Below are 57,671 nucleotides of genomic sequence, written 5' to 3'. Positions count from 1 at the left end.
TGATCAAAAGCGATCAACTCAGAAGGGCAAACAAAAGTGAAATCCATTGGCCAGAAGAAAATAACGGCAGGACGGCCATTCAGGTGTTTTTTCAGATTGAAGTTATCAACGATTTCACCGTTACCGAGAACTGCTGCAGCTGTAAAGTCAGGGGCTTGGCGGGTTACTAAAACCATAATTGACTCCTGTGATTTTAAAAGGTGTTATGTAGAAACGGGTTACAGCATAAGGAATTAGGGTATAGCAATAAAGAATAAAATACCAATTACTGTAATAGGTTTTACCTATCGATAACCTGTTTTTAATTCCTTTGGCCTACATAAGATAAAACTATTTGAAAAAAGTGCAAGGCTCTGGAAAATTTTTTCATTCAAGCAGGAACTTGTTTGACGCTAATGCCATCATTTGTGGATAGAATTGCAAAAATAGTGTTTCAAAATCAAGGTAATGGGTTTCTATATCCTGATATGACCCTGCCAGCGCTGATAATTTCGGGCGTCTGCGTGCCATGCTTTGCAGTACATTGGCAATGCAGGACATATCCGCATAGCGGATGAGCAGGTTTTGTGACCAGAGATAACTGTTCAGTTCTTGAAACTTTTCAGGGGTTGAATCGAGATGAGGCTCTATGTTGCTGCGGGCAATGTTGGCGAATTCAGGCAAAGAATAATTTTTTTCAAGTTTGTCCCAATGTCGGGCAAGAAAATGATCCCAGATAATATCAAGGGTAATTGGGGCAACGCGGCGATACTCACAACGGAATAAGTGACGTGCTTCTATGACAAGCGGGTGTCTGTCCGTCAGGCTGTCTACCCGACGGTGCATACGGATGCCCGCTACAATGTCGGAATTGAACAATCCTTCTGGTGAACCGCGGACAAAATCTGCCATCAGATTGCCCAATAAGGAGCTTTCCGATAATGCAGCTAAATGAAGGTGTGCGAGAAAATTCATGATGAGAGTATACCGTAAATCGCTAAACCAGATGCTTCTTTGTTGCACCCTCGCGTTTGCAGCACTAGACTAGTCCGCCTGTTTTTTTGAATGATACAGATAAAATGCGTGTCGCTGATTTTACATTTGAACTGCCAGATGAGCTGATTGCTCACTATCCCCAGCCACAGCGGAGTGCCTGTCGCCTGCTTTCCCTCGACGGTGAAACGGGAAAGCTGACGCACGGTGTTTTTACTGATGTGCTGGATAAGCTGGAAGCCGGTGATCTGTTGGTTTTCAATAATACTCGCGTCATTCCTGCGCGCCTGTTTGGCCGCAAAGCGACGGGGGGAAAATTGGAAGTTTTAGTTGAAAGGATGCTGGATAATAAGCGAGTGCTTGCTCATGTTCGTGCTTCCAAGGCACCGAAAGAAGGCGCTGAGCTTATTCTTGGTGAAGATGTTCTTGGTGAAGCTCAAAGCATTAAAGCAACGATGCTAGCGCGTCATGATACATTGTTTGAAATTCGTTTTGATGATGATCGTGATGTGTTGACCATTTTGGATCAAATTGGTCATATGCCACTGCCTCCTTATATCGCCCGCCCTGATGAAGACGCAGATCGTGAGTTATATCAGACGGTCTATAGTGAGCGCCCGGGCGCAGTGGCTGCACCAACTGCCGGACTGCATTTTGATGAACCGCTTTTGGCTGCTTTGCGTGAAAAAGGCATTGAAATGGCCTTTGTCACCTTGCATGTTGGCGCCGGTACTTTTCAGCCTGTGCGAGTGGAAACCATCGAAAATCATGTTATGCATGCTGAATATGCGGAAGTGCCACAGAACGTCGTGGATGCTGTACTGGCATGTAAAGCGCGTGGTAACAAAGTTGTCGCGGTGGGAACAACTTCAGTCCGCTCATTGGAAAGTGCTGCCAGAGCCTGCCAGAATGGGATTATTGCGCCTTTTTTTGATGATACCCAAATCTTTATCTATCCGGGTTTTGAATATCAGGTTGTCGACGCATTGATTACCAATTTCCATCTGCCAGAATCCACGCTTATCATGCTGGTTTCTGCGTTCGCCGGTTATAAAAATACCATGAGTGCCTATAAAGAAGCGGTGACAGAAAAATATCGCTTTTTTAGTTATGGTGATGCGATGTTTATCAGTCGCAATATGATGGCATCGAAAGAAATGGCATCGAAAGAAGCGGTATTGAAATAAAATATTTTGAAATCAGAATGATCGTCATTTCAGCTAGTTAATAACGTTACATGTTGTTTCTGGCTGACATGATTGTCGTTCAATGCTGACCAATATCTTCGTGAAAATGTCTATTGTCAAAGGCATTGAAGCGATAGGCTTTGGCAGCGTGACACTAAATGCTATACACCTCACCTAGCCTTAGTGCGTCAGTGGGCAGATTATTAATCTCCCTAAACCGTGTATCCAGTAAAAATTATTGCGCCATAGATGAAATAATGTACAATGTAATACAAGTGTAATTACATGTGGTGATACTATGAGCACAATTCAGATAAGAGTGGATGAAGAACTGAAAAAGAATGCATACCGTGCATTTGATAAATTGAATCTCTCCCCTTCCGATGCAATGCGGCTCTTTCTGCGTTATGTAGCAGAAAATGAAAAATTGCCGTTTGCAGAAGTATCCGTGATGGTCTCAGAACATGACGAGGATGAAGACATTCTGGAAGTTGTACGTGAACGCTTAAAGAACCCCGCTAAACGAATTCGGGTAAATCTCGATGAGATTTAGTATAGATTTCGATGAACGTGCATTAAAGGAATGGCAAAAGCTGGATAAAAGCATCCGTGAGCAGTTTAAAAAGAAGCTGAAAAAGCTACAAGATAACCCCTATATCGAATCAGCTAGATTGCATGGTGAATTAGCCGGATGTTTTAAGATAAAACTCCGCTCATCTGGATATCGCCTTGTCTACCAAGTGATAGATGAAGAAATTGTGATATGGGTGATAGCTGTTGGTAAACGTGAAAAATCAAAAAGTTACAAGTCAGCCGTTGAGCGCATAGAACAATGAGCCGTTGACTTGTAACTAACAACCCCATCACGGGGATTTTGTACCTTCAAACCTGATACTAACGATCTAAAATATTAATTACGAATCAACTACGAATTAATCCAAGCCCAGTCCCGTGCTGGGTTTTTTTATTTGGTGCGCAGGGCATGGCACGCGCCGTTGTGACAGGCGCTGCCCTTTAGCTGTGGTGGTTGAATGGAACGCTGCAACGTATACAGTGGCTTAATTAGCAATTAGAATGTGCTGTTTTATGTATAGCATCAGACTGTTTTTCTGATGTCTGGAGGTTAAGTGAAATTTGAGTTACAAAAGACGGACGGAAATGCCCGTCGTGGCCGCCTGATTTTTGAACGTGGCGTAGTGGAAACCCCGGCATTCATGCCAGTGGGCACTTACGGTACGGTAAAAGGCATGACACCGGAAGAAGTGAAAGAGACTGGTGCACAGATCCTGTTAGGAAATACTTTCCACCTCTGGCTGCGCCCAGGGCAGGAGATCATGAAATTGCATGGTGACCTGCATGATTTTATGCAGTGGCAGGGGCCTATTCTGACCGACTCTGGTGGTTTTCAAGTCTTCAGTCTCGGTGCGATGCGTAAAATCAAAGAAGAAGGCGTTCATTTCCGTAATCCAATCAACGGAACGCCTGTTTTCCTTAGCCCGGAAAAATCCATGGAAATCCAGTATGACTTGGGTTCCGATATTGTCATGATTTTTGATGAGTGTACGCCATACCCTGCTGATTGGGATTATGCGAAGCGCTCCATGGAAATGTCATTGCGCTGGGCTGCGCGCAGTCGTCAACGGTTTGATGAACTGGGCAATAAAAATGCCTTGTTTGGTATTATTCAGGGCAGTGTTTACGAAGATTTGCGTGATGTTTCCATAAAAGGGCTGGTGGAAATCGGTTTTGACGGCTACGCTGTGGGTGGTCTGGCTGTAGGTGAACCCAAAGAAGACATGCACCGTATTCTGGAACATGTTTGTCCGCAAATCCCGCAGGATAAGCCACGTTATTTGATGGGGGTTGGCAAGCCGGAGGATTTGGTCGAGGGCGTTCGCCGGGGTATCGATATGTTTGACTGTGTGATGCCAACCCGCAATGCCCGCAATGGTCATCTGTTTGTGACAGAAGGAGTCATCAAGATCCGTAATGCCAAACATAAAGAAGATACTTCTCCGCTGGATGAACATTGTGACTGCTATACTTGTCGCAATTATAGCCGTGCATATCTCCATCACCTTGATCGTTGTAACGAAATTCTTGGTGCAAGGCTGAATACAATCCATAATTTAAGGTATTATCAGCGTTTGATGGCTGGAATTCGTAAAGCCATTGAAGAGGACAGACTGGAACAGTTTGTTGAAGAGTTTTATCAGCGGATTGGCAAACCCGTTCCGCCGTTAACTATATAATTTGGCGTGACTAACCAGCCTCAATATGTGTAGCATATCGGGCTGGTTTTTGATCGGGCCACTGTCGATTTTCGGCAATCACGATTTTCGAGAAGTAAGATTTTCGGAAAGTAATATTTTTCGATGACACGATTTTCGGTAACATGTTTTCGATAACAATGAGGGAAATTTGATGAGTTTTTTTATTTCTGAAGCTGCGGCAGCTGCTGGTGCACCAGCACAAGCTCAGGGTAACCCATATTCTCTGATTATCATGCTGGTTGTTTTCGGTTTGATTTTCTATTTTATGATCCTGCGTCCACAACAAAAACGTACCAAAGAACATAAAAAATTGATGGATTCCATCTCCAAAGGAGATGAAGTACTGACTTCTGGTGGTTTGGTTGGTCGTGTCTCTAAAGTGTCTGAAACAGGCTACGTTGTAATTGCCCTGAATGATACCACTGAAATAACTGTCAAACGTGACTTCGTCGCTGCCATTTTGCCGAAAGGTACAATGAAGGCTATTTAATTTTCTGATTTTCCCGAAGGGAACTGCCGTGTTGAACCGTTATCCTTTGTGGAAGTATCTGATGCTGATCGCTGCGATCCTCATCGGTTTGCTTTATGCACTTCCCAACCTTTATGGTGAGGATCCGGCTGTACAAATCACTGGCGCGCGAGGCATCGCCGCCAGTGAAAAAACGCTGGACCAAGTCCGTAATGTTTTAGAAAAAGATCAAATCCAGAGCAAGTCCATTGCATTAGAAAATGGGGCTATCCTTGCTCGTTTTAACAGCACTGATGTGCAGCTCCGTGCTCGTGAAGCACTGGTTTCTGCATTGGGCGAACAGTATGTCGTGGCATTGAACCTCGCGCCTGCAACGCCTGTCTGGTTAAGGGCAATCAGCGCTGAGCCTATGAAACTGGGGCTTGACCTGCGTGGTGGTGTTCACTTCTTGATGGAAGTGGATATGGAAACCGCACTGAGTAAGTTACAGGAACAAAATATTGATAGCCTGCGCTCTGAACTGCGTGATCAGGGCATTGCTTATTCTACTATCCGCAAAATTGATAATTACGGTGTTGAAGTTCGTTTCCGTGATAACGATGCGCGTTCCAAAGCGGAAAGCTACCTTGAACCTCGCCACCGTGATTTAGTGTTCTCTACTGGCGCCAACAGTACTCTGAAAGTTGTCATGAGTGATGAACGTCTGCGTGAAGCCCGTTCTTATGCAGTACAGCAGAACATTACTATTCTGCGTAACCGCGTAAACCAATTGGGGGTTGCGGAGCCTTTGGTGCAGCGTCAGGGTGCAGATCGTATCGTCGTTGAACTGCCGGGTATCCAGGATACAGCCCGCGCTAAAGAGATCCTCGGTGCAACCGCAACATTGGAATTCCGTCTGGTGAATAGTAATGTTGACCAGAATGCAGCACTGTCTGGCCGAATTCCGGCTGATTCAGAATTGAAATATACCCGTGATGGCAGCCCTGTTGTCTTGTACAAGCGTGTTATTCTGACAGGCGATCATATTACTGATTCCACGTCCAGCACGGATGAGAACGGTTATCCGCAGGTGAATATTTCTCTGGATAGTGCGGGTGGCACGGCGATGTCCAATTTCACCAAAGATAATCTGCAAAAACCGATGGCAACGCTGTTTGTGGAATATAAGGACAGCGGTAAGAAAGATGCCAATGGTCGTGCGATCTTGGTTAAGAAAGAAGAAGTCATTAACATTGCCACCATTCAGTCACGTTTGGGTAACAGTTTCCGTATCACTGGCATCGGCAATCCTGCCGAAGCTCGCCAGTTGTCGCTGTTGCTACGTGCGGGTGCATTGATTGCACCAATTCAGATTGTCGAAGAGCGTACTATTGGGCCAACTCTGGGCTTGCAGAATATCGAGCAGGGTCTTGAGGCGTGTTTATGGGGCCTGATTGCGTCTATCTTGTTCATGATCCTTTATTATCGCAAGTTTGGTCTGATTGCGAGTAGTGCACTGCTGGCTAACCTGGTGCTGATCGTCGGTATCATGTCCCTGTTGCCGGGAGCGACGCTGACCATGCCGGGGATTGCGGGTATCGTCCTGACACTTGCCGTAGCTGTGGATGCGAACGTGTTGATAAACGAACGTATCAAAGAAGAGCTGCGTAATGGCCGTACGGTACAGCAAGCGATTCACGAAGGCTATAAAGGCGCGTTCTCCAGTATCATCGACGCAAACCTGACTACGCTGATTACAGCCGTTATTCTGTATGCCGTGGGCACAGGCTCTATCAAGGGCTTTGCGATTACTACCAGTATTGGTGTGGCGACTTCCATGTTCACTGCTATTGTAGGAACTCGTGCAATCGTGAACTTGCTGTACGGTGGCAAGCGTATCAATAAGTTGTCAATTTAAGGAGCACGTTGTGGCACAGGATTATACTGTTGAACAATTAAACTACGGGCGTAAAGTGATCGACTTTATGCGCTGGGACAACGTTGCCTTTGGGATTTCATTCCTGTTATTGATCGCTTCCATCGTGATAGTCGGTGTTCGCGGGTTTAACTGGGGGCTTGATTTTACCGGTGGTACGGTAATTGAGGTGAACCTGAGTAAGCCTGCGGATCTTGACAAGATGCGTGCAAGCCTGACACAGAATGGATTTGTTGAACCACTTTTGCAAAATTTTGGCAGCAGCCGTGATGTGATGGTTCGTATGCCGCCAGTGGAAGGGAATGCAGGGCAAGAACTGGGTAATAAGGTTATTTCGGTTATTAACCAGGATATCGATAAAGATGCCAAGGTTAAGCGTGTGGAGTTCGTCGGCCCAAGTGTGGGAAGTGAATTGGCACAAACCGGAGCGATGGCATTATTGGTTGCCCTGATCTGTATCCTGATCTATGTTGGTTTCCGCTTTGAATGGCGTCTGGCATTAGGGGCGGTTATCGCGCTTGCGCATGACGTGATCATTACATTGGGCGTTCTGTCGTTGTTCCACATTGAGATTGATCTGACTATCGTCGCATCGTTGATGTCCGTTATCGGCTATTCATTGAACGATAGTATCGTGGTGTCGGATCGTATTCGTGAGAACTTCCGTAAAATCCGCCGTGGTACGTCTTATGAAATCATGAACGTCTCCCTGACTCAGACTCTGAGCCGTACGATCATGACTTCTGCAACCACATTGTTGGTTGTACTGATGCTGTACATTTTCGGTGGTGAAATGTTGAAAGGCTTCTCACTGGCAATGTTAATCGGTGTTTCTATCGGTACAGTGTCTTCCATCTATGTTGCTTCTGCACTGGCTCTGAAGTTGGGCATGAAGCGTGAGCATATGATTCAGCAGAAAGTTGAGAAAGAAGGGGCGGATCAGCCTTCTATTCTTCCTTAACGATTTAGCATGATCGAGCTCTGATATCGCTTAAACACTCTGTGAGTACTTACTGACAGGGTGTTTTTCATCATCACTTCAAGGTACACTGTTACTCCTTCGGTTAACTGTCAGGAAACGATATGCATTGCCCATTTTGCGCAGCCGTTGATACTAAAGTTATTGATTCCCGTCTGGTTGGGGATGGCTCACAAGTGCGCCGTCGCCGTCAGTGCCTAGAATGTCATGAACGCTTCACTACATTTGAAATTGCAGAACTGGTGATGCCACGGGTCATTAAAAGTGATGATATTCGGGAGCCTTTCGACGAAGAAAAATTGCGTCGTGGCATGCAAAAGGCACTTGAAAAACGCCCTGTCAGCTCTGATGATGTGGAAACGGCGATTAGCCATATCAAATCACAAGTGCGGGCAACCGGTGAACGTGAAATTCCGTCCAAGATGATTGGAAATTTTGTTATGGATGCGCTGAAGAAACTGGACAAGGTGGCGTATATCCGTTTTGCATCTGTTTACCGCAGCTTTGAAGATATTCGTGAATTCGGCGAAGAGATAGCCAAATTACAAGACTAAATACCATGACACTCGATGAAATATATATGTCCCGAGCGCTGGAATTGGCGCAACAGGGGCGTTTTACAACTTCTCCGAATCCAAATGTAGGTTGTGTCATCGTTAAAGATGATCAGATAGTCGGGGAAGGTTTTCATTTACGAGCTGGTGAACCGCATGCAGAGGTTCATGCCCTTCGTATGGCAGGTGAAAAAGCGAAAGGCGCTACAGCTTATGTCACGCTTGAGCCATGCAGTCACCATGGCAAAACACCGCCCTGTGCTGATGCTTTGATTGCTGCGGGATTAAGTCGTGTTGTGGTAGCGATGCAAGATCCCAATCCCCAAGTGGCTGGACGCGGCTTGTATAAATTGCAGCAGGCGGGTATCACTGTCGAGCATGGCCTGATGATGGCGCAGGCGGAATCCTTGAATAAAGGTTTTCTTAAACGTATGCGTACCAGTTTCCCTTACCTGCAATTGAAACTGGGAGCCTCATTGGATGGCCGTACTGCGTTGGCCTCGGGAGAAAGTAAGTGGATTACTTCACCTGAAGCGCGTCAGGATGTGCAGAAATTGCGAGCGCAGTGCAGCGCCATTTTGAGCTCCAGTGCAACAGTATTGGCGGATGATCCTTCACTGACTGTCCGTTGGAATGAATTGGATGCTGATACGCAAGCGGTTTATCCCCAAGAACGTCTTCGCCAGCCAATCCGTATCATTACTGATAGCCAGAATCGCGTGACGCCACAACATCAAGTTATCCGGCAAACAGGGCAATGTTGGTTAGCACGTACTAACTTGTTGGATACTGACAAAGATGAACAGCAATGGCCTGATCACGTCGAACAAATTTTATTGCCGGCACATGGTGATGGTGTTGATTTGGTGTTGTTGTTGATGCAACTGGGTAAGCGTCAGGTAAATTCAGTCTGGGCGGAATGCGGCCCTGCTCTGGCCGGGGCGTTGTTATCATTGGGGCTGGTAGATGAATTGATCCTTTATATCGCGCCTAAGGTGCTGGGAAATAATGCCCGTGGATTGTTTGCTATTCCTGAATTGCAAAGATTATCGGATGCGCCTGAATTTACGCTGTTTGATGTAAAACAGATTGGCCCTGATGTGCGTCTTCGCTTGCGGCCGCTCTAGGTGTTTTGATTTTAGTATGGCCATAAATCAAGACGCAGAGAAAAAGAATGTGGTAAGATCCGCGCCCCTGCGGATATGAATAAGATATAAGGAAGGCTATGAACGTAATCAAAGGTGTTGTTGCAGCTCCTGAAGCACGTATCGCTATTGCGATTGCCCGCTTTAACAACTTCATTAATGACAGCCTGCTGGAAGGGGCCGTGGATGCGCTGGACCGCATCGGTCAGGTTTCTTCAGACAATATCACCGTAGTATGGGTACCGGGTGCTTATGAACTGCCGTTGACAGTCAAGGCACTGGCTGAGTCCAAAAAATATGATGCGGTTATCGCTTTGGGTACTGTTATCCGTGGCGGTACAGCCCACTTCGAATATGTTGCTGGCGAGTGCAGCTCTGGTTTGTCCAACGTGGCAATGTCCAGCGACATTCCTGTCACATTTGGTGTTCTGACGACTGAAAATATTGAACAGGCGATTGAACGCGCTGGCACTAAAGCGGGTAATAAGGGTGCAGAAGCTGCCTTAACCGCATTGGAAATGATTAATGTAATCAAAGCCATCAAAGGCTGAATTTTTAGTTTTAATTAAGGGGAATTTTGTGAAACCTGCTGCTCGTCGTCGTGCTCGTGAGTGTGCTGTTCAGGCAATTTATTCATGGCAATTATCCAAAAACAGCATTGCTGATGTTGAATTGCAGTTTCTGTCAGAGCAGGACGTAACTGGTGTTGATGTCACCTATTTCCGTGAATTGCTGTCCGGGGTAGCGGTCAATGCTACAAAATTGGATGCGTTGATGGCTCCTTATCTTTCACGCCAGCTCGAAGAGTTAGGTCAGGTAGAAAAAGCCATCTTGCGCGTTGCAATGTTTGAACTAAGCTTTCGTGATGATGTTCCCTACAAAGTGGCTATTAATGAAGGCATCGAACTGGCAAAAGTGTTTGGCGCTGAAGATAGCCATAAATTCGTGAATGGGGTGTTGGATAAAGCTGGCCCGGCAGCACGCAAGAAAAAGTGATTGCTTGCCAGGAGTTCCCCATTATAACTCGATGATTCTACTGATGAGGCCGGTTCCCCGGCCTTGTGTGCTCATCGTTAGTCACTTTTTGGAATTCTACTATGGCATGTGGTGAATTTGACCTCATTGCACGTTATTTCAATCGCCATGTTAGCCGCCGCCGTGATGTCAATCTCGGGATTGGCGATGATTGTGCGCTGATGACCGTTGCAGATAAGCAAGAATTAGCGGTGACTACAGATACGTTGGTTGCCGGCGTTCATTTTCTCCCTGACATCTCACCGGAAGATTTGGCCTATAAGGCACTGGCTGTCAATATCAGTGATTTGGCCGCTGTTGGGGCAGATCCCGCTTGGGCATCATTGGCTTTAACGCTACCTGATGTCAATGAGGATTGGTTAAAGCGATTCAGTGACAGTTTGTTTGAGCAACTGAATTATTATGGTATGCAGTTGATCGGTGGGGATACGACGAAAGGCCCCATGAGTTTGACGTTAACCGTACATGGTTTGGTTCCGGCGGGCAGGGCACTGCGCCGTGCGGGTGCGAAAAATGGTGACTGGATTTATGTAACCGGAACACTGGGGGATAGTGCTGCGGGGCTTGCTCTGTTGCAAGATCGCCTGACGGTGGAGGATGCAGCGATCTATAATTGGTTGGTCAAACGTCATCTCCGTCCACAACCTCGGGTTCTACAAGGGCAGGCATTGCGCGATCTTGCTTCTTCCGCCATTGATCTGTCCGATGGTTTAATTTCTGATCTCAACCATATTCTGACAGCCAGCCAATGTGGTGCGCGTATTAATCTGGATACGCTGCCTTACTCGGAAGCTATGCAGCAATATGTTACCCCTGAGCAGGCGTTGAAATGGGCGCTGAGCGGTGGTGAAGATTATGAATTGTGCTTTACTGTACCTGAGCTGAACCGTGGTGCGTTAAATATGGCATTGGCCCATTCTGGTGCGAGTTTTTGTTGTATCGGGCAAATCAGGCCTGAATCAGAAGGTATCCGCTATTTTAATCATAACGAAGAAATTGAGCTGAATCTGAATGGTTTTGACCATTTTAAAACTGATAAAAAACCTGTAGCACCACCTTGTTCAGCAGCACAGCAAGAGGAAAATGACCAAACGGAGGGAACGCATGGATGATGCAAAGCGCCGCTTAAAAATGAGCAATCCGTGGCATTTATTGGCTACAGGGTTCGGTAGTGGCTTATCGCCGATTATACCGGGCACGATGGGCTCAGTGGCGGCGATCCCTTTCTGGTTATTGCTGGTGCAATTGCCTGCATGGGGAATATGGGTAGCTATCTTGTTAGGAACTGTCATTGGTTGTGTGATTTGTCAAAAAGCTGCCGATGCCATGAATGTGGAAGATCCGGGTTGCGTGGTCTGGGATGAATTCATCGGTATGTGGATCACATTGATGGCAATTCCTGTGCTCAACTGGCAGTGGATTTTAGTAGGCTTTGTGGTGTTCCGTATTTTTGATATGTGGAAGCCGTGGCCGATTCGCTGGTTTGACCGCTATGTAAAAGGCGGAGTTGGCATCATGCTGGATGACATTATCGCGGCAATTTTTGCGGTTGTGGTTATCTGGCTGTTGAATTTCTACCAAATATTGCCTTTCTGATATATAACATTTCTAATGTCGCGTTTTTCTGATTAGCCACTGTATTCAGTGGCTAGTCTATTTCCTGTACTGATTTATTCTCTTAATGCGTACATTTCTTAGTGTATAGCGCCGCCCGTTACAACAGTATCAGATTTATTTTCCCATGCAGTTTCAATAGCTATTTTTAGTGCCATTGCCATCAATTCTAGCGTCATGCTTGGTGTATCAAAGAGGATTTTGGCTTGTTCTGGAAGATAAGGAACATGGATAAATCCTCCACGTGTAAGGGGGTAATTTTGTGTTAAATAATGCAATAAACCATACATCACATGATTGCAAACAAAAGTACCGGCAGTTTGGGAAACTGATGCAGGAATTCCTGCCTTCCTCAACGTATTAACCATAGTTTTGATCGGTAAGTTAGATAAATATGCTACAGGGCCACCGGAAATAACAGGAGTATCAATCGGCTGGTTCCCTTTATTATCGGGAATATTGGCATCATTGATATTAATTGCGACGCGTTCTACGCTGATATCTGCCCTGCCTCCTGCCTGCCCTACTGAAATCACCAATTCTGGCTGAGTCCGGTCAATAGCTGTATGGAGATGTTGCAAAGCGGTATCAAAAATACAGGGGAGTTGGCAAACTTCAATAATCGCATCAGCGACTTGGCAACCCTGTAATGGTTTGATGGCTTCCCATGATGGATTGATCCTATCTCCTCCGAAAGGCTCAAAACCAGTGACTAAAATAGTTTTCATGACGATTCCTTTTTGTTGTTTTATAAGAACATTAGAAAATAGAGCAAGAACACATTGGTAATAAGTAAAGCACATCCTGTGGGAATCTGAGCCTTGATAACGGCATTGCGATCAGGCAACTCTAACAGTGCTGCGGGAACGATATTGAAATTCGCTGCCATAGGTGTCATCAACGTTCCACAATAACCGGAAAACATCCCGATGGCCGCCATAACTGCGGGATTACCATCGTGCTGTAAAATCAGAATGGGGATACCAATACCGGCAGTGATAATCGGGAAAGCGGCGAAAGCATTTCCCATTATCATGGTCAGCAGAGCCATGCCAAAGACATACGTTACCACTGCAATAAAACGATTATCGACATACAAATAATTTTCAGTTAAGTGAGAAATCACCGTACCCACACCGGCTGCAGTGAATAACAATCCGAGAGTTGCCAAGATCTGAGGCAAAATAAATACACAGCCAATGGAATCCAACAGGCGGCGAGTTTCCTGTATAGGCTGTGTGATGGTATCGCGGCTCATGCGTAACGCGATAATTAATCCAATCAGGCAACCAAGAGTAATGGAAAAGAGTGTTACCAGCGTGGAGTGATTACCTTCACCAAATACAGCCTGCGGTAAGCCGGGAATGTGGTTAAACATTAGCACTCCTAGCACTGTGACGACAGGGATCAGCAGGGCGGGCAAAAATAACCGGTGACCAAGACGATCAGCACTTTCCTGCCGTTGTTCTGGTGTACGTTGGTGATAGTTTCCCAAACGCACTCCACCGAATCCTGCCAGCAGCGCCATAACAACGACCAGCACACCAACACTGATATGGGCGGTTTTCTGGGCGTGGGCTTCATCACTGATCCAGATAGCCGCCAGATGGCCGCTCCATTTCCCCACCAGGAAAATTAAACCATACAGTGCCCAGAATAAGCCTGTTGTTAAGCGGCGAGGGTTGGCTTTATCACGCCATGACATAATAGCAACAGCCAGTAAGAGCAGCCCAGCCAGCACATAGAGATATTGTAATTGAAACATTATCTTGCCTCCTTGCTGTTTGTACGGGCGTGATTCAAAGAGCTAAGTTCATTGGCAAGGCGGTAATCCAGGCGATACAGACGAACAGAATGGATAAGAAAAGCACAAATGGCAGTGGGAATACCCCAAAGGGCAATATGCAGCGGTTCGGTTTGAATGCCACCCGATTCCAGCATGAAATTGTGCATAAAAATAATTGCCCCAAAGGCGACAAAAATATCTTCACCAAAGAACAGACCTGTATTATCCGTTGCAGCGGACATAGCTCGAATGCGATGGCGGACTGAATCCGGTAATTCACCATATTGGTTTTCAGCCGCACCTTCTGCCATAGGCGCGAGTAAAGGGCGAACCATTTGTGGATGACCACCTAAACTGGTTAACCCCAATGCGGCGGTAGTTTCACGTATAAACAGATAGATAATTAATAACCTTCCGGTAGTGGCAGTTTTGATATGAGCAATCGATTTTTGGGCATGTTCTTTTAACCCATGTCTTTCCAACAGGCCAGTGATGACCAAGGGGAACAAAATTGTCAGCATCAGATTTAGTGTACTAATAAACCCTGAACCTAGCTTTTCCAGAATATCGACGAATGGCATTTGGGCTGACAGCCCAGTGACGAGGCCGGCAACGGTAACAACCAGAACAGGATTAAATCTGATGATAAAACCAATGATAATGACGGCAATCCCGATGAGGGGCCAAAAATTGATAGTGTGCTGCATATTCTACTTCTCCGTGAAAAATACGGTGTTGTTTTATTGTTGGTTTAAATGTGTTTATTGTTAATTCATTGTGTTTGTATTGTTGAGCAATAAATAGATTGCGATCAAAAAACAGGCAAGTAAAATCTGAATTGGATTGCAAAAATGGAATACAGATCACTCATTGAATGCAAAATGAGCTTATTTGGTGAGAATATTTTGCACATTATCTACAAATAAAGAGATATGTTTAGCGGTATCAGAATTCGAAGGAGAAATTCGATATGATGAATATAAAAAATATATTTCTGATAAATAGTAATATGATGCCAAAAAATTCCATTTTTGGAGTGATTGATATGTATTTGCGAGCTATTTCTTATTTAAGATTGGTTTTATTTTTTGCTTAGAGTTCGTAGTATCCCTCCTTTTATCATAGATAGAGAGGCAAATTTTTTATATTTGGATTAAAGGGAAGGTGTATGTAGAAAATTATTCTCAATTGGAATTTTATAATTCCTCAGATAATTTAGAATTAAAAAATTGTGGATACGATAAGAATAATAATCTTATTAACTGCTTTTATTCGCCTAAATTCCCAGGTGTATTTAATCTAATAATAGATATAGAATATTTGCTGACCTTTTTCTCGAAATATTTAATGCGTAATTTTCCAGCGGAGCGTTTATCAACGCTCTGCTATCTTTTTTCAAGATTCAAACTAATATGCGACTTTCAGGGCGTAGAAATCTTTCTGGCACATAAAGGTCGAAATTATTAAATCGACAGTATTCTTCTAATTGTTGACCAGAGTTAATTCCAATTTTTTTATATATTTGTGCTGTATAATTTTCCACAGTACGATAGGAAATATTTAATATTCTACCAATTTGTTTGCTGGTATATTTATGCAAAGAGAGGAAAATGATATCCCATTCTCGTTGGGTGAATAATTCAGTAGGTGGCTGAAACATAATAGAGGCAGGAAGTTTCCCATGGTATAGGCGGGTTAGTGAATAATCTTGGGCTTTCCATAAGTGGTATATAATCCCTATACATTCACCATTTTCATGGTAAATAGGTGATTTTTCGCAAAAATAAGATGATAATACTTTTGTTTCTCCCCAAATATGTGTTTCGAGTGAAGTGTATGATTTTTCTTCCTGCATTACCTTTTGGTCATGAAGAATATACTCCTTTGCAAATTCAGCGCCATCCCAAGGAAGTTCGTGATCATTAAGTCCTTCAAAGTTGAATAAATCAGAAAATCCTTTAATAGCATTTAATGCCTTGTTGCCATAAATAAAACAAGAGTTTTTATCTTTTATTCCCCAGGGATCGTTACTGGCTGCTAGTGTGTTAATTATTTGAGGGGAAATGATGGCAATGTCACTCATGTTATTATTCCTTTGCTACATTATATATATTGTAATGATGTAATAAATTTATTTAATATCCAATTTAGCTTATTAATTTCAATTGGGTGTTATATCAGGTGCTCTGATGTGCAAAATGTCATGCTTATCATTTTTTAAGTTGCCGCTTTGAATTTTCACTCAACTTTAATGCTGTTAATTTACCTTAAGGCGGAGTATTTTTATCAGAGTATTTTATACGCTTTCAATATGCTGAAAGATAGCTAAAATTTTAACTGCCTTATAGATTGTAAAAGAATCTATTTGGCTATTCTCAACCATTTTAATATTTTGTGTCAGTGTCAGCTTCAGGGGAAAGCCTGTAATAATATAAAAAGTTAATATGAAAATCTTAATAGGATATAAACATAGCAGTTTACTTAATCAAACAGAGAAATTGTGAATCTAACAAGATATGACTAAGTAGATATCTTAAATTTTCATTTTTACTTGATACAAATGTTTCATACAAAATGAGTATGAAAGAACCAAATAGCTGAAATTTTCTGCCAGAAAAAGTTCAGCTATTATCATAGAATTAAAATAGGGTTACTTTAAAATCCCACTTAACAGAACCTGTATTATGACGATCAATTATCTGCTTGAAATCAAATAGTTTCATGTTGTGTTTCTTTTTTCTTCAGGGAATTCTCTGGAGTGATTTCTGGTGTGGTTTTTGCAATACCGAAACCAGTAAAACCATAAATGAGAGCAAAAAAAACAGCAACATAGCACTGAATTGCCCAAGGTAGTAGATCAAGCGTACTGACACCTAGTGTCGTCGACATGTATATCCCAGCGGAAGTCCAAGGGATCAGAGGTTCAATAACAGTGCAACCATCTTCTATAGTTCGTGATAAATTTTTGTTATCCAGCCCCATCCGACGATAAGTATCTTTGAACAGTTCTGCCGGGATAAGGAGAGCTAGTTTTCCATCGCAGGTTGCCCCAGTTACAAGAATGGTTGTGGCTAGAGTTGCAGCAATAAGTTGCCCGGTTGTGTGAACAGAACGCAAAAGCTGGTTAATGATGATAGTCAGGGCACCAGTGAGTGTTAATGTGCCGGCAAATGAGAATGCACAAAATACAAGCAATATAGTACTCATCATTGAGAGCATACCACCGCGATCGAGCAAGCGAGGAACATCGCTAGCAATTCCGTTGATGTTATGTTCTTGGTCAGAAAACATTGAGAGATTGAAACCATCAATTAATACATTAAAGCCTTGTGTAAGGGTAAATCCCTGAAGGCCTACTCCGATCACAATAGCCAATGCACAGGCAGCCAGCATGATGGGGATTACCGGACGTTTTGTCATGGCTCCCCAAAAAATCAGTATTGGGGGTAAAATCAGCAATAAGTTGAAGTGGTAAAGGCTTTCAAAAGATTGAAGGATTTCTGTGATTTTTTCAGGTGTTGCCACGCTATTGGTTGAGCTTGTATGGCCTGCAATAAAAAAAACAAGGGCGGACCAAATAAAGCTTGGGATAGTGGTATACATTAAATGTCGAATATGACTGTAAAGGTCAGTATCAGTAACAATTGCAGCGAAGTTAGTTGAGTCAGATAGCGGTGAAATTTTATCACCGAAATACGCACCTGAAACAACCGCACCCGCTACTGCCGCTAAAGACACATTAAGGCCGGCAGCGACTCCCATTAGGGCGACGCCTACTGTTCCGGCTGATCCCCATGATGTACCAGTGCAAACTGAAATAACGCTGGTGATAAAGAAAGCGGCAATGAGTATATATTGAGGGCTAATCATCTTTAGTCCCCAGTAAACCATGTAGGGTATGGTTCCGCTGAACATCCAGGTGCCAATTAAGCCCCCGACACAAATTAGTATCATGATGACTGGTATTGCTTTGGCGAGCTTTGCCACAATGGCATCAATAATGTCATTCCAGCGATAGCCTTGCCAATATGCTAAGGCTGCACCTATTGCTGCTGATACAAGCAATAATGATTCAATGCGTAGATTTAGTTGGTCATAACCAATGATGAGTAGTAGGAGCATGGCTGCAATCGGTAGTATCGCGAGTCCCAGATTGAGCTTTTTCTTATCATCCATATTAAAATCCAGTCTAAGTTAACCCATTGAACTTAAGTCTATTCTATTAAAAAAACGGAATCTCTGATGATAAGTTTCGTTGAGAACATATTTATTTGTGGAAGCAGTTCTTTTTTGGCGTTGAGCTGTAATGCCAGATTGGCCGCTCGTTGCGCCATTTGTTCGATTGGATTATGTATGGTTGTTAAGGGCGGATAGAGATATCGGGCTGTGACTATATCATCAAACCCAACGATTGACAGTTGTTCCGGTAAGTTGATTTTCCGCCGGTGCAGGGATCGCATCATACCGGCAGCCATAACGTCGTTGAATGTTAATGCCGCAGTAAAATTGATGCCGCTGTCCAAGAGCTTTTCTGCTGCTTGTTCCCCGCCTTTTTCATTAAATGGAACGCTAATAACCCAATCATTGGGCACTGTGATACCCGCATCAGTCATTGCAGCATGATATCCCTCCAGACGGAGCCTTCTGTCATCTATCGGCAGATCTGTCGTTACATAAGCAATTTTTCGATGACCATTTTGGAGAAGATAGTTAGTAGCTGTCTGAGAAGCACTGACATTATCTAACCAGACACATCGGTTAGCGATAGCTGGGAAATATCGGTTGATAATCACTAATCCTGGGGTATGAGCAGCATAACGTAATATATCTGCTTCGCTCATTCTACTAATATGGGCTACTATTGCTTCACATCCTTGATTGATTAAAAAGTCTAGGGCAGATTTTTCAAGTTCAGCTTGATGCCCACCACTACAAACCATGAGCTTGGCTTCTTTTTTCCGGGCAATGTTTTCAACGCCACGAGCCAAAAGAGAAAAGAAAGGGTCAGCCAGATTGCCCGTTAGTAATCCCAACATATTCCCGGATCTTTTTGCCAATGCGAGTGCTGCTGAATTACGGTGGTAGTTGAACTCACGCATGGCTTTTTCTACACGTTCACGAGTTCCCGGTTCGACGTAAGCTGTATTATTAATGACACGGCTGACAGTGGCTACGGATACTTTGGCGTGATGTGCTACGTCTTTCATTGTGGCCATGCTCTTCCCCCAGCGGTTATATAAGATGAATATGACTTGAGATCATATCCAAAATTATTCAAATTATCATGAAAGGTTTCGTTGATTTTATTTCAAGTGAGTAATCTATCATGTTTTTTTGAATGGTTTAACCGAATTATAAATGTTGCCTTTAATATAGCAAAGCATGGTTTATGGATTTTAAATATTCAGGTGGGATATATAGATTATAATTATTTCTCTCACAAAGCGCTTTTAACTCAATAATCGAATTGATTGATAATTTTTCATAGATGATTTTAAAATATTTTTCCAGAGTGCGACATGATATTTTTAAATTATGAGCGATATCTTTGTTTCTGATCCCACGACAGAATAAAAAAATGATTCGCCATTCTTTTTCTGTCAATATATTGTTCGGAGGATTAAGATTAATAGATGTAGACATATCGCTTTTAATATAATGATGTACTGAAAAATGATTTATTTCTTTCGTATGACAAATAACGCCGATACATTGATTATCTTCATCCATCAATGGATGTTTTTCACAAAAATAGGGCTTTGTTTGTTGAACACTTCGTTGAAAATAAGCTGTGACAGATGATATTCGTTGCATAGATTGTAAGACCTGACGGTCATGATCTTCAGAAAGATGAACATAATGATTGAAGGAAATAGGTAATTCTTTTTCGGTATACCCGATAGCATCAAAATCTTCGGGTAAATTATTTAATTCAATAAATACCTTATTTGTATATATAAAACGCAGCTCCTTATCTTTTACAGACCATGAGTCATGACTCTTATTCCACATATTTGTTAACTGAGGGGTTATTTGACTCATATATAACCTTCAATAATTATTAATATTATAATATTCCTGTTATTTTCCAAGTCGTTGCTTTGTTGGTTTCACCCGTCAAGCTACATGTTTATCTATGTATTTTGGAATAACTTCAGTTCGAATGGGTTGCTATAGGCAGGATAACGAATTTATTTAAGATAGAACGTGAGAGGTGTTTGCTATCCATGTAACCGGTTTCATGAGGTATGAAAATGTGATCTTTATTGCAATTTTTGATATTGCTATTACTGAAAAAACAAGAGTGGTGTTGTTACCAGCTAACTCAGCAATTCATGCTGTTATCATCTGAAAATCAGCACCGCAGAGCCATTCTCTTAATCGGTGCTGATTATTACATTTCCAACAATTACACTTTGCTTGCAGTAAAGCGCTGGCTCCATAATAAGACCAGCACTAATACCGTCAGCGGTAATCCGTGGAATATCAGGATCACGATGGAAGGTGGCAGCCAGACGTAGAACGGGGCAACCAGTAGCATACCTATCCCAAAGCCCGTCATCTGCAACAGCGTCAGCAAACTAAAAATCGGCAGGCGTAAACTTTCCGGTTCGCTTTGTGCCCGTGAAATCAGGCTGACTTCCGCGATCCCATCACCAATACCTGCCCAGATTGCAAATGTCAGTAGCCAGAATACGTTGCTTTGTTGGAAGGTGAGAATAAACCCGGTCGACATCAGAGCGACACCGATAAAGAACAGTTTTTCCATCCTCAAGAGGTTGCGGCTACGCAGCAGATAGCTAGTTAATCTCGCGCCACTAAATTTCCCTATCGCCCATGTCGCCAGCAGTAATCCCATTGTGGTACTGGCATTATCGGGTGTCAGGAGTTTCGAAATGATGGGGAAACCAACGTTATGGGCGGCACTGCCTAGTGTGTCAGCCAGGCTGAGAAACAGCATTCCTGCCAGCATGGGAGCACTGCGCAAACCGAGGCGTAACTCACGCCATTCGTTACCCAGTTCTCTTGATGTTTTCTGCTCTGGTAAGGAGAGGAAACGCAAGGGGATAATCAGGATAGCCGCTAGTAGATAAGTGATGATATTGACGATGAATACCATTTCATAACCACTGCTTGCGACCAGCAGCCCCGAGACGAGGCTGCCAAATACAGCTCCTGTAGCAGCGACAGAGGTTAGCCAGGAATTAGTTGAAATGCGTTGGGAGGCGTGTACCCAATAGGGCAGTTGGCTGTTTAACCCGATAGCAAACATTGAGTTGCCTAAGCCAATACCGAAAGCAATCATCGGTAAGATCAGTAATTGCTGTGATGTGGGGATTACCAATAGCAGAGACAGCAAAATGACACGTACCAGATCAAAAAAAACCAGCGGCCACCTTCCCGCAAATCGTCTGAAAAATGGCGTTCCGATCAGGCTAGCGATGATACCGCCAGCAACACGGCAGGCAAGAAAAATACTGACGTGCATGACGCTATTACTGAGCAGGTAAACGTAGGTGGATAGCGCCACCATATTCAGGAATGCACCAAAATCAGAAACAAACCGGGCACTGACGATCAGTAAGGCATTAAGGCTTGACCAACGCAAATTCAAACTATTTTCCTGACTTGACATTATTATTAGCTCTCTTGTTATTCAGGAAGTTGCCGGAAAGTCACCAGCAAGAGATCCCGAAACGCCGCGTTTGTAGGAGATACTTGTCGAACATTGCTCGCTCGATGATAAAGTTGTTTATCATTTATTGCGAGTGTTTCAAGAAAGTGTCCCATCGCGGTATGTAATAAGGGGGGAGCTTCATGGGCGGTGGCGTGAACTTCGGAAATCACGGGTTCAGTATTGTGGCTTTGGATAAAGTGCATAAAAATCCAATCCTGACCATCCTGATGAATCCCGGAGGTCGTCGGGCTTTCTTTACCTGCCTGCGCTTTTACACGAAATTGATGAATATCAATCGCATAGTAATGTGCCTTTGTTAATCGATCACCTAAAATCGCAATATCTGTTGCAAGGATACCCTGCATAATCGGATGAGTGATAAACGCCTCTTCCGCATAGTTGAGTTGATTGGCCCCTTTTTTGTATTCAATGTCATAAGTGATGGATGAACGATATTCTGTGTCTCGATTGAGTTGAAGTGGGGTTCCTGTGTCGGGATGATAATAATAGCGCAGGATGCGCCTTTCTCTATGGGTGTAATCTTTAAAATTCTGATCTAATACCAATTGATTCCAATGTTCTTTAAATGTTCTTATTTCTTGTGGATCACAGAAAATAAATTCACTGAAATGGGGAATGTGGCAATAATGTTCGTTTATCAAACGTGCAGATATAGTTGCAATTTGCATCTCTTGGCTACCTTATGGAACAGGAACAATAATGGGGTTAACGTGCTCTATCATTTCTTGATGTAGCGCATGGGCATCGGAAGCATTGTCTACTTTTGCCCAGCATTTGAGCAGATAATGTTCTTCGGTTTCTGCATTGATGTAGCAGCCTGCGGGTTGCGGAATACATTCGATCACGTTTGGATGGTTTTTCATATGCTCAATGTTATTGATGCCTTGAAAATATCCGCTCTTTTCAGGGTACATGGCTAACATCGAATAATATTGTTTAGCCGTTGTAGCTCGCTGTTGGGCAAGGTTTATCCGTGTATCGATATCCTCTTCTTGCAAAAGAATGGAGAGGTATAGCTGGTACGGATCTAATTCAGCGATATCACGGAAAGATGAATTCACAAACAATCCACCAAGACGCGGATTAATCTCAATAACGACCGGGCCATCGTTAGTCATTCGGAATTCAAGATGAGCAATGGCATAGTTCAACCCGACAGCTTTTATACAGGCTATAGCATAATCTCTGATCTGTTCCTGCTCTGAAGGAGAAAACGATACTGGCGGGCAAATCAGTAGATTTTCCAGTACGGTGTTTTCTTTCTCAGTAAGGATGAGTTTTTCATTGATTAATACCGGATGTACCATGTGCTGGCTGATAGCACATTCGACTGTGCCTTCTACACCATCAAGGTATTCTTCCAATAGCAGGCTTTTGCCCGGTATGCTGATATGTTTTTCACCCTCTAAGGTGAGATATTCCTGTTTATCCCCCATAAAATCGATGTAAACCGAGTGATTATAGTGAGTTGTAAATGCGTGATAATGTGCTTTAAGTTCCGGCCAATCACGGCATTTTTTGATAAAGGCAGAAGCTGCCCCAAAAGGGGGTTTTGCAATTAAGGGGTAGCCAACCTTCTTGGCTTGTGAATAGAGTTCTTCTTCGTTGTGGCACAACGCATGACGTATTGATCTGACACCATGCTTTTGCAGAGCCTGACGCATTAAAAATTTATTGTTGCAAGCTGCAATTGCGGAGGCTGACGCATTTGGTACGCCAATGCTGTGACAAACTTCCGCAACGATACAGCCAACTTGACCGTGGGTAGAAGCTTGTCCCGCGTAACATAAAATGCCGCGCAGGGTGTAGGTCTGCTGCAAGGTGGCGACAAGTGTCTGTAAGGCTACCTGTGTCAGTGATTCCAAATAGAAAACATCGTCGCTATCTATGTAAAGACGCTCTGCGCATTGGCGTCCTTGCAGTGCTGCCGTTAGGCAAACCATTCCCCTCTTTTTAGCTGCGGCAAAATGGGTTTCCCGATATTTATAACGTGGAATTTTGGCATCATCGATATCCACAAACAAAATTGCGTTTGGTTTCATTTGGCACCCTTGAAATAAATAGGTTTTATCATTTACTGAAAAGTAATGGATAATTTAGTTATCCAACCACTCACATTGCTCGTTTTGCCAGTTGATAAAACGGTAATAACGTTTGCCGTCGATAGTTTCAAAATGAGGTATCTCGTCTGGGCGAGTAAACAAAGGCACGGTGAATTTTCCTTTCATATGTGGCAGGACATATTCTGGTAAGGCGATGTTGGAAACTCGGCGTTTGAGTTTGTTCATGATGACGATGGCATCGTTGATTGATGCTTTATATTCCGATGAGCCGGGAGAGAAAGGCATAAAGTGGTAAAGGTAGTAAGGTTTTACCCCCATGCGGTACAGATCGATAAACAGTTTGTGGAGGGTTTCTTCACTGTCATTGATTCCGCGCAGGAAGGGCATGTTAGAAAAAACAATCGGCACGACGCGTTGAATGCGGCGCACGGCAGACTGAAATTCTTGGCTTAACTCAAATGGATGGCAAACATGAACACCAAAGGCGTTGACGCGGTGTTTTTTCAACGTCTCAATGAGAGCATCAGTAATTCGGTAAGGATTGAATGTCAGAGCACGGGAATGCACACGGATCAGCAGATCTTCTCTAATCTCCCGAATAGCAGCCAACGATTCATCTAGTTTGTTATCCGTCAGCATTAACGGATCACCACCGCTCAGGATGACTTCTTCCACCGAAGGCGTATTTTTAATGTATTCGAGCGATTGTTGAAAAGAACTGCGCCCGGCATTCGATTTGCCTGAATCAACTTTCAATGTTCTCAGGGCTTCAAAACAGAATTGGCAGTAAGAATTACAGGCGTTGACCATCCGCAAAATAACTCGATTGTCATATTTATGCTGGCAGATAGGGGTTTTCATCTCATCATTGAGCTCCCAATTTTCAGATTCGCCATCGTAACCATTGAGTTTTTCTTCGTTCCAGAACGGAACGACTTGCCGCCAGAGAGGGTTTGTTGTGATATCGCCAGATTGGTTGGTGGCTAAGATCCTGCTGAGGTAGTAGGGGGTGATTTGTATTTTCTGGCCTTGTAAATTTTGTTGAATACGTTGCGTGATTTCTTCATTCCATCCGCCACAGGCAGTCCGTAAAGATACTTCATCACGTAATGCGTTTTTTTGTTGCCAGCGCCAGTCGAGCCAATTTTTATCAGAGTCAAATAAGAGCTGCTGTAAGTGGGGGACTACATTGATATTATTCATTATATACAATCTCAATATTTATTAGTGTTATTTAGTTTCTATTGTGTTGCATAGATAACAGACATAATAACCATGCTAATTTAATGGTTATCATTGTGTTAATTTTTAGTCAAATGAATCTCTGTTATTTGAGAGCTAAAGAAGAATTTAAGAGATTGGTGCATTAAATTTTAATTCTTATAATGAGTTTTTTGAATGTGTTAAGGGATTAAATGAAATATCTCAATAGAAAAATTTGGTAGGGTAAATATTGATGTGGAGAGAAGAATGGATGAGTGTTTAACAAAACACTCATCCGAATATCAGAGATTATTTAGCCAGATATTGCTCGATACTGTTTTGAATACCTGCCGCATCCAGACCCAAATCAGCGTGAAGCTCTTGCTGTGTTCCTTGTGGTATAAAATAATCCGGTAAGCCAAGGTTTAATACGGGAATCGGCCGTTTTTCCTGCATCAGAAGTTCGTTAACGCCACTGCCTGCACCGCCCATAATGGCGTTTTCTTCCAAAGTCACCAATAAATCATGGCTGGCCGCCATATCCAGTACCAGCTCTTTATCCAGCGGTTTGACGAAACGCATATCGACAACCGTTGCATCCAGGTTTTCAGCCGCTTGCAATGCGTAAGGCAACAATGTACCAAAGTTAAGGATCGCAATTCGTTCTCCCTGACGACGGAGTACGCCTTTACCTATTGGCACTGTTTCCAGTGGTTGAAGTTCGGCTCCGGTTCCTGCGCCGCGAGGGTAACGGACGGCTGTAGGGCCTTCTTGATAGTGATGTCCGGTATGCAGCATCTGGCGACATTCGTTTTCATCGCTGGGGGCCATAATCACCATATTTGGGAGACAACGCAGGAAGGATAGGTCGAATGCCCCCTGATGGGTTTGCCCATCTGCACCAACAATGCCGCCACGGTCGATGGCAAACAGCACTGGTAAATTCTGGATGGCAACATCGTGGATCACCTGATCATAAGCGCGTTGCAGGAAGGTGGAATAAATGGCGACAATTGGCTTGTAGCCACCAATAGCCAAACCCGCGGCAAAAGTGACGGAATGTTGCTCGGCAATCGCGACATCAAAATACTGTTCAGGATATTCACGGGAGAAACGAACCATGCCGGAACCTTCCCGCATGGCCGGGGTGATCGCCATCAGTTTTTTGTCATGGACGGCTTCTTCACACAGCCAGTCACCGAAGATCTTGGAAAATGTCGGGCGAGTATCCACACTTTTGGGCAGGGAGCCCGTTTTTGGATCGAATTTGGGAACTGCATGCCAACTGATTGGGTCTTTTTCCGCCGGCGCATAACCACGGCCTTTTTTGGTCATGATATGCAGGAATTGTGGCCCTTTCAGTTCACGCATATTTTTTAAGGTTTGGGTCAGCGCCAGTACGTCATGACCATCAACAGGCCCGATGTAGTTAAACCCAAGTTCTTCAAACAGTGTTCCCGGAACAACCATGCCTTTAAGGTGTTCTTCGGTTTTTTTCAGCAACTCTTTGATGGGGGGCAGGTTGGAAAAGACTTTTTTACCGCCTTCACGCAGCGTTGTATACAGCTTGCCCGACAGCAATTGTGCCAGATGGTTATTCAACGCCCCGACGTTTTCAGAGATAGACATTTCATTGTCATTGAGAATAACCAGCATATCAGGGTCAATATCCCCTGCATGGTTCATGGCTTCAAAAGCCATGCCCGCCGTGATGGCACCATCGCCGATCACACAAACGGTTTTACGGCCTTTACCTTCGTGCCTTGCCGCGATTGCCATGCCCAAACCGGCGCTGATTGAAGTGGATGAGTGACCCACACATAAGGTGTCATATTCACTTTCATCCCGCCACGGGAAAGGGTGCAGACCATTTTTCTGGCGAATAGTATCGATGCGATCACGACGTCCGGTTAAAATTTTATGTGGGTAGGCTTGATGGCCTACATCCCAGACCAAATTGTCAAAGGGTGTTTTATAAATATAGTGAAGTGCGACGGTTAATTCGATAGCGCCAAGGCCGGAAGCAAAGTGACCACTGGAGCGGCTGACACTGTTCAGCAAAAATTGACGCAGTTCATCGCATAACTTTGGCAAAGTGTCTTTGGGTAGCAGGCGAAGCTCTTCTGGAGTCTCCGCCAATGCCAATGTTGGATATTTCGCTATATCAATGCTCATGCTATGCCTGTATAAAATGCTATACCCGTTAGAAGTTGAATATTAAGAACCCTCTATTATCTGTGTGTAATTTTCGGGTTCGCCCCATAATACGTTCTTATTGATTATTGGGTTTTTAGATAACTAATGACCATATTAATTGGTGATTAATATGGCCTGTTTTTTAGCTGTTTCTCTCAATGATAAAACCAGCCAGTTCTTTTAAGGTTGTGGTGTTATATGACTGCTTTTCCAGCTCTGTGAGTGCGGCGATCGCTTCTTCATACAGATCCCGGGCCTTTTTCTGGGCTTGTTTCAGACCCAATAAGGCAGGATAGGTGCTTTTGCCGAGTTGTTGGTCGTTGCCTTGACGCTTGCCGATAATCTCAGTATTGCCAATGACATCCAAAATATCATCATGTACCTGAAATGCGAGGCCAATGGCTTGAGCATATTGATCCAACAAAGGCAATACATCATGACCACGTTGCCCTGCACTATAAGCCCCTATCCGGGCGGCTGAGCGTATCAATGCACCTGTTTTATGCCGGTGGATCTGCTCCAGCGAGGCAAGGTCGATTTGTTTACCTTCTGCTTCTAAATCCAGTGATTGTCCACCACACATCCCGGCAAAGCCACTGGCACTTGCCAGTTCAGCGATCATGGCAAGGCGGTCGGATAAGGCAACATCCGGCATATCTTGTTTTGCTAGAATTTCAAAGGCCAGTGACTGTAAAGCATCCCCCGCCAGAATGGCCTGACTTTCACCAAATTTGATATGGCAGGTGGGCTGACCGCGGCGTAAATCGTCATTATCCATGGCAGGTAAATCATCATGGATCAATGAATAAGCATGGATACATTCTAATGCGAGGGCAGCGGCATCAAGACCCTTTTTGGGGAGACCGAACATTTCGCCCACACTGTAAACTAAAAATGGGCGTAGCCGTTTTCCACCCAAGACTGCCCCATGTTGCATTGCTGTGCCTAACGGGCTGTTTAAAAAGGGTAATGAAGAAAATGTCGCCATCAGCTTGTCATTGACATGTTGCTGACAAGCACGCAATTTTTCCTCAAAAGAGTGTTCTTCAAAAGGCGTCTCGTATTGTTCAGACATAAATTTACTCAGCATCGGACGAAAATTCATCAAGTGGCGATTGTGCGTCATGATTCAATAAAATTTGCACTCGTTGCTCCGCCTGCTGGAGAGTTTTCTGCCCCTGTCTTGCAAGTTGAATTCCGCGTTCAAATTCATTCAACGCATCTTCTAATGGGAGTTCCCCGGATTCCAGCCGAATAACAATTTCTTCCAGCTCTTTCAACGAGCTCTCAAATACTGGCGTTTGTTCGGTTTCTGATGTTTGATTTGCTTTAGACATAATGACTTAACGTATGGTTATTTAACGAATTACAGCAAAGCAAGTTCGCTACAGAATTGCAGAGTACCCTACTACACCAAGAGAAATAAATCATGTGTTACCGCTGTTTTTTTTACAGTCGATCTAGCGAGATGATGTTATACTCTGCACCCTATCCAACTGAACACTTAAGAACAATCATGGACATTGTTTGTGATAGTTCAACATTGAATGACTACTATATCTTACTATGAAGTTTATCATTAAATTATTCCCAGAAATCACGATCAAGAGCCAAACTGTCCGTTTACGCTTTATTAAAATTCTTGCCAGCAATATCCGTAATGTGCTGAAAACATTTGGAGAAGGCATTGCTGTTGTTCGTCATTGGGATAATATCGAAGTTCGGGTCAAAAATGATAATCTCGGTGCAGAAATTTGTGACGCACTAACACGTATTCCGGGCATTCATCATATCCTGCAAGTAGAAGAGAGAGATTTTCGTGACTTGCATCATATCTTTGAACAAACTTACGAAACATATGGCCATTTGTTGCCCGGTAAAACGTTTTGTGTTCGTGCCAAGCGTCGCGGCAAACACAGTTTTACATCCAATGAAGTAGAACGCTATGTTGGTGGTGGTTTGAACCAGCATATTGAATCCGCCAAAGTTAAGTTGACTCATCCCGATGTGACCGTCAACTTGGAAATTGATCAGGACAAATTGATTCTGGTTAAAGCCCGTCATGAAGGTATCGGTGGCTTCCCTATCGGTACACAGGAAGATGTGCTGTCACTCATTTCTGGAGGGTTTGATTCCGGCGTTTCCAGTTATATGTTGATGCGTCGTGGCTGTCGTGTGCATTACTGTTTCTTTAATCTTGGCGGCTCTGCCCATGAAATTGGCGTGAAGCAGGTTGCTCATTATTTGTGGAACCGCTTTGGGAGTTCTCATAAAGTCCGTTTTGTTGCTGTCGATTTTGAGCCTGTTGTCGCAGAAATTCTGGAAAAGGTTGAAGACGGGCAAATGGGCGTTGTTCTGAAAAGAATGATGGTCAGGGCGGCCTCGAAAATTGCTGAGCGCTACGGTGTACAGGCGATAGTCACGGGGGAGGCATTAGGGCAGGTTTCCAGCCAGACTTTGACTAATTTAAGGCTGATTGATAATGCTTCAGATACGTTGATCCTTCGTCCTCTGATTTCGCATGATAAAGAGCACATTATTAAATTGGCTCGAGAGATTGGTACAGAAGATTTCGCCCGTACCATGCCAGAATTTTGTGGTGTGATTTCAAAAAGCCCAACCGTGAAAGCAGTTAAAGCCAAAATCGAAGCAGAAGAAAACAATTTTGATTTCGAGGTGTTGGAGAGGGCAGTGAGTGAAGCTCAGAATCTGGATATCCGCCAGATTGCAGAGCAAACCAGCGAGCAGGTTGTGGAAGTGGAAATGGTGACGGAATTTTCCTCCAATGATGTGTTGCTGGATATCCGCTCTCCAGATGAGCAGGATGATCGCCCGCTAAGCATGAATGATATTGAAATTCAGTCATTACCTTTTTATAAGCTGAGTACCCAGTTTGGCGATTTGCCGAAGGAAAAAACGTACTTGCTCTATTGTGAACGTGGCGTGATGAGCCGTTTACAGGCTCTTTACCTGCGTGAACAAGGTTTCGAAAACGTGAAGGTGTATCGTCCTTGAGCTAAGATTGCGACATTGGGGCTGCTTATGGAACATACCCTTAAGCAGCCTATGTTATGAGATAATTACTGGTAGTTATTAATGCCGGGCGGTAACACGAGTTGAGCGGCAACTTCTGCCGCTTTCTCTTTCCCTTTTAATAACTCAATCAGCTTTAAGGCAAAGTCAAAAGCGGTGGCAGGCCCTTGGCTGGTCAGCAAATTAACCCTTTCATCAAAATAAACCCGCTTATCAATCCATTTTTCTGGTGCAATTTTATCTTGCATACCAGGATAGCCAGTCATGTTACCGATGGGGAAAAGTTGATGATATTCCAGCACAATAGCGGGAGATGCACAGATTGCTGCAATGATTTTCCCCTGGCTTTGTGCTATTCGGATCTTTTCCACTACCAGTAAACTGTCCCGAAAACATTCTGCACCTTTTAACCCTCCGGGCAGGACAACGGCATCGAAATCTTCGTCCACGACATCAACCAAAGGAACATCTGCAACGATTTTGACACCACGTGAGCAGGTTAGTATGAGGGTACCGTCTGTTTCGGTGCTGGCCACAGTAACATCGATTCCGGCTCGAACAAGTAAATCAATTGTTGTGACTGCTTCTATCTCTTCACTGCCATGAGCCAGGCAAATAAGGACTGAGGCGCTCATATTCTCCCTCCTTGCGTTTAATATAATGATAAACAGCCGTATTTTCTGTGACAGGCAGGCCGTGTATACGTGCCCGGCGCAATAAGAAACCGGTAATGTAGTCTATTTCTGTATGTCGTTGTGCACGTATATCTTGCAGCATGGATGAATAATTTTCGGATGTCTGCTCAATCACATTCATGACGTAATCAACAAGTGTCTGTTTGGTGGTATGGATACCATCATGTTCCATGACCCGGTGAATTTCATCACACAATAATTGAATATGTGTAACGTGATGTTGTAATTCACCATTTTTGCAATCATGTATTACTGTGAGTGGATTAATGACACAATTAACGGCAAGTTTCATCCAACTGATGGCGTGTATTTTCTTATGCCATGCCACATCAGGGAGTGCACAGTGCAAGATATCAGCCAATTCACAGAGTTTATTAGCATTGGCAGTCACTGAGCCAATGTGGGTAATACCTTGTGATTTGTGATAAACAATGCCATTTTTCTGATAGGCACCATGAGTGGTCACGCCAAGTAAAATCGGATTGGGGAGAGGCAGCAATTCTTCCAAGGTCCCCATTCCATTGTGTAGTAACAAAATTGGGCAATGGGGGGAGAGTTTATCTACAAGGTTATTAAGTGCGCCAGAAACCTGCCACGCTTTTAAACAGACCAGAAGTAATTTGCTTTCAGCGAGGTGCTTTTCGTTATTAGCCGGAAGTTGTTGATTAAAAACCTGACCATTGAAATTTTCGATATGCACGGAAACAAAAGGTTGTGGAACCCTTAACCATCCCTGAACACTGAGATTCCGTTTGGATAAGGCGGCAAGCCACAGTTTACCTATAGCGCCACAGCCGAGAATCGTTATTTTCATATTTCTTCCTTGAGGGACACTTGCATAGGGAACCTCGATTTTTAATTTAACGCCAACTGACCTCAAAACAGAGTAAAACTCCCAAAGATCGCTAAACCTCCCGAGTATAGATCTTTTGCCAATAATGGAAAGCGGTTATCATGCCGATTTGTTGATTAGTAGGAGGTGACGGGTAATGCCATCATTTGATATTGTTTCAGAAGTTGATATGCAGGAAGTGCGTAACGCAGTAGAAAACGCACAAAGAGAGTTAACCAATCGCTGGGATTTCCGCAACGTCAACGCGAGCTTTGAATTAAACGAAAAGAACGAATCAGTTAAAATTGCGAGCGAGTCTGATTTTCAGGTGAACCAATTGGTCGATATTCTGCGTGAAAAATTTGCGAAACGCGGAATTGATGGTTCTGTGCTCAATATTCCTGAAAATATGGTTCACAGCGGTAAAACATACAGTGTGGAAGCTACGCTGCTGCAAGGTATCGATACACCGTTGGCGAAGAAAATTGTGAAGCTGATTAAAGACAGTAAGCTGAAAGTACAAGCCCAGATTCAGGGTGAACAAGTGCGGGTAACAGGAAAAGCACGTGACGATCTGCAAAGTGTCATTGCATTGGTTCGTGGTGCAGAGTTAGGGCAGCCTTTCCAGTTTACAAATTTCCGTGACTAATTTCCGCCATAGATGGTTTTTGGGGACGAATTAACGCAATTTTTAAGGCTGATTTTTTGAAGCACGGCAAGAAATTGTGAATTTGTCTAATGGGAGAGGGCTATTCAACCCTCTCTCTGATCCTGAGCTGATTTCATCACTAACCAGCAAATTACTCATGGGACGATACAATCTGCTCTAATTGTGTACGGTTGGTCAGTTTGGTATCGACTTTGACGTAGGCACTCAGCTCTTCTGGTACGATGACGATATCTTTTACGCCAGCCTGTGCCAATATCTTTTTCTTCAGGTTATCCGGGGTGGGTAATTGCTCAGGCAAAATAAGTCTGATGCTACTGACATACGGAGGTTGCCGTAATGTGAGGCTGATAATAAACCAGAGTGTAGTCAGCGCTATCCCACCCAGAAATACCAATGATGCACCTTGCAGTTCATAAAGCATTCCACCAAGAATTCCTCCTAAAGCAACACCAAGGAATTGGCTGGTAGAGTAGACTCCCATAGCCGTGCCTTTGTAGCCCGCAGGGGCTTCTTTGCTGATAAGTGAAGGCAAAATAGCTTCCATGATATTAAATGCCAGAAAGAAGATTTGAATGCCAGCAAAGATCCCCCAAAGATGTGCGCCTTGCGACCATAAAACGACTTCTGCAATGAATAGCATACCGATGCAAAGTAAAAATACTTGTTTCATGCGACGCTTGGTTTCTGCGTAAATAATGAAAGGCAGCACGGCAACGAAAGAAATAAGTGTGGTAATTAAATACACTTTCCAGTGTTGTTGCGGGGGAAAACCCACTTTTTCCATGATGAGGGGCAGGGCAACAAAACTCGACATCAGTAAAGTATGTAGGCTAAGAATACCAAAATTGAGTTTTAGTAGTTGAGGATCAGAGAGTACGCGTTTAAAGCTACCCCGGGCAAACCCAGATTCACGATTCAAAACATGTTTATGTGTATTTGGAACAGCGAACAGTGTGATTAAAATTCCACAACTGGCAAGGACTGCGATTGCCCAAAACAGACCATTTAAGCCGATGTGGTGGGTAATAATAGGGCCGACAACAATAGCGAAAGCAAATGTAATGCCAAAGCTAATGCCGATAAATGCCATGGCTTTTGTTCGGTTCTGTTCGCGGGTCAGGTCAGAAAGCAATGCCATGATTGCGGCGGATATTGCCCCTGTGCCTTGTAAGGCTCGCCCAATGATAATGCCCCAGATAGAGTCACTAAGTGCTGCAATAATACTGCCTAATACAAAAATGAATAGTCCGCCGATGATTAAGGGCTTTCTGCCAATTTTGTCTGAAAGTAACCCAAATGGGATTTGGAATATTGCTTGTGTTAATCCGTAGATACCAATAGCAATTCCAATAAGTGCCTCTGTCGAATCATGTAGTTCTAAGCCATAGGTCGTCAGAACGGGGAGAACCATGAACATACCTAACATGCGCAGAGAGAAAACGGAACCTAAACCCCATGTCGCCCGACATTCAAGCGGAGTCATTTTATTATCGTTCATGGATACCTCAAAAAATCTGATATGACATTTGACTTAATTGGATGGGGCAAACTGAAAAAATATGTTTGCAGCCAAATAATTCGTCATTGAGTAAAGAGATAAAGGAAAGGGAAAGATGACAGGGCAAGTCCTGTCATCTTTGATATTACCAGACGTAAGTTAGTAGGCTTTCTGGAGATGCTGATGAATCTACAGACATCATGACGCTTAATGACATGATTGCGACAATAGAAAACAGGAATAACTTACGGGCCCAAATACGATCATTGGAGGTTTTATAACCTGACAATGCCATACCCAGCCACCAAATACTCACTACAGCAGCTACGACGAGATACTTATAGCCCGCATAGCCACTAATAGTTAGCATCAGAGTAGCAACCATAAAGCCCAGAATATACAGAGTGATGTGGTTTTTCGCGACAGCAATACCTTTAATCACTGGCAATACTGGGATGTTGGCCGCTTGATAATCCTTGAACCGAAAAATAGCAATGGCATAAGAGTGGGGCATTTGCCACAAGCTGAAGATCAACAATAAAATCAACGCGCCTGTATCAAAATGTCCCGCTACTGCACAATAACCAATCACGGGCGGTGCTGCGCCTGATAAGCTACCAACCAGCGTGCCATAAACAGATTTTCTTTTCATGTAGAGGCTATAAACCCCAACATAAACGATAAACCCGATGAAAGCTAACTGCATTGCTAAGGCATTGGCTGCTACATAGAGCAGCACCATGCCAGCAATACCTAACACTGAGGCGTAAATCAGGCTGATTTTCGGATCGATAAGCCCTTTCACAAGGACCCTCTCTTTTGTTCTTTCCATGATACGGTCGATATCGCGGTCGATATAGTTGTTGAATACACAACCTGATGCTACCACCAGCGATACCCCGACCATCGTTGCAAAGAACAAGGGGTAATCTATTACGCCCTTGGAAGCGAGTAGAAAACCACCAATCGCAGAAATTAGATTCCCGAAAATAATTCCTGGTTTGGTCACTTGCAGGTATTGCTTAATCATTCAAATCAACCCTTAATCAACCATCATATTGATGTTCAGGTTGTACATAATCCACAGAGAGCCAACAACAACAATAACGATGACCAGTAATGTGAATATTAAAGCAACTAGATTCCAACGCTCTTCAGACGATGTATTCATATGCAGGAAGCAGATGAAATGAACAAAGATCTGAATAACCGCCATAGCGACTACTGTTATCAGGATTGTGCTGTGTGAAGCAGTACCATCCATCACCATCCAGAATGGGATCACGGTCAGTATGACTGACAGAACAAAGCCAATCATATAGGTTTTGAAACTACCGTGGCTGGCGCCGGAATGAGAAGTATTTGGATGACTCATTACATAGCTCCCATCAGATAAACGACAGTAAATACGCAGATCCATACAACGTCAAGGAAGTGCCAGAACAGGCTCAGGCAGTTCAGACGCATACGGTTCACATCAGTCAGGCCACGGCGTGAAACCTGAACCATCAGGATGATGATCCAAATCAGACCAAAGGTGACGTGCAGACCATGAGTAGCAACCAGTGCGAAGAAAGCAGACAGGAATGCACTGCGGTCAGGGCCAAAGCCTTCTGAAATCAGCTTATGGAATTCATACACTTCCATTGAAACGAAGCCAAGGCCAAACAGGAAGGTAACAAATAGCCACAGGTTAACTTGACCAACTTTACCTTTGTTTACGCTCAGCATGGCGAAACCATAGGTAATACTACTAAATAGCAGTAAGAAGGTTTCTACCAGTACAAAATCCAGTTCAAAAATTTCTTTACCAGACGGGCCACCAGCAGTGCCATTAACTAACACTGCATAGGTAGCGAACAGACTTGCAAACAGGATCAAGTCACTCATCAGGTAGACCCAGAAGCCAAATACCTTGTTAGCTCCTGTATCGTGGTGCCCATGAGTATCATGGGCGGCTGTGTTATTAAGGGTTTGAGTCGACATTATTTCACACCTGCCTTTCTCAGTTCTTCGTAACGCTGATTTTCAATTTTCTCTACTTCAGCGACAGGGACGTAGTAATCAACGTCTTCGTCAAAGCTTTTCACAATGCAACTGATGATGATGCCAGCGAAGCTTGCAATAGCCATCCACCAGATATGCCAGATCAAAGCAAAGCCTAAGGTCAGACAGAATGCACTGATGATCACGCCAGCGCCTGTGTTTTTAGGCATATGAATTTCTTCATATTTTGCTGGGCGTTTATATTCAGTGCCTTTTTCTTTCATATCCCACCAGGCATCACGAGTTTGGATGTGTGGAACTTCAGCAAAGTTATAGAATGGTGGTGGAGATGAAGTTGACCATTCCAGAGTACGGCCACCCCATGGATCACCGGTCAGGTCGAGGTTTTGGTTGCGATCACGGATACTGACGTAGAACTGGATAACCTGACACAGAATACCCAGAGCAATCAGGACTACACCACCAGCGGCAACAACCAGCAGAGGGTGGAATTCCGGGTTAATGTCTTGGCTCAGACGACGAGTCATGCCCATGAAGCCCAGCGCATACAGCGGCATAAAGGCAACAAAGAAGCCTGTGATCCAGAACCAGAATGCACGGACACCCCATTTTTCATTCAGAGTGAAACCAAATGCTTTCGGGAACCAGTAAGTTGTACCTGCGAAGCAGCCGAATACCACACCGCCGATGATAACGTTATGGAAGTGGGCAATCAGGAACAGACTGTTGTGCAGAACGAAGTTCGCGCCTGGTACTGCCAGCAGAACGCCGGTCATACCGCCAATGGAGAAGGTGACCAGGAAGCCAACAGTCCACAGCATTGGGGTTTTGAACTCAATACGACCACGGTACATGGTGAACAGCCAGTTGAAGATCTTAACCCCAGTCGGGATGGAGATAATCATCGTGGCGATACCAAAGAAGGCGTTAACGTTCGCGCCGGAACCCATGGTAAAGAAGTGGTGCAGCCATACAATGAACGACAGGATGGTAATAACGATTGTCGCCCACACCAGTGAGGTATAACCAAACAGGCGTTTTTTCGAGAAGGTTGCAGTGACTTCTGAGAAGATACCAAAGACAGGCAGAACCAGAATGTAAACTTCAGGATGGCCCCAAGCCCAAATCAGGTTGATGTACATCATCATGTTGCCGCCCATATCGTTGGTAAAGAAATGGGTGCCCAGATAACGATCCAGAGTTAACAGTGCAATAGTTACTGTCAGGATTGGGAACGCAGCGATGATCAGTACGTTGGTACACAGTGAAGCCCATGTAAATACAGGGAGTTTCATCATGGACATACCTGGTGCGCGCATGCGCAGGATGGTCACGAAGAAGTTAACACCTGTCAGCAATGTACCCACACCGGAGAGCTGAAGACTCCATATCCAGTAATCGACTCCAACTCCCGAGTTATATTCCAGACCCGATAGCGGTGGATATGCCAGCCAACCCGTTTGTGCAAACTCACCTACCCCCAGGGAGATGTTGATCAGTGCGACACCGACAACAAATAACCAGAAGCTCAAAGAGTTCAGGAATGGGAATGCAACGTCGCGTGCCCCGATTTGCAGAGGAACCACGATGTTCATCAGACCGACAACAAAAGGCATCGCCATGAAGAAAATCATGATAACGCCGTGAGCGGTAAAGATCTGATCATAATGGTGCGGGGGCAGGAAACCTGCTTCACCAGCGGAAGCGAGGGCTTGCTGTCCACGCATCATGATAGCATCAGCAAAGCCACGAACCATCATTACCATAGCAACGACGATATACATGACACCAATTTTCTTATGGTCAACGCTGGTTAACCATTCACTCCAGAGCCATTTCCATTTACGGAAATAAGTCAGGGAACCAGCAACAGCCAGTCCCCCAAGCAGGATCCCCAACAATGTCACCACAATAATGGGTTCATGTAATGGGATCGCATCCAGTGTTAATTTTCCCCACATGCCTTTATTCCTCAACACCTGAATGAGCCGGCTGACTCATATTCATATTATGACCCGCAGCTTCACCATGTTCTGTTTTGCCATGATTTGCCATGCCATGCATACCACCATGACCCATGTCACCCATGAACTTAGCAATGGTTTCTTGGAACAGTTTTGGTTTCACGCTTGAGAAGTATTCAACTGGATTGTTTTGGCTTTGTTTAGCCAACTCATTGAATGCTTGCACGGTATCCAGGGTTTTAGGTGATGCTTTAACTTTCTGCACCCACTCTTCAAAACCTGCACGATCATCAGTTGCTGTTGCAGTAAATTTCATGCCTGAGAAGCCATGACCACTGTAACTTGCTGAGAATCCATCGTATTTACCTGATTCATTAGCAATTAAGTGCAGTTTTGTCTGCATACCTGCCATTGCATAAATCTGACCACCTAACTGTGGAATGAAGAAAGAGTTCATCACAGAGTCAGAGGTGATTTTGAAGTTAATTGGAACATCTTTAGGGAATACAATTTCGTTTACGGTTGCAATACCCTGTTCCGGATAGATGAACAGCCATTTCCAATCAAGGGAAATAACTTCGATCGTCACCGGTTTTACATCACTGTCCAATGGCTTATATGGATCGAGTTCATGGGTTGTTTTCCATGTAATCGTTGCCAAGGTGATGATTATCAAGATAGGCACTGTCCAGACGACAAGCTCAATTTTATTTGAGTGTGCCCAGTTTGGACGATAAGTTGCAGATTTGTTGGCTTCCCGGTAACGTAGAGCAAAAATAACTGCCATTACGATAGCGGGAATAACAACGATCAGCATCAGGCCAAACGCTGTCAGTATCAACGTTTTTTGCTCGGCGCCGATCGCCCCTTTGGGATTCATCAATACCATATCGCAACCACTTAGCATTAAAGTGGCTGCGAGTAGTGACGATAACCCAATAGTTTTTTTGTATTTCATAAGTCTCATTGAGCGACCCCAGATAACAAAAGCTTTATTGTCGTTTCATCAGTGGGGGCATTCTACGGTATGGTTACCGGAGTGTAAACAATTGTAATAGAAGCAGGTTAGCTTGTAGGCTTTTTATGTTAGAGGGATCACATGTAGTGTGAGATTTAACAAAAAGTTAACTTCGGGCCGTTATCTTAACCAAGAAATCAAAATAGGTAGTTATTTTAGATTAACTACCTATTTTTTAAAAGAAAAAATTGACAGAAATCAAAGAAAAACTGCCTAAAATATACTTTCTGAATAATGAGATAACTACTATTTATTTGACTCAATGAGCAGCCAGAGGCTGCCCACAGGTTAAATTAATATCTAGAAGTTATATTTTACACTATAAACAATACCATCCTGCCAGAAATCTTCTCCCAATTTGTTATCTGCATAACGGTATTGAATGCCAGTTGTAAAAGAAGGATGCGGAGTCCACCACAATGCGATAGCGCCATTCACACCTTCGCGTCCACCGTTGCCGTAGCGCTGATTGCGGTTCAGTTCAATTTCATTCCAGTTTGTAACGCTGAATTTTTGTTCCCAAAGGTTGAAATCGTACCCGGCAACCCAGCCTACAACATAACCGTTGTTTCCTGAGTAGAAAGTTTGGTCAACATAGTGCAGTGCGACGAAAGGTTTGAACCAAAGCCCCGCAAGATTAGCGTTGTAGCCCAATCCGTAAAGTGTGTTGACTTCATGGAAGTTTCCGCCATTCGCTTTGCCTGGTAATGAATAGGTTCCATAAACGTGACCATAAAGGTTGAAACCGGTATCCCCCAAATAGAAGCGCCCTGTTGTTTTGAAGGTATAGCGTTGGTTATCACCTGGCTGGGCAGTTTTACTGTTAAATGGGTTTTCTAAATCAGCGAAACCATAGAGTTCGCCCCAGTTAAAGCCTGCTCCACCTTCTAGTTCCAGATAAGCAAAATCATCTTTATGTGAGGTTTGCCCGGTTTTTTGTGTGGTGTGCTTGCTCCAGTCAAGGTAGTTCATGCTGACATTAGCAAACCCCCACTGGTATTCCGCACAAGCTGAAGCAGAAACCAAGGCAGTGGCAACTGCGGAGAGTGTCAAAATATGTCTTTTCATAAATTCCCTTTATATGCTTTAAGGTGGTTAAAGATATTTCGAGCTATTCGAAATAAAATACGTTCAAATGATAATATTTGTTAGTTCGAATATAAATAATTACATTCTGAAAAAGATGTTTTTTGAGTCACATAATGGTAGTTTTTTATTTTACTTGTGAAGTATATCACTAAAAAAAGCAACAGAAGACTGAACTTAGTTAGCCTTCTGTTGTAAGAGTTTGGTGTAATAGCGTTTACTAACAAAGAATTGTCAGCGTATTTACTGGAGGAACATCCTAAGTAAGGTGAGTTCTTCTCAAAGCCAAATAATCCAGAATTCCCCCCAGAACCAGACCAAAAGCCCCAATAGCCACGCCCCATGACAACATAGGCGATATCACGTCACTGATATGATTAATATTTAGGAGATGGGCCTGAAAAGCTAAAGGTAAATAAATGACTATATGACTAACAAGGAATATTAGAACACTTAATATTAGCCAAACGACAAAGAGAAGGGCAGCACATATCATAGCAATAAAAGCTAATCGGTAATGGTTGCCAAATAATGTCCGGGAAATAAAACTGTCATTTTCCTGAGTGTAAGTTAATGTGTTACGGCAGATGAACAACAGTACAAGCCCTGGTAATCCGATCACAACAGAGAACAGGTAAAACATCGGCCAGCCGTGTGCTTCCGCGAACCACCCCGCTACGGGGCCAACATAAACCCGACCAACTGCCGATAATGCAGAAAGCAAAGCGAATTGTGTTGCTGAGAATGATTTATTGCACAGTGTCATCAACAGTGCGACAAATGCCGCTGTTCCCATACCACCGCAGATATTCTCCACAAAAACAGCAGCCCCCATTGCATAGATGTCTTTAGGAGTTACAGCAAGTATCCAATATCCGAAGTTTGAAACGGTTTGCAGAATACCAAATATCATCAGGGCCCGGAACAAGCTCAACTTATGCATCAAATAGCCACCGTACAATGCGCCGATAATGGTAGCAGCAAGTCCGAGCGTTTTATTGATCATGCCAACTTCAGCAGCATTGAAGCCAACACCACGAATGAGGAAAGTAGTACTAAGTGAAAGAGCGAAAGCATCAGCCAGTTTATACAGCACGATCAATAGCAGGATAAGCCAGGCATTATTTCGGCTGAAAAAATCAGACAAGGGTTCGAATACTGCCTGATGTAATGTTTTTGGCGGTGCATTACTGATTTCTGGTTCTTTGGCTATCAGAGTGGCATAAACACCAATCAGCATCAGGCCTGCCATAATCCAATACATACTTTGCCAACCGATATAGGCAGTCATCAATAAAGCGAGTCCACCGGATACCAACATGGCCAGCCTATACCCCAGTACAGAAACAGCGGCTCCTGAACCCCGTTCTTCCTGTTTTAGTAAATCTGTTTTGTAGGCGTCAAAAATAATGTCTTGGGAAGCTGAAAAAAATGCAACAGTAACAGCTAATGCAGCGAGCCACCATAAATGCTGGGATGGCTGAAGAAATCCCATCGCAGCAATGCTGATAACCAATAAAAGTTGAGTAATGAGCATCCAACCCCGTCGACGTCCTAAAAATGAAGGGGAATACCGATCCATTGCGGGTGCCCAGAGAAATTTAAAAACATAAGCTTGACCAACCAAAGTGAAAAAACCGATAGTTCGTATATCGATATTTTCGACAGTCATCCATGCTTGTAATGTTCCTGCTGTGAGTGCAAGAGGCAGACCTGAGGCAAAGCCCAGTAATAGAAGGGTCAGATATTTGCGTAATACAGATAGGTTTAAATAACTATGGTTAGTCATGAGCCTCCCAAAAACTTTCTGCATATTATCTGATTGTCCAGAATCAGGCAGAAAGTTTATTTATTATCCGGTTAGCGAACGTTTTGTTTAATGAAGGTGCTGACTGAGGAGTCCTGAGCCATATCTGCGATCACATCAGATAAGACAGTATTTACAGCGTCAGCAATTTTTGCGTTTGTTGCACTCAATGGCCCTTGGACATTGTAGCTAGTACGATAGTTTTTAATCTGTTTACTGCCGTCTTGAGCATAAACAATAATGGAGATCTCTGCTTTTGCTGAAATATCATGACGCAGGCTGCCTTCTTTTACGTTGGCATAGAGCTGATTTACAATGACTTGCAAATTGGCATTAGAGGGAGAGCCAATCATATAGCCACGAGCTACCATTTGCTTTTCCAGTGCTTCTTGAAGTAAAAAGCGTAAGTCGCGGGAAGGGATTAACGTGACTAATCGTGCATCGCGGTTAATTTGGGCCAGGGCTTGAGATTGACGATGGTCGACCCCACTAATACTGATTGTAATCGCTTTCATTGTTGGATCTGCTTGTGGCAGGGTAATTTTGGGCTGAATAGCCAGTGTATTACCTGAGTCTGCACAGCCAGATAAACCAGTTAAAAAGAAAAGCGTAATCAATGAAATAAATATTTTCTTTAGCATTTAGGTTTTCTCAATTCAAGATTCGAGTATCTGACATATTAATACAGTAGTATAAACAGCCGTAATCATAGCATTGCCATTGGTGACGGCATATCCCTGATGATTGAAACTCAGGGAGAAATACCGCAAGGCAATTCTGTTAAAGAGATTTGGTTATCCCCGATGTTATAAATTATGGGAAATAAACTAGAATCAATGATGTGGTTGATAAATAACCTTTGGTGATTAAGGAGAATGAGATGGTTCGTCAGGAAATAGAAACAAAGTTACGGGCGGCATTTAAGCCTTCTCATCTGGAAGTGATCGATGAAAGTTATCGTCACAATGTGCCAGCAGGTTCTGAAAGCCATTTTAAAGTTATTGTGGTAAGCAATGAATTTGTTGAACAAAGAATGATCAGTCGCCACCGTTCAGTATATAGTATTTTGGTTAAAGAACTGGAAGAAGGCGTACATGCTTTGGCACTTCATACTTATACGGAAAAAGAATGGGCAGAATTGGGAGATACAGTTTTGGTTTCCCCGGCATGTCGTGGAGGAAGTGCAACGACATCAAGCTTATGATTTTTCTTGATAATCCAATAACCTGTCTGGTTTTATTTTATTAATCTGAATGTAATTTTAGATGGCAGCCTTCGGGCTGTATTTTTGTTTATATAAATATTGCATAAACAATATCGTGATGGAGTCATTGAGTAACGTTTATCACATAAGTCAACGAATCCTGCATGCTTTTGTCTGCAATTCTCGACTCATACTGTCTGCGTCGCTATAATGCTGCGTCTAAATTTTTAGAATGGTTTCGGGACGCTTCTGATCACAGGGATTCTCGGTTTTTAAATGCGACCGCCCCGGTTCTTAAAGAGTGCTGCAATCCGCTTTTTTAAGCATTGCAGCCATTCTGAAGTTGACCGAGCACTATGATTTTTTTGAGGTAACAAGATGCAAGTTTCTGTTGAAACCACTCAAGGCCTTGGGCGTCGTGTGTCAATCACCGTTCCTGCTGCCGATATCGAAAAAGCAGTTAGCAGTGAACTGGTTAATGTAGCAAAGAAAGTCCGTATTGATGGCTTCCGTAAGGGCAAAGTGCCAATGAAGATCGTTGAGCAGCGTTATGGCGCTTCTGTTCTTCAGGATGTTCTGGGTGATCTGATGCAAAGTAATTTCATCAATGCGATCATTGAGCAGAAAATCAATCCAGCAGGCGCTCCAAGCTACAAACCAGAACAGTTCAAAAAAGGAGAAGACTTCACTTATGCAGTTGAGTTTGAAGTTTATCCAGAAATCGAACTGAAAGGTCTGGAAGAAATTGAAGTTGAAAAACCTGTCGTTGAAGTCAAAGACACAGACGTTGACACCATGCTGGATACCCTGCGTAAGCAGCAGGCAAACTGGAAAGAAACTGATGAAGCAGCAACTGCGGAAGATCGCGTAACTGTTGATTTCAATGGTTCTATTGATGGTGAAGAGTTCGAAGGTGGTAAATCAGCCGATTTCGTTCTGGCAATGGGTCAGGGCCGTATGATCCCTGGTTTTGAAGATGGTATCGTTGGTCACAAAGCAGGTGAAGAATTTACCATCGATGTAACTTTCCCAGAAGATTACCATGCAGAAAACCTGAAAGGTAAAGCTGCGAAGTTTGCGATCAACTTGAAGAAAGTTGAACAGCGTGAACTGCCAGAACTGACTGAAGAGTTCATCAAGCGTTTTGGTATCGCGGATGGTACTGTTGAAGGTCTGCGTACTGAAGTTCGTAAGAACATGGAACGTGAACTGAAAAATGCTGTTCGTAACCGCATCAAAACTCAGGTTCTTGATGGTCTGGTTAAGGCTAACGAAATTGACGTTCCAGCGGCAGTTGTTGATGGTGAAATCGATGTACTTCGTCGTCAGGCAGCTCAGCGTTTTGGCGGCAATGAAACACAAGCTCTGGAACTGCCACGTGAACTGTTCGAAGAGCAGGCAAAACGTCGCGTTGTTGTTGGCTTGCTGTTAGGTGAAGTTATCAGCAGCAATGAGCTGAAAGTCGAGGAAGAGCGTGTAAATGCACTGATCGAAGAGATGGCTGCTGCTTACGAAGATCCAAAAGAAGTTGTTGAATACTACAGCAAAAACAAAGAAATGATGAACAACATTCGCAACATTGCTCTGGAAGAGCAGGCTGTTGAACTTGTTCTGAGTAAAGCTAAAGTTTCTGAAAAAGAAACTGGCTTCAATGATCTTATGAACCAAAACCAACTGGCATAAGTTTCATTTATTGATTGCCTGAGATGATGAAATCTCACTCTCAATGAAGTAAACCCGCAGGCTCTGCTTGCGGGTTTTTTTATTGTTCTTGAAAAAAACAGATTTAACCTCATATCCTTTCTTACTATTATGTAAGGGCTTACTACTTTTTAGAGGGGGAAAGCCCCTTGTTAGTTAACTTTGGATCATGGTCATCATTGCTTATCTCAAGTAGAATCAGTTATGAATGGCACCAGCGTGAGTTCTATTAGGAGACGGAAATGTCATACAGTGGCAAGCAAGATCAATATGCACCTAGCATGTCTTTGGTGCCGATGGTGGTTGAACAAACAGCACGTGGGGAGCGTGCATTTGATATTTACTCCCGCTTATTAAAAGACCGTATTATTTTTCTGACAGGGCCAGTTGAAGATCATATGGCGAACTTGGTTGCCGCCCAAATGTTATTCTTGGAAGCAGAAAACCCAGAAAAAGATATTCACTTATATATCAACTCACCGGGTGGGGTTATTACTGCTGGTATGTCTATTTACGACACGATGCAATTTATCAAGCCAGATGTGAGTACTATTTGTATGGGACAGGCCTGCTCAATGGGGGCATTTTTGTTGACTGCTGGAGCAAAAGGTAAGCGTTTCTGTCTGCCAAATTCCAGGGTTATGATTCACCAGCCATTAGGTGGTTTCCAGGGGCAGGCAACTGATATTGAGATCCATGCACAGGAAATACTCAAGGTTAAAGCCCGTATGAATGAATTAATGGCAAAACATACAGGGCAACCACTTGATAAGATCGCTGAGGACACAGAACGTGACCGTTTCTTATCAGCCGCAGAAGCCGTAGAATACGGGCTGGTTGATCATATATTCACCCAGCGCAACTAATTTATTGACAATTACTTTATTACTCCGACGCTAGTCTTTTCTGGGCGCTTCCTTATATTGACGTTAAACTAGGCGGAGTAATGACAGCGTTTTTTCTGTTATGCCAGATAAGCTGGGATAACAGCTCATAAAGTGAGGTTGACTGATGACAGATAAGCGCAAAGACGGTTCAGGAAAGCTGCTGTATTGCTCTTTCTGCGGAAAAAGCCAACATGAAGTCCGGAAATTAATCGCCGGCCCGTCAGTGTATATCTGCGATGAATGTGTCGATTTATGTAATGATATCATTCGCGAAGAAATTAAAGAGCTGGTACCACATCGTGAGCGTAGCACATTGCCTACTCCTCATGAAATTCGTCAACATCTGGATGACTATGTCATTGGTCAGGAAGCGGCGAAAAAAGTGTTAGCAGTGGCTGTGTATAACCATTACAAGAGACTGCGTAATGGGGATAACAATAATGGTGTGGAATTAGGTAAAAGTAATATTTTGCTGATTGGTCCGACTGGTAGCGGTAAAACTCTGCTGGCTGAGACACTTGCCCGCTATTTGGATGTACCATTTACTATGGCTGATGCCACGACATTGACTGAAGCAGGTTATGTCGGGGAAGACGTAGAAAATATTATCCAGAAACTTCTGCAAAAATGTGACTACGACGTGCAGAAAGCACAACGTGGTATCGTTTATATTGATGAAATAGATAAGATTTCTCGTAAATCTGACAATCCTTCAATTACTCGTGACGTATCAGGAGAAGGGGTTCAGCAGGCCTTATTGAAACTGATAGAAGGTACTGTCGCAGCAGTTCCGCCTCAAGGTGGTCGTAAACATCCACAACAAGAATTTTTACAGGTTGATACTTCCAAGATCTTGTTTATCTGCGGTGGTGCGTTTGCAGGTTTGGACAAAGTTGTCAGCCAGCGTTTGAATGTCAGTTCAGGTATTGGTTTTAGTGCTACAGTTAGAGGTGAATCGGAGAAAGCAACAGAAGGTGAGTTGCTGTCTCAGGTTCAGCCGGAAGATTTGATCAAGTTTGGTTTAATACCTGAATTCATTGGTCGTTTGCCGGTTGTGGCGACACTGACTGAACTCAATGAAGAAGCACTGATTCAGATCCTGCAAGAGCCAAAAAATGCGCTGACTAAACAGTATCAGGCTCTGTTTAATCTGGAAGGTGTTGAACTGGAGTTCAGAAAAGAAGCTCTGACTGCCATCGCGAAAAAGGCAATGGTGCGTAAAACGGGTGCTCGTGGTCTTCGTTCAATTGTTGAAAGTGTTTTGCTGGATACAATGTATGACTTGCCATCAATGGAACACGTAGAGAAAGTGGTCGTTGATGAAACGGTTGTTGAAGAGAAATCCGTCCCATTATTGATATATAGCAAGCCGGATGCCCAAGTTTCTGGTGAGTGAAGAAAATAGGGTAGGGAATGCCGATTATCAATACGCATTGAAAAAACAAAAATGAGGGATTTTCCCTCATTTTGTTTTTTGCAGATATAGGCTATTGAATGTCAGATTCTTGTCCCCATATATTTTGTATTCTTTGAAGTGAAACTCGTGAAAACCGTGTTTCACGAGATTCCTAAAAACTGGCGAAAGCTGTACCCAATAGATTTTGAGTTGCACCGTGGTGGCAGGTAAATGAATCCCAGATAGCATAACAAATTGTGTGACCGGGGTAAGTGAACGCAGCTAGCAAAGAGGCAGCTTGAAAGTGAAGGGCATAAATGAAGAGAGAGCTCTATGAATCCTGAGCGTTCCGAACGCATAGAAATCCCTGTATTGCCTTTGCGCGATGTAGTGGTTTACCCACATATGGTGATCCCTCTGTTTGTTGGGCGTGAGAAGTCGATTCATTGCCTGGAAGCAGCAATGGATCATGACAAACAGGTCATGTTGGTCGCGCAAAAAGAAGCATCTACTGATGAGCCGGGAGTCAATGATCTTTTCTCCGTAGGTACAGTGGCTTCTATTTTACAGATGTTAAAATTGCCAGATGGCACAGTAAAAGTCCTGGTTGAAGGTTTGCAGCGTGCTCGCATTACTACATTGACGGATAATAGCGAGTATTTTTATGCGAAAGTTGAATATCTTGAATCCCCTGACGTTGATGAACGTGAACAAGAAGTTCTGGTAAGAACCGCTATCAATCAGTTTGAAGGCTATGTCAAGCTGAATAAAAAGATCCCGCCAGAAGTATTGACATCGTTGCACAGTATTGAAGATGCAGCAAAATTGGCAGATACCATCGCTGCGCATATGCCTTTGAAAATCAATGACAAGCAGGCTGTTTTAGAAATGTCTGATGTTGTTGAGCGCATTGAGTATCTGATCGCAATGATGGAATCAGAAATCGATCTTCTACAGGTAGAAAAGCGTATCCGCAATCGCGTTAAAAAACAGATGGAAAAAAGCCAGCGCGAGTACTACCTGAATGAGCAAATGAAAGCGATCCAGAAAGAATTAGGTGAGATGGACGATGCGCCTGATGAATATGAGACGCTAAAGCGCAAGATTGAAGATGCGAAAATGCCAAAAGAGGCGCGCGAAAAAGCAGAAGCTGAATTGCATAAATTAAAAATTATGTCTCCAATGTCGGCAGAAGCAACGGTTATACGTAGTTATATTGACTGGATGGTGCAAGTTCCTTGGGTTGCACGCAGCAAGGTCAAAAAAGATTTAGTGAAAGCTCAGGAAGTGCTGGATACAGACCATTATGGTCTTGAGCGCGTCAAAGAGCGTATTCTTGAATATCTCGCAGTACAAAGCCGTGTCAGCAAGATCAGAGGGCCAATACTTTGTTTGGTTGGGCCTCCAGGTGTTGGTAAAACTTCATTGGGTCGTTCCATTGCACGGGCGATCGGACGCAAATATGTGCGTATGGCGTTGGGGGGCGTGCATGATGAAGCAGAGATCCGTGGACATCGCCGCACCTATATTGGCTCCATGCCGGGCAAATTAATTCAGAAAATGTCCAAAATTGGAGTGAAAAATCCACTGTTCTTGTTGGATGAGATCGACAAAATGTCATCTGATGTGCGTGGTGATCCGGCTGCAGCCTTGTTGGAGGTGCTTGATCCTGAGCAGAATGTGACGTTTAACGATCATTACCTTGAAGTGGATTATGATCTGTCTGATGTTATGTTTGTGGCAACGTCTAACTCCATGAATATCCCCGCCCCATTGTTGGATCGTATGGAAGTCATTCGTCTGTCCGGTTATACAGAAGACGAAAAACTGAACATTGCTAAGCGCCATCTTCTGCCAAAACAGACCGAGCGCAATGCCTTGAAAAAAGGCGAGTTAACCATTGATGATGGTGCAATCCTCGGCATTATCCGCTATTACACCCGTGAGGCTGGTGTTCGTAGTCTGGAGCGTGAAATCTCTAAATTGTGTCGTAAGGCCGTTAAAGCATTATTGATGGATAAGAAGCTTAAGCACATTGAAATCAATGCAGGTAACTTGAAAGATTATCTGGGAGTGCAGCGTGTTGATTACGGTCGTGCTGATACAGAAAACCGTGTTGGTCAGGTAACAGGTCTTGCATGGACAGAAGTCGGTGGTGATCTGCTGACGGTTGAAACAGCCAGTGTGCCAGGTAAAGGTAAATTGACCTATACCGGTTCATTAGGTGAAGTGATGCAGGAATCCATCCAGGCAGCATTGACAGTGGTTCGGGCTCGTGCAGATAAGCTGGGCATCAGTTCTGATTTCCATGAAAAACGTGATATTCACGTCCACGTACCTGAAGGTGCGACACCAAAAGATGGCCCGAGTGCAGGTATTGCCATGTGCACAGCATTAGTTTCTTGCCTGACAGGTAATCCTGTTCGTGCTGCTGTGGCGATGACGGGTGAAATTACTTTACGTGGTTTAGTTCTGCCAATTGGTGGTTTGAAAGAAAAATTACTGGCAGCGCATCGTGGGGGAGTTAAAACCGTCATAATTCCAGATGAAAATAAACGCGATCTGGAAGAAATCCCACAGAACGTGATCCAAGATTTGGAAATTCATCCTGTTAAGCGTATAGAGGATGTTTTAGCTATCGCTTTGCAGGAACCCGTATTTGGTGCAGAAGTGGTATCACTAAAATAGTACAAAAATAGTGAACTAACTCAAGAACTGTATATAAAATATAGGCTGGCAAGTAAATTGAGACTTGCCAGCTTTTTTTGTGTCATGAAGTTAGTTTAGTCTAATTATCTGACTAAATATTTTGCTGTTCCATGATTTCTTGCTAATACTGGAAAGGATTGATATGACGGCATGACTGTTGTGTTATCCGTTATAAATCGGTTTTTGTTACGTTAGTAAAACTAAATGGGGATGATAAGAGTGAATAAGTCACAACTGATCGACAAAATTGCTGCTGATGTGAATATTTCTAAGGCAGCAGCCGGACGTGTAGTAGATGCGTTCGTTTCTTCAGTATCTGACGCATTGAAAGACGGTGATGATGTCGCTTTAGTAGGGTTCGGTACGTTTACTGTGCGTGAGCGTGCAGCTCGTACGGGACGTAACCCTCAGACAGGCAAGGAAATCAAAATTGCAGCAGCAAAAGTACCTGCTTTCCGTTCTGGAAAGGGGTTGAAAGATGCTGTCAACAGCTAATGAGTGAGAGACTTGCTCCTCGCCTTTGCCATAGCAGTAAACTTAAACTGACTAGGCAATGTTGATAGGTTAGAATATAAGCGCATCAATCAATTGGTGCGCTTTTTTTCTCTTAGCGTTTGAATTGTCGTAATATGACAGTTTCTTTTTCACTAAAGCGGAGTTTTACGTCTTTATGATGGACAACCTACGCACGGCGGCAAATGGCCCTGTGCTTAAAATTGTGTTGGCTCTAATTATTTTGACCTTTCTGGTGACAGGGGTAACAGGCTACCTGTCAGGCGAAAATGGTAGCTATGCTGCCAAGGTGAATGGTCAAAGTATTAGTCGTGCTCAACTGGAGCAAGCATTCCAACAAGAAAAAAATGCTATGCAAGAGAGGCTGGGAGATGGATTCTCAACTTTGCTGAGTAATGAACAGGCCATACAACAGCTTAGACGAGAATCATTAGATCGCCTCATCAATGCCACCTTGATTGAACAATACGCGCATAAGCTGGGTTTATCAGCAAGTGATGAGCAAGTCGCACAGGAGATACGTAACCTGCCTTTTCTTCAAACTGACAGTAAGTTTGATAACAACAAATATCAGGATTATTTGAATTGGCTGGCTCGTTCAAATATGAGTCCTGATGCCTTTGCTGAGCAGGTTCGTCAAGAGCTGATTAATCGCCAATTAGAGCAGGTGTTAATAGGTTCTGAAATTGCATTGCCGACAGAAGTCAAAGAAGAAATTGCGCTTCTTTTTCAAGAAAGAACAGTACGTTTTGCGACTCTTGAATTGAAATCAATTGAAGCACAGCAAAAAGTTACCGATGAAGAGCTGAAAAACTACTATACTGCGAACAGTAAACATTTCACTGTGCCAGAAAAAGTAAAAATCAGTTACATCAAGATGGATGCTGCGGATGAGCTGAAAAATATCACCGTATCTGATGCTGATATTGAAAAATATTATCAAAACAATCTGTCAAAATACACTCAGTCTGAACAGAAGAAGTACAGTTTTATTCAATTGGCTTCAGACTCTGATGCTAAATCGGTTTTGGATGAATTAAATAAAGGGGCTGATTTCAGTCAATTGGCATCCGAAAAATCGACAGATAAATTTTCTGCCCAAAAGGGAGGCGATCTCGGCTGGATGGAGGAGAGTTCTCTGCCTAATGAGATTAAATCAGCCAATTTGACACAGAAAGGGCAACTTTCTGGTGTCGTTAAATTATCTAATGGATATGCGATTTTCCGTTTGGACGATATCAAGCCTCAGGTTGTCAAATCATTGGAGGATGTCCGTCCAGAAATAGAAAAAATCGTTAAGCAGGAAAAAGCGGTTGATGTATTTTATGCGTTACAGAGAAAAGTAAGTGATGCCGCAGCTAATGATAATGAATCTTTGGCGGCAGCAGAGAAAGCAGCAGGTTATCAGGCGGTAACCACTGACTGGTTTGATCGTGACCATATCCCGGCTGATATTAACTTCAGTCAAGTTGTTCAGGCTATTTTCTCTGGCAATTTGATTGATGATAAAGGGACAACAGGCATTAACTCTGATGTCATTTCTGTTGAGGGTGACAGAGCCTTTATTGTGCATGTTGACGATGTGAAACCTGAAACTGTTCAGCCGTTCGATCAAGCTAAAACTGAAGTTGCTGAATTGGTGAAACGCCAAAAAGCAGAGAAACAACTTCAGGTTGATAGTGAAAAATTGTTGGCTGCGCTGAAAGAAGGTAAAGGTGAACAGGCATTGAAAGCAGCAGGAATTCAGTTTGCTGAACCTACTGTGATAAAACGCATATCACAAAACGATCAGGCTACCGATGTGGCATTCACTCTGCCTCATCCTAAAGAGGGTAAGGCTGAATATGGATTAGCTCAAGATGGGCTTGGTAACGCAGTGTTTATCCAATTGGATAAAGTTGTTCCAGGACCTATTACAGATGAGCAGATTAAACAATATATGTCGGCTTATCAGTATCAAACAGGTAATGTCATGCTGGAATCACTAATAATTAATTTGCGTGATGATGCAGATATTAAGCTAGGTCAAATCGAATAAAATTGCGAAGTTACTCGCAGTTGTTTTTGCAAAATAGCAATTTTAAAAGGCCACTTTCGTGGCCTTTCGCATATTTAAATCTTGCCTATTGTCTGGAAATATTGTTGTGGCAATCTCTCCTGCGTCAATAAAACATAGAGGGATTTATATGAAATATTTAAGGATATTATTCAGTTCGCTCGTTATGGCTTTGTGTATCAACATACCGTTATCTCATGCCAGCACCGTGAATGAATCTACCGATAAAGTAGTGAAACAACCCGTTAGCCAGCAGAAAACTGCCATTGTGAACAATGAATCGCAAGAGGAAGGAAAACAAGATTCAAGTCAGCAAATACAAGGAAAAGGAACTCTTAACATCAATACGGCAAGTGCTGAACAATTCGCGAAAGAACTCAACGGCATTGGCACTAAAAAAGCACAGGCAATTATTGAATATCGTGAAAAATATGGCCCGTTTACGGCAATAGAACAGCTACAGGAAGTTCAAGGGATTGGACCTATGTTTATGGAAAAGAATAGAAGTAAATTAACTTACTGAGTATTAAGCCCTCTTGTAAGGCCTTAATAATTTTATATTGCAAGTTTATCAAGAGGGCTGTGATGCCGATCAAGAATAATTCATCAAACACTATTGTAATTAAATTGTTTTGCTATTGTTAAGTATTGTCTGGTCGGATGAGTTTAAAGGAAAACATAGCAATGGGCACGATTATAAAAGTCAGGGGCTACCATATTGATATTTTCCAGCATGTAAACAATGCACGTTATTTGGAATTTATGGAAGCAGCACGCTGGGATTTGCTGACTGAAAATGACACTTTTGAATGGCTAAACAGTAAGAATATTGGTTTTATTGTAGTAAATATCAATATTAATTATCGTCATCCAGCAGTGGTTACAGATGAGCTGGAAGTAAACTCTTCCATGCGGGAATTAGGTAATAGAAGCGGTGTATTTTTTCAGGAAATTCTACGCAAGAGTGATAATAAAGTGATTGCTGATGCCTTAACGACGTTTGTGTGTATTGATTTGAAAACTCAAAAAACGCTTGTCTTAGAAGGCGAGTTACGAGAAAAAATGGAATCTTATAAGAGATAACACAACGAAATGAGAGGTTCAATGAACCTCTCCCTGATAAGTGTTAATTAAATAAAATGGTTTGATTAACTCAGACGGGTTTTAGATTTCATATTTGCCATAGTGGATTGGGTATTGTTTAAATAATTATCTAATCCCTTGGCCCGGAGATGGCAAGCCGCGCACTCACCGCATCCATCACCTTGAATACCGTTATAACAAGTGAGAGTTTGATTACGGACGAAATCCAGTTTTTCATAATAATCAGCCAGTGCCCAAGTTTCAGCTTTGTTTAACCACATTAGGGGCGTTTCGAAACGGATATCACGGGCGATACCAAGGCTGACCGCTTTATTTAGTGCTTTGACAAATTCATCACGGCAATCTGGATAACCTGAAAAATCAGTTTCACAAACACCCGTAATAACCGCTTCAGCTTCGACTTGATAGGCATAAATTGCCGCCAGAGTTAAAAACAGAATGTTACGACCAGGCACAAAAGTATTTGGGAGGCCATTTTTTTCACTCTCACTGAAATCTGGCACGGGAATGTTATCTCTTGTTAGGCTGCTGATTGCAAGCTCATTCAGTAAAGTAACATCCAGTACCTTGTGGGCAGCCGCGCCTAATTTTTCGCTGATACGACAAGCTACATCAATTTCAGCCCGGTGACGCTGCCCATAATCAAAAGTGACACAGTGGACTTCGTCATATTGACGGAGTGCTTGAATTAAACAAGTGGTGGAATCTTGCCCACCACTGAATACAACAACGGCTCGTTTCATGATACCTACCTCTGTAAATTGAAGGAGATATGTTACTCATAACCGTTTAACTTGGGTAGTTGTGTTCGATACTGTGTGAGATCACCGATATTATTGTGAACCCATTCTGGGTTGTAATACGTATCGAGATAACGTTCTCCGCTATCACAGAGTAACGTCACAATTGCGCCCTGTTGATTGTTGTCATGCATTTGTTTGGCGAGCTGCAAAGCACCCCAAACGTTGGTTCCTGTTGATGCCCCTGTTTTTCTACCAAGTAATTTTTCAAGCCAATAAATGGTAGCAATAGTCGCAGGATCAGGAACTTGGATCATGTCATCAATAACAGTAGGAATAAAAGAAGGTTCTACACGTGGGCGGCCAATACCTTCGATTTTACTGCCAGTAGTTCCAAGAATATCGCGGCGATTCTGGCGGTAACAATCGTAAAAAACGGAGTTTTCTGGGTCAACAACGATTAATTTAGTGTCATATCCCTGATAACGGATATAGCGGCCAAGTGTTGCTGATGTACCACCTGTTCCTGCACTCATAACGATGTAAGTCGGTTCAGGAAATGGCTCCAGTTTCATGTGACGGAAAATGCTTTCTGCAATGTTATTGTTGCCTCGCCAATCAGTAGCTCGTTCGGCATAGGTAAATTGATCCATGAAATGACCATTTAGCTCTTTTGCCAGACGTTCTGACTCCTGATAAATCATAGCTGAATGTTCCACAAAATGGCATTGACCACCGTAGAACTCAATTTCCTGAATTTTGCGTTTAGCTGTGCAGGAAGGCATGACAGCAATAAAAGGCAGACCGAGTAATCGGGCAAAGTAAGCTTCCGAAACAGCGGTACTGCCGGATGAAGCTTCAATAATTGGAGTTCCTTCCTTAATCCAGCCATTAGTGAGTGCATAAAGGAATAGGGAGCGTGCAAGCCGATGTTTTAGGCTACCCGTAGGATGAGTACTTTCATCTTTGAGGTAAAGGTGGATACCCGAAAACATGGGGAGGTTGAGACGTATCAGATGCGTATCTGCGCTGCGTTGATAATCAGCCTGAATAGCTCTTATGGCATTTTTAGCCCATAAAGACGACATAAAATTGACCCTGAATAATAATACCGTAGTGGTATATAGATTACCCTTACATTTAGAGAAATAGATTATTATTTTTCTGAGATTATCCGTTATATTTGGGAAATATTTCTACAGGATTTAGATATGCTAGATAAAATAGACCGTAAGCTACTGGAACTGCTCCAACAGGACTGTAGTCTATCCCTGAATGCGCTGGCTGAAGCTGTTAATCTGACTTCCACACCTTGCTGGAAACGGCTAAAGCGACTTGAAGATGAAGGATATATTGTTGGAAAAGTGGCATTGATAAATGGCGCTAAACTTGGGCTTAGTCTGACTGTGATAGTGATGATTAAGACTCAGCAACATAACAGTGAGTGGTATGAACAGTTTGTATCTTTTATCAGAGAGATGCCGGAAGTTTTAACATTTTATCGCATGGCGGGCGAATATGACTACCTAATGCATGTAGAAGTTGTTGATATGAAAAGTTATGATCGATTTTATAAACGCATGGTGAATGGGATTTCTGGTTTGATTGATGTAAGCTCCAACTTTGCTATGGAGAAGATAAAATATACAACGGCGTTGCCGATACCAGATTCAGTAATATGAAGTCGCCTTTGGTAGGCAGACGTTAACTCTTTCATTTTTTACCTTGGGAATAGGTGTGTGAGATTATTTTCACAATTAAGCTGGTATTTTATTAGTGAATGGCGGCGTTATTTAGGTGCTGTTGTTTTTCTCATCATCATTGCGGTGCTACAGCTGATTCCTCCTCGATTGGTCGGAATTATTGTTGACGGCATTAGTGCAAAAACAATGTCATCCAGCCAGCTACTAATTTGGTTGGGGCTGATGATGCTGATCGCGGTGGCAATCTATGGATTGAGGTATGTCTGGCGTGTGTGGCTGTTTGGGGCCTCTTATCGGCTGGCGGTTAAATTGCGCAGTGATTTCTATCTGCGGCTGAGTAGCCAAAATCCTGAGTTTTATTTGCGTCATCGAACAGGCGACCTTATGGCTCGCGCAACAAACGATGTTGATAGAGTTGTTTTTGCGGCAGGTGAGGGAGTACTTACTTTAGTTGATGCGTTAGTGATGGGATGTGCTGTCCTAATCGTAATGAGTGTGCAAATCAGCTGGCAATTAACGTTGTTATCACTACTGCCCATGCCTATCATGGCATTTGCAATTAAACATTATGGCAATCAGCTGCATCACCGTTTTAAATCTGCGCAAGGGGCATTCTCTGCCTTAAATAACCACGCACAAGAAAGTTTAACCAGCATTCGCATGATAAAAGCGTTTGGCTTGGAACAGCTGCAATCCAATCAGTTTAAAGAAGTCGCTATTGATGCTGGGCGTAAAAATATGCATGTAGCACGTGTGGATGCACGTTTTGACCCCACGATTTTTATCACCATTGCTGTTGCAAACCTCTTGGCTGTAGGGGGTGGAAGCTGGATGGTTGTGCATGGTTCCATGACCCTTGGTGAACTGACCAGCTTTGTTATGTATCTGGGATTGATGATTTGGCCAATGCTGGCATTGGCGTGGATGTTTAACATTGTTGAGAGAGGCAGTGCTGCGTATACGCGTATCCGCAGTCTGTTGCAGGAGCCACTGGTGATTGAAGATGGCGCTTTGTCTTTATCTCCAAGCCGGGGAACCTTGCAAGCAAATATTAACTCTTTTATTTACCCCAAAAATGATAAGCCTGTCTTAGGGAATATTCATTTCAAGCTGGAACCCGGACAATTATTCGGGTTGTGTGGCCCAACGGGTGCAGGAAAGAGTACTTTGCTGGCTTTGTTACAGCGACAATTTGATGTCACCGATGGAGAAATTCTTTTTCAATCTCAGAATATCTCTTCTCTCCGAATGGAAGAGTGGGGTTCACGATTGGCTATTGTTAACCAGACGCCTTTTCTGTTTTCAGACACGGTTGCCGGCAATATTGCGTTAGGGCGGCCAGATGCAACCCAAGAACAAATAGAAGAAGTTGCTCGCTTGGCAAATGTACATGATGATATTTTGCGATTGCCTCAAGGTTATCAGACTGAAGTGGGTGAACGTGGTGTCATGCTTTCTGGTGGGCAAAAACAGCGTATATCCATCGCAAGAGCCTTGTTGTTGGATACTGAGATTTTGATTCTCGATGATGCCTTGTCGGCGGTTGATGGACATACAGAACATCAAATCATGAAAAATCTCAGCCAATGGCGGCAGCATCGCACCATTATTATCAGTGCGCATCGGCTGTCTGCATTAACGGAAGCAGATAATATTTTGGTTATGCAACATGGCACGATTGCGCAGCAGGGGCGGCATAAGCAACTTATCGCTCAATCAGGTTGGTATTTTGATATGTACCATTACCAACAATTAGAAGCCGCATTGGATGGGGAAAATGACTAATACTCATATGCGCAAGCTCTGGCCATCATTAAGGCGCTTGCTCTCTTACAGTAAAAATTATCGAAAACCAATGCTAATTGCTGTACTGATGTTATGGATTGCCGCATTGGCAGAAGTGAGCGGGCCACTGCTTGTAAGCTATTTTATCGACAACATGGTCGCAACGGGAAACT

The 57,671-nt window shown here is 43.3% G+C and carries 56 protein-coding genes (2 of these 56 cut by a window edge); 27 read left to right on the top strand and 29 right to left on the bottom strand.

Features of this window, described 5'->3' with window-relative positions; translation table 11 throughout:
* Both Xmir_RS14660 and Xmir_RS14655 read right to left on the bottom strand, forming a co-directional pair.
* Positions 1-176, bottom strand: the beginning of a protein-coding gene (locus Xmir_RS14660) for a peroxiredoxin C (protein WP_099114958.1). The gene continues 427 nt to the left of window position 1, outside the view; only the first 176 of its 603 coding nucleotides appear in the window; its start codon is at positions 174-176; its stop codon lies beyond the left edge, outside the window.
* Between the two features lie 190 nt (positions 177-366).
* On the bottom strand, positions 367-954 hold the full coding sequence (locus Xmir_RS14655; RefSeq protein ID WP_099114957.1) for an acyl carrier protein phosphodiesterase: 588 nt from the start codon (positions 952-954) through the stop codon (positions 367-369).
* A gap of 104 nt (positions 955-1,058) precedes the next feature.
* Here Xmir_RS14655 and queA point away from each other — a divergent pair, with 104 nt between their 5' ends.
* The 13 genes from queA to pgpA all read left to right on the top strand — a co-directional run bounded on the left by queA (position 1,059) and on the right by pgpA (position 12,125).
* A complete protein-coding gene (queA, locus tag Xmir_RS14650; RefSeq protein ID WP_099114956.1) occupies positions 1,059-2,159 on the top strand; it encodes a tRNA preQ1(34) S-adenosylmethionine ribosyltransferase-isomerase QueA in 1,101 nt (366 codons plus the stop codon).
* 298 nt (positions 2,160-2,457) lie between these two features.
* Positions 2,458-2,712: a type II toxin-antitoxin system RelB/DinJ family antitoxin gene (locus Xmir_RS14645; protein ID WP_099114955.1), complete on the top strand. Its 255-nt coding sequence runs from the start codon at positions 2,458-2,460 to the stop codon at positions 2,710-2,712.
* Positions 2,702-2,995, top strand: coding sequence for a type II toxin-antitoxin system RelE family toxin (locus tag Xmir_RS14640; RefSeq protein WP_099114954.1), 294 nt, complete (start codon positions 2,702-2,704; stop codon positions 2,993-2,995). Before Xmir_RS14645 ends, Xmir_RS14640 begins: the two co-directional genes overlap by 11 nt.
* A 291-nt stretch (positions 2,996-3,286) precedes the next feature.
* Positions 3,287-4,411 carry a tRNA guanosine(34) transglycosylase Tgt gene (tgt, locus tag Xmir_RS14635; protein ID WP_099114953.1) on the top strand — a complete coding sequence of 375 codons (1,125 nt, stop codon included), beginning with the start codon at positions 3,287-3,289 and terminating at the stop codon, positions 4,409-4,411.
* A gap of 172 nt (positions 4,412-4,583) precedes the next feature.
* On the top strand, positions 4,584-4,922 hold the full coding sequence (gene yajC, locus Xmir_RS14630; RefSeq protein WP_047962359.1) for a preprotein translocase subunit YajC: 339 nt from the start codon (positions 4,584-4,586) through the stop codon (positions 4,920-4,922).
* A gap of 28 nt (positions 4,923-4,950) precedes the next feature.
* Complete coding sequence (secD, locus tag Xmir_RS14625; RefSeq protein ID WP_099114952.1) at positions 4,951-6,798, top strand: protein translocase subunit SecD; 1,848 nt, start codon at positions 4,951-4,953, stop codon at positions 6,796-6,798.
* 10 nt (positions 6,799-6,808) lie between these two features.
* Positions 6,809-7,777, top strand: a complete 969-nt coding sequence (gene secF / locus Xmir_RS14620; protein ID WP_099114951.1) for a protein translocase subunit SecF — start codon at positions 6,809-6,811, stop codon at positions 7,775-7,777.
* A 122-nt stretch (positions 7,778-7,899) separates the two neighbouring features.
* Entirely contained in the window at positions 7,900-8,349 is a 450-nt protein-coding gene (gene nrdR, locus Xmir_RS14615; protein ID WP_092549050.1) for a transcriptional regulator NrdR, read from the top strand.
* 5 nt (positions 8,350-8,354) lie between these two features.
* A complete protein-coding gene (ribD, locus tag Xmir_RS14610) occupies positions 8,355-9,476 on the top strand; it encodes a bifunctional diaminohydroxyphosphoribosylaminopyrimidine deaminase/5-amino-6-(5-phosphoribosylamino)uracil reductase RibD (protein WP_099114950.1) in 1,122 nt (373 codons plus the stop codon).
* 98 nt (positions 9,477-9,574) lie between these two features.
* Positions 9,575-10,045 (top strand): 6,7-dimethyl-8-ribityllumazine synthase, encoded by a 471-nt coding sequence (ribH, locus tag Xmir_RS14605; RefSeq protein WP_099114949.1) that lies wholly within the window; start codon positions 9,575-9,577, stop codon positions 10,043-10,045.
* A gap of 28 nt (positions 10,046-10,073) precedes the next feature.
* Complete coding sequence (gene nusB / locus Xmir_RS14600; protein WP_099114948.1) at positions 10,074-10,490, top strand: transcription antitermination factor NusB; 417 nt, start codon at positions 10,074-10,076, stop codon at positions 10,488-10,490.
* 101 nt (positions 10,491-10,591) lie between these two features.
* Positions 10,592-11,641, top strand: coding sequence for a thiamine-phosphate kinase (gene thiL, locus Xmir_RS14595; RefSeq protein WP_099114947.1), 1,050 nt, complete (start codon positions 10,592-10,594; stop codon positions 11,639-11,641).
* Positions 11,634-12,125, top strand: a complete 492-nt coding sequence (pgpA, locus tag Xmir_RS14590) for a phosphatidylglycerophosphatase A (protein WP_099114946.1) — start codon at positions 11,634-11,636, stop codon at positions 12,123-12,125. The genes thiL and pgpA overlap by 8 nt, the downstream gene beginning before the upstream one ends.
* A 98-nt stretch (positions 12,126-12,223) precedes the next feature.
* On the opposite strand, the gene pcp is transcribed toward pgpA, so the two are convergent.
* From pcp to xseB, 14 genes are all read right to left on the bottom strand, one after another.
* Entirely contained in the window at positions 12,224-12,871 is a 648-nt protein-coding gene (gene pcp, locus Xmir_RS14585; protein WP_099114945.1) for a pyroglutamyl-peptidase I, read from the bottom strand.
* A 20-nt stretch (positions 12,872-12,891) separates the two neighbouring features.
* Positions 12,892-13,911, bottom strand: coding sequence for a DUF979 domain-containing protein (locus Xmir_RS14580; RefSeq protein WP_208620445.1), 1,020 nt, complete (start codon positions 13,909-13,911; stop codon positions 12,892-12,894).
* Positions 13,908-14,636 carry a DUF969 domain-containing protein gene (locus tag Xmir_RS14575; protein ID WP_099114943.1) on the bottom strand — a complete coding sequence of 243 codons (729 nt, stop codon included), beginning with the start codon at positions 14,634-14,636 and terminating at the stop codon, positions 13,908-13,910. The genes Xmir_RS14580 and Xmir_RS14575 overlap by 4 nt, the downstream gene beginning before the upstream one ends.
* A gap of 695 nt (positions 14,637-15,331) precedes the next feature.
* On the bottom strand, positions 15,332-16,012 hold the full coding sequence (locus Xmir_RS14570; protein ID WP_099114942.1) for a helix-turn-helix transcriptional regulator: 681 nt from the start codon (positions 16,010-16,012) through the stop codon (positions 15,332-15,334).
* Positions 16,013-16,638: 626 nt separating this feature from the next.
* Entirely contained in the window at positions 16,639-18,105 is a 1,467-nt protein-coding gene (gene nhaC / locus Xmir_RS14565) for a Na+/H+ antiporter NhaC (protein ID WP_099114941.1), read from the bottom strand.
* A gap of 38 nt (positions 18,106-18,143) precedes the next feature.
* The gene (locus tag Xmir_RS14560; protein ID WP_099114940.1) at positions 18,144-19,145 is read right to left on the bottom strand and encodes a LacI family DNA-binding transcriptional regulator; all 1,002 of its coding nucleotides are present in this window, start codon (positions 19,143-19,145) and stop codon (positions 18,144-18,146) included.
* 151 nt (positions 19,146-19,296) lie between these two features.
* On the bottom strand, positions 19,297-19,971 hold the full coding sequence (locus tag Xmir_RS14555) for a helix-turn-helix transcriptional regulator (protein WP_099114939.1): 675 nt from the start codon (positions 19,969-19,971) through the stop codon (positions 19,297-19,299).
* Between the two features lie 367 nt (positions 19,972-20,338).
* On the bottom strand, positions 20,339-21,565 hold the full coding sequence (locus tag Xmir_RS14550; protein ID WP_099114938.1) for an MFS transporter: 1,227 nt from the start codon (positions 21,563-21,565) through the stop codon (positions 20,339-20,341).
* 17 nt (positions 21,566-21,582) lie between these two features.
* A complete protein-coding gene (locus tag Xmir_RS14545; RefSeq protein WP_099114937.1) occupies positions 21,583-22,296 on the bottom strand; it encodes a 2OG-Fe dioxygenase family protein in 714 nt (237 codons plus the stop codon).
* 12 nt (positions 22,297-22,308) lie between these two features.
* Positions 22,309-23,670 carry an ATP-grasp domain-containing protein gene (locus tag Xmir_RS14540; protein ID WP_099114936.1) on the bottom strand — a complete coding sequence of 454 codons (1,362 nt, stop codon included), beginning with the start codon at positions 23,668-23,670 and terminating at the stop codon, positions 22,309-22,311.
* A 54-nt stretch (positions 23,671-23,724) separates the two neighbouring features.
* Positions 23,725-24,894 (bottom strand): KamA family radical SAM protein, encoded by a 1,170-nt coding sequence (locus Xmir_RS14535; RefSeq protein WP_099114935.1) that lies wholly within the window; start codon positions 24,892-24,894, stop codon positions 23,725-23,727.
* Between the two features lie 309 nt (positions 24,895-25,203).
* Positions 25,204-27,069, bottom strand: a complete 1,866-nt coding sequence (gene dxs / locus Xmir_RS14530; RefSeq protein ID WP_099114934.1) for a 1-deoxy-D-xylulose-5-phosphate synthase — start codon at positions 27,067-27,069, stop codon at positions 25,204-25,206.
* 163 nt (positions 27,070-27,232) lie between these two features.
* Entirely contained in the window at positions 27,233-28,165 is a 933-nt protein-coding gene (ispA, locus tag Xmir_RS14525; protein WP_099114976.1) for a (2E,6E)-farnesyl diphosphate synthase, read from the bottom strand.
* A gap of 4 nt (positions 28,166-28,169) precedes the next feature.
* Positions 28,170-28,427, bottom strand: coding sequence for an exodeoxyribonuclease VII small subunit (gene xseB / locus Xmir_RS14520; protein WP_047962145.1), 258 nt, complete (start codon positions 28,425-28,427; stop codon positions 28,170-28,172).
* Positions 28,428-28,656: 229 nt separating this feature from the next.
* Between xseB and thiI the strand changes: the two genes are divergently transcribed.
* Positions 28,657-30,105, top strand: coding sequence for a tRNA uracil 4-sulfurtransferase ThiI (thiI, locus tag Xmir_RS14515; RefSeq protein WP_099114933.1), 1,449 nt, complete (start codon positions 28,657-28,659; stop codon positions 30,103-30,105).
* 65 nt (positions 30,106-30,170) lie between these two features.
* Here thiI and yajL read toward each other — a convergent pair whose 3' ends face one another.
* Both yajL and panE read right to left on the bottom strand, forming a co-directional pair.
* Positions 30,171-30,758 (bottom strand): protein deglycase YajL, encoded by a 588-nt coding sequence (gene yajL / locus Xmir_RS14510; protein WP_099114932.1) that lies wholly within the window; start codon positions 30,756-30,758, stop codon positions 30,171-30,173.
* On the bottom strand, positions 30,718-31,632 hold the full coding sequence (panE, locus tag Xmir_RS14505) for a 2-dehydropantoate 2-reductase (protein WP_099114931.1): 915 nt from the start codon (positions 31,630-31,632) through the stop codon (positions 30,718-30,720). Before panE ends, yajL begins: the two co-directional genes overlap by 41 nt.
* A 175-nt stretch (positions 31,633-31,807) precedes the next feature.
* Here panE and Xmir_RS14500 point away from each other — a divergent pair, with 175 nt between their 5' ends.
* Positions 31,808-32,299, top strand: coding sequence for a YajQ family cyclic di-GMP-binding protein (locus Xmir_RS14500; RefSeq protein ID WP_099114930.1), 492 nt, complete (start codon positions 31,808-31,810; stop codon positions 32,297-32,299).
* A gap of 151 nt (positions 32,300-32,450) precedes the next feature.
* On the opposite strand, the gene Xmir_RS14495 is transcribed toward Xmir_RS14500, so the two are convergent.
* The 9 genes from Xmir_RS14495 to Xmir_RS14455 form a co-directional block, all read right to left on the bottom strand.
* Positions 32,451-33,818 (bottom strand): MFS transporter, encoded by a 1,368-nt coding sequence (locus Xmir_RS14495; RefSeq protein WP_099114929.1) that lies wholly within the window; start codon positions 33,816-33,818, stop codon positions 32,451-32,453.
* Between the two features lie 145 nt (positions 33,819-33,963).
* Positions 33,964-34,848 carry a heme o synthase gene (cyoE, locus tag Xmir_RS14490; protein ID WP_099114928.1) on the bottom strand — a complete coding sequence of 295 codons (885 nt, stop codon included), beginning with the start codon at positions 34,846-34,848 and terminating at the stop codon, positions 33,964-33,966.
* A gap of 12 nt (positions 34,849-34,860) precedes the next feature.
* On the bottom strand, positions 34,861-35,193 hold the full coding sequence (locus tag Xmir_RS14485) for a cytochrome o ubiquinol oxidase subunit IV (RefSeq protein WP_099114927.1): 333 nt from the start codon (positions 35,191-35,193) through the stop codon (positions 34,861-34,863).
* Positions 35,193-35,804 carry a cytochrome o ubiquinol oxidase subunit III gene (locus Xmir_RS14480; RefSeq protein ID WP_099114926.1) on the bottom strand — a complete coding sequence of 204 codons (612 nt, stop codon included), beginning with the start codon at positions 35,802-35,804 and terminating at the stop codon, positions 35,193-35,195. The genes Xmir_RS14485 and Xmir_RS14480 overlap by 1 nt, the downstream gene beginning before the upstream one ends.
* Positions 35,804-37,786, bottom strand: a complete 1,983-nt coding sequence (gene cyoB / locus Xmir_RS14475) for a cytochrome o ubiquinol oxidase subunit I (RefSeq protein ID WP_099114925.1) — start codon at positions 37,784-37,786, stop codon at positions 35,804-35,806. Before cyoB ends, Xmir_RS14480 begins: the two co-directional genes overlap by 1 nt.
* A 4-nt stretch (positions 37,787-37,790) precedes the next feature.
* A complete protein-coding gene (cyoA, locus tag Xmir_RS14470; protein WP_099114924.1) occupies positions 37,791-38,756 on the bottom strand; it encodes a cytochrome o ubiquinol oxidase subunit II in 966 nt (321 codons plus the stop codon).
* A gap of 351 nt (positions 38,757-39,107) precedes the next feature.
* The gene (locus Xmir_RS14465) at positions 39,108-39,875 is read right to left on the bottom strand and encodes a nucleoside-specific channel-forming Tsx family protein (RefSeq protein WP_099114923.1); all 768 of its coding nucleotides are present in this window, start codon (positions 39,873-39,875) and stop codon (positions 39,108-39,110) included.
* Positions 39,876-40,152: 277 nt separating this feature from the next.
* Positions 40,153-41,682, bottom strand: coding sequence for a muropeptide MFS transporter AmpG (gene ampG / locus Xmir_RS14460; protein WP_099114922.1), 1,530 nt, complete (start codon positions 41,680-41,682; stop codon positions 40,153-40,155).
* 71 nt (positions 41,683-41,753) lie between these two features.
* Positions 41,754-42,341 (bottom strand): lipoprotein, encoded by a 588-nt coding sequence (locus Xmir_RS14455; RefSeq protein WP_099114921.1) that lies wholly within the window; start codon positions 42,339-42,341, stop codon positions 41,754-41,756.
* 239 nt (positions 42,342-42,580) lie between these two features.
* Here Xmir_RS14455 and bolA point away from each other — a divergent pair, with 239 nt between their 5' ends.
* The 9 genes from bolA to Xmir_RS14410 all read left to right on the top strand — a co-directional run bounded on the left by bolA (position 42,581) and on the right by Xmir_RS14410 (position 53,249).
* Positions 42,581-42,904 carry a transcriptional regulator BolA gene (bolA, locus tag Xmir_RS14450; RefSeq protein WP_099114920.1) on the top strand — a complete coding sequence of 108 codons (324 nt, stop codon included), beginning with the start codon at positions 42,581-42,583 and terminating at the stop codon, positions 42,902-42,904.
* A 378-nt stretch (positions 42,905-43,282) separates the two neighbouring features.
* Positions 43,283-44,587 carry a trigger factor gene (tig, locus tag Xmir_RS14445; RefSeq protein ID WP_099114919.1) on the top strand — a complete coding sequence of 435 codons (1,305 nt, stop codon included), beginning with the start codon at positions 43,283-43,285 and terminating at the stop codon, positions 44,585-44,587.
* Between the two features lie 260 nt (positions 44,588-44,847).
* Positions 44,848-45,471, top strand: a complete 624-nt coding sequence (gene clpP, locus Xmir_RS14440; RefSeq protein ID WP_099114918.1) for an ATP-dependent Clp endopeptidase proteolytic subunit ClpP — start codon at positions 44,848-44,850, stop codon at positions 45,469-45,471.
* Positions 45,472-45,616: 145 nt separating this feature from the next.
* Entirely contained in the window at positions 45,617-46,888 is a 1,272-nt protein-coding gene (clpX, locus tag Xmir_RS14435; protein WP_099114917.1) for an ATP-dependent protease ATP-binding subunit ClpX, read from the top strand.
* Between the two features lie 333 nt (positions 46,889-47,221).
* A complete protein-coding gene (lon, locus tag Xmir_RS14430) occupies positions 47,222-49,576 on the top strand; it encodes an endopeptidase La (RefSeq protein WP_099114916.1) in 2,355 nt (784 codons plus the stop codon).
* A 240-nt stretch (positions 49,577-49,816) separates the two neighbouring features.
* Complete coding sequence (hupB, locus tag Xmir_RS14425; RefSeq protein WP_167385993.1) at positions 49,817-50,092, top strand: nucleoid-associated protein HU-beta; 276 nt, start codon at positions 49,817-49,819, stop codon at positions 50,090-50,092.
* 175 nt (positions 50,093-50,267) lie between these two features.
* Positions 50,268-52,148: a peptidylprolyl isomerase gene (gene ppiD / locus Xmir_RS14420; protein ID WP_099114914.1), complete on the top strand. Its 1,881-nt coding sequence runs from the start codon at positions 50,268-50,270 to the stop codon at positions 52,146-52,148.
* 148 nt (positions 52,149-52,296) lie between these two features.
* The gene (locus Xmir_RS14415) at positions 52,297-52,689 is read left to right on the top strand and encodes a ComEA family DNA-binding protein (RefSeq protein WP_099114913.1); all 393 of its coding nucleotides are present in this window, start codon (positions 52,297-52,299) and stop codon (positions 52,687-52,689) included.
* Between the two features lie 161 nt (positions 52,690-52,850).
* Complete coding sequence (locus tag Xmir_RS14410) at positions 52,851-53,249, top strand: acyl-CoA thioesterase (protein WP_099114912.1); 399 nt, start codon at positions 52,851-52,853, stop codon at positions 53,247-53,249.
* 65 nt (positions 53,250-53,314) lie between these two features.
* Here the strand turns inward: Xmir_RS14410 and queC are convergent, their stop codons facing one another.
* The gene (gene queC / locus Xmir_RS14405) at positions 53,315-54,013 is read right to left on the bottom strand and encodes a 7-cyano-7-deazaguanine synthase QueC (RefSeq protein WP_099114911.1); all 699 of its coding nucleotides are present in this window, start codon (positions 54,011-54,013) and stop codon (positions 53,315-53,317) included.
* A 32-nt stretch (positions 54,014-54,045) separates the two neighbouring features.
* Complete coding sequence (locus tag Xmir_RS14400; RefSeq protein ID WP_099114910.1) at positions 54,046-55,098, bottom strand: PLP-dependent cysteine synthase family protein; 1,053 nt, start codon at positions 55,096-55,098, stop codon at positions 54,046-54,048.
* 123 nt (positions 55,099-55,221) lie between these two features.
* On the opposite strand from Xmir_RS14400, the gene Xmir_RS14395 reads away from it, so the two are divergent.
* The 3 genes in view from Xmir_RS14395 to Xmir_RS14385 are tightly spaced (at most 57 nt apart) and all read left to right on the top strand, a layout consistent with a single transcriptional unit that may run on beyond the window.
* Entirely contained in the window at positions 55,222-55,692 is a 471-nt protein-coding gene (locus Xmir_RS14395; RefSeq protein ID WP_099114909.1) for an Lrp/AsnC family transcriptional regulator, read from the top strand.
* Positions 55,693-55,749: 57 nt separating this feature from the next.
* Positions 55,750-57,498 (top strand): SmdA family multidrug ABC transporter permease/ATP-binding protein, encoded by a 1,749-nt coding sequence (locus Xmir_RS14390; protein ID WP_099114908.1) that lies wholly within the window; start codon positions 55,750-55,752, stop codon positions 57,496-57,498.
* Positions 57,482-57,671, top strand: the beginning of a protein-coding gene (locus Xmir_RS14385) for a SmdB family multidrug efflux ABC transporter permease/ATP-binding protein (protein ID WP_099114907.1). 1,589 nt of this gene lie beyond the right edge of the window; only the first 190 of its 1,779 coding nucleotides appear in the window; it begins with the start codon at positions 57,482-57,484; its stop codon lies off the right edge, out of view. Before Xmir_RS14390 ends, Xmir_RS14385 begins: the two co-directional genes overlap by 17 nt.

The sequence above is a fragment of the Xenorhabdus miraniensis genome (genome assembly GCF_002632615.1).
This window is presented reverse-complemented; position numbering and strand designations above follow the sequence as displayed.

Bases quoted from the DNA above. Each gene is read 5' to 3' on its own strand.
- Xmir_RS14570 (WP_099114942.1), bottom strand. From the start codon at position 16,012: ATGAGTGACATTGCCATCATTTCCCCTCAAATAATTAACACACTAGCA.
- Xmir_RS14480 (WP_099114926.1), bottom strand. From the start codon at position 35,804: ATGTCGACTCAAACCCTTAATAACACAGCCGCCCATGATACTCATGGG.
- clpP (WP_099114918.1), top strand. From the start codon at position 44,848: ATGTCATACAGTGGCAAGCAAGATCAATATGCACCTAGCATGTCTTTG.
- Xmir_RS14455 (WP_099114921.1), bottom strand. From the start codon at position 42,341: ATGCTAAAGAAAATATTTATTTCATTGATTACGCTTTTCTTTTTAACT.
- ribH (WP_099114949.1), top strand. From the start codon at position 9,575: ATGAACGTAATCAAAGGTGTTGTTGCAGCTCCTGAAGCACGTATCGCT.
- Xmir_RS14555 (WP_099114939.1), bottom strand. From the start codon at position 19,971: ATGAGTCAAATAACCCCTCAGTTAACAAATATGTGGAATAAGAGTCAT.
- yajL (WP_099114932.1), bottom strand. From the start codon at position 30,758: ATGAGCGCCTCAGTCCTTATTTGCCTGGCTCATGGCAGTGAAGAGATA.
- ppiD (WP_099114914.1), top strand. From the start codon at position 50,268: ATGATGGACAACCTACGCACGGCGGCAAATGGCCCTGTGCTTAAAATT.
- Xmir_RS14550 (WP_099114938.1), bottom strand. From the start codon at position 21,565: ATGTCAAGTCAGGAAAATAGTTTGAATTTGCGTTGGTCAAGCCTTAAT.
- Xmir_RS14400 (WP_099114910.1), bottom strand. From the start codon at position 55,098: ATGTCGTCTTTATGGGCTAAAAATGCCATAAGAGCTATTCAGGCTGAT.
- thiL (WP_099114947.1), top strand. From the start codon at position 10,592: ATGGCATGTGGTGAATTTGACCTCATTGCACGTTATTTCAATCGCCAT.
- thiI (WP_099114933.1), top strand. From the start codon at position 28,657: ATGAAGTTTATCATTAAATTATTCCCAGAAATCACGATCAAGAGCCAA.
- cyoE (WP_099114928.1), bottom strand. From the start codon at position 34,848: ATGATTAAGCAATACCTGCAAGTGACCAAACCAGGAATTATTTTCGGG.
- Xmir_RS14645 (WP_099114955.1), top strand. From the start codon at position 2,458: ATGAGCACAATTCAGATAAGAGTGGATGAAGAACTGAAAAAGAATGCA.
- Xmir_RS14545 (WP_099114937.1), bottom strand. From the start codon at position 22,296: ATGCAAATTGCAACTATATCTGCACGTTTGATAAACGAACATTATTGC.
- Xmir_RS14655 (WP_099114957.1), bottom strand. From the start codon at position 954: ATGAATTTTCTCGCACACCTTCATTTAGCTGCATTATCGGAAAGCTCC.
- Xmir_RS14560 (WP_099114940.1), bottom strand. From the start codon at position 19,145: ATGGCCACAATGAAAGACGTAGCACATCACGCCAAAGTATCCGTAGCC.
- dxs (WP_099114934.1), bottom strand. From the start codon at position 27,069: ATGAGCATTGATATAGCGAAATATCCAACATTGGCATTGGCGGAGACT.
- nhaC (WP_099114941.1), bottom strand. From the start codon at position 18,105: ATGGATGATAAGAAAAAGCTCAATCTGGGACTCGCGATACTACCGATT.
- Xmir_RS14485 (WP_099114927.1), bottom strand. From the start codon at position 35,193: ATGAGTCATCCAAATACTTCTCATTCCGGCGCCAGCCACGGTAGTTTC.
- queA (WP_099114956.1), top strand. From the start codon at position 1,059: ATGCGTGTCGCTGATTTTACATTTGAACTGCCAGATGAGCTGATTGCT.
- yajC (WP_047962359.1), top strand. From the start codon at position 4,584: ATGAGTTTTTTTATTTCTGAAGCTGCGGCAGCTGCTGGTGCACCAGCA.
- pgpA (WP_099114946.1), top strand. From the start codon at position 11,634: ATGGATGATGCAAAGCGCCGCTTAAAAATGAGCAATCCGTGGCATTTA.
- clpX (WP_099114917.1), top strand. From the start codon at position 45,617: ATGACAGATAAGCGCAAAGACGGTTCAGGAAAGCTGCTGTATTGCTCT.
- Xmir_RS14395 (WP_099114909.1), top strand. From the start codon at position 55,222: ATGCTAGATAAAATAGACCGTAAGCTACTGGAACTGCTCCAACAGGAC.
- queC (WP_099114911.1), bottom strand. From the start codon at position 54,013: ATGAAACGAGCCGTTGTTGTATTCAGTGGTGGGCAAGATTCCACCACT.
- Xmir_RS14410 (WP_099114912.1), top strand. From the start codon at position 52,851: ATGGGCACGATTATAAAAGTCAGGGGCTACCATATTGATATTTTCCAG.
- Xmir_RS14415 (WP_099114913.1), top strand. From the start codon at position 52,297: ATGAAATATTTAAGGATATTATTCAGTTCGCTCGTTATGGCTTTGTGT.
- Xmir_RS14495 (WP_099114929.1), bottom strand. From the start codon at position 33,818: ATGAACGATAATAAAATGACTCCGCTTGAATGTCGGGCGACATGGGGT.
- cyoB (WP_099114925.1), bottom strand. From the start codon at position 37,786: ATGTGGGGAAAATTAACACTGGATGCGATCCCATTACATGAACCCATT.
- xseB (WP_047962145.1), bottom strand. From the start codon at position 28,427: ATGTCTAAAGCAAATCAAACATCAGAAACCGAACAAACGCCAGTATTT.
- Xmir_RS14640 (WP_099114954.1), top strand. From the start codon at position 2,702: ATGAGATTTAGTATAGATTTCGATGAACGTGCATTAAAGGAATGGCAA.
- panE (WP_099114931.1), bottom strand. From the start codon at position 31,632: ATGAAAATAACGATTCTCGGCTGTGGCGCTATAGGTAAACTGTGGCTT.
- nrdR (WP_092549050.1), top strand. From the start codon at position 7,900: ATGCATTGCCCATTTTGCGCAGCCGTTGATACTAAAGTTATTGATTCC.
- tig (WP_099114919.1), top strand. From the start codon at position 43,283: ATGCAAGTTTCTGTTGAAACCACTCAAGGCCTTGGGCGTCGTGTGTCA.
- Xmir_RS14535 (WP_099114935.1), bottom strand. From the start codon at position 24,894: ATGAATAATATCAATGTAGTCCCCCACTTACAGCAGCTCTTATTTGAC.
- lon (WP_099114916.1), top strand. From the start codon at position 47,222: ATGAATCCTGAGCGTTCCGAACGCATAGAAATCCCTGTATTGCCTTTG.
- Xmir_RS14540 (WP_099114936.1), bottom strand. From the start codon at position 23,670: ATGAAACCAAACGCAATTTTGTTTGTGGATATCGATGATGCCAAAATT.
- ribD (WP_099114950.1), top strand. From the start codon at position 8,355: ATGACACTCGATGAAATATATATGTCCCGAGCGCTGGAATTGGCGCAA.
- bolA (WP_099114920.1), top strand. From the start codon at position 42,581: ATGGTTCGTCAGGAAATAGAAACAAAGTTACGGGCGGCATTTAAGCCT.
- Xmir_RS14500 (WP_099114930.1), top strand. From the start codon at position 31,808: ATGCCATCATTTGATATTGTTTCAGAAGTTGATATGCAGGAAGTGCGT.
- ampG (WP_099114922.1), bottom strand. From the start codon at position 41,682: ATGACTAACCATAGTTATTTAAACCTATCTGTATTACGCAAATATCTG.
- cyoA (WP_099114924.1), bottom strand. From the start codon at position 38,756: ATGAGACTTATGAAATACAAAAAAACTATTGGGTTATCGTCACTACTC.
- Xmir_RS14575 (WP_099114943.1), bottom strand. From the start codon at position 14,636: ATGCAGCACACTATCAATTTTTGGCCCCTCATCGGGATTGCCGTCATT.
- ispA (WP_099114976.1), bottom strand. From the start codon at position 28,165: ATGTCTGAACAATACGAGACGCCTTTTGAAGAACACTCTTTTGAGGAA.
- Xmir_RS14465 (WP_099114923.1), bottom strand. From the start codon at position 39,875: ATGAAAAGACATATTTTGACACTCTCCGCAGTTGCCACTGCCTTGGTT.
- pcp (WP_099114945.1), bottom strand. From the start codon at position 12,871: ATGAAAACTATTTTAGTCACTGGTTTTGAGCCTTTCGGAGGAGATAGG.